General features: G+C 71.4%; 47 protein-coding genes and 1 other RNA gene (1 of these 48 running past the window's edge). 22 read left to right on the top strand and 26 right to left on the bottom strand.

All coding sequences use genetic code 11. From position 1 onward, the window contains the following. Positions 1-1,861, bottom strand: the 5' portion of a protein-coding gene (locus BIU89_RS04200; RefSeq protein WP_027465863.1) for an alpha-1,4-glucan--maltose-1-phosphate maltosyltransferase. It extends 140 nt beyond the left edge of the window; the window shows 1,861 of its 2,001 coding nt (coding positions 1-1,861); its start codon is at positions 1,859-1,861; its stop codon lies off the left edge, out of view. 174 nt (positions 1,862-2,035) lie between these two features. Then, complete coding sequence (locus BIU89_RS04195; RefSeq protein ID WP_071244847.1) at positions 2,036-4,144, bottom strand: glycogen debranching protein; 2,109 nt, start codon at positions 4,142-4,144, stop codon at positions 2,036-2,038. A gap of 59 nt (positions 4,145-4,203) precedes the next feature. Here BIU89_RS04195 and BIU89_RS04190 point away from each other — a divergent pair, with 59 nt between their 5' ends. The 3 genes from BIU89_RS04190 (at position 4,204) to BIU89_RS04180 (ending at position 6,387) form a co-directional block, all read left to right on the top strand. After that, positions 4,204-5,385, top strand: coding sequence for a cysteine desulfurase family protein (locus tag BIU89_RS04190; RefSeq protein WP_071244846.1), 1,182 nt, complete (start codon positions 4,204-4,206; stop codon positions 5,383-5,385). Between the two features lie 108 nt (positions 5,386-5,493). Then, entirely contained in the window at positions 5,494-5,703 is a 210-nt protein-coding gene (locus BIU89_RS04185) for a hypothetical protein (protein ID WP_138803657.1), read from the top strand. A 189-nt stretch (positions 5,704-5,892) separates the two neighbouring features. Then, a complete protein-coding gene (locus tag BIU89_RS04180; RefSeq protein ID WP_196783329.1) occupies positions 5,893-6,387 on the top strand; it encodes a GNAT family N-acetyltransferase in 495 nt (164 codons plus the stop codon). 210 nt (positions 6,388-6,597) lie between these two features. Here the strand turns inward: BIU89_RS04180 and BIU89_RS04175 are convergent, their stop codons facing one another. Beyond that, positions 6,598-7,620, bottom strand: a complete 1,023-nt coding sequence (locus tag BIU89_RS04175; protein ID WP_071244843.1) for a LacI family DNA-binding transcriptional regulator — start codon at positions 7,618-7,620, stop codon at positions 6,598-6,600. Positions 7,621-7,688: 68 nt separating this feature from the next. On the opposite strand from BIU89_RS04175, the gene BIU89_RS04170 reads away from it, so the two are divergent. From BIU89_RS04170 to BIU89_RS04135, 8 genes are all read left to right on the top strand, one after another. Then, on the top strand, positions 7,689-8,576 hold the full coding sequence (locus tag BIU89_RS04170) for a sugar phosphate isomerase/epimerase family protein (RefSeq protein ID WP_071244842.1): 888 nt from the start codon (positions 7,689-7,691) through the stop codon (positions 8,574-8,576). A 2-nt stretch (positions 8,577-8,578) separates the two neighbouring features. After that, a complete protein-coding gene (locus tag BIU89_RS04165) occupies positions 8,579-9,574 on the top strand; it encodes a Gfo/Idh/MocA family protein (RefSeq protein WP_071244841.1) in 996 nt (331 codons plus the stop codon). A 44-nt stretch (positions 9,575-9,618) separates the two neighbouring features. Beyond that, positions 9,619-10,728 (top strand): peptide chain release factor 2, encoded by a 1,110-nt coding sequence (prfB, locus tag BIU89_RS04160; protein WP_071244840.1) that lies wholly within the window; start codon positions 9,619-9,621, stop codon positions 10,726-10,728. Between the two features lie 61 nt (positions 10,729-10,789). Continuing rightward, a complete protein-coding gene (ftsE, locus tag BIU89_RS04155) occupies positions 10,790-11,545 on the top strand; it encodes a cell division ATP-binding protein FtsE (RefSeq protein WP_017888215.1) in 756 nt (251 codons plus the stop codon). Continuing rightward, positions 11,542-12,456 carry a permease-like cell division protein FtsX gene (gene ftsX, locus BIU89_RS04150; protein WP_027465852.1) on the top strand — a complete coding sequence of 305 codons (915 nt, stop codon included), beginning with the start codon at positions 11,542-11,544 and terminating at the stop codon, positions 12,454-12,456. The genes ftsE and ftsX overlap by 4 nt, the downstream gene beginning before the upstream one ends. A 131-nt stretch (positions 12,457-12,587) precedes the next feature. Further along, the gene (smpB, locus tag BIU89_RS04145; protein ID WP_027465851.1) at positions 12,588-13,064 is read left to right on the top strand and encodes an SsrA-binding protein SmpB; all 477 of its coding nucleotides are present in this window, start codon (positions 12,588-12,590) and stop codon (positions 13,062-13,064) included. A 95-nt stretch (positions 13,065-13,159) separates the two neighbouring features. Continuing rightward, positions 13,160-13,536, top strand: a transfer-messenger RNA (tmRNA) gene (ssrA, locus tag BIU89_RS04140). A gap of 162 nt (positions 13,537-13,698) precedes the next feature. Then, a complete protein-coding gene (locus tag BIU89_RS04135; RefSeq protein WP_071244839.1) occupies positions 13,699-14,508 on the top strand; it encodes a hypothetical protein in 810 nt (269 codons plus the stop codon). A gap of 16 nt (positions 14,509-14,524) precedes the next feature. Here BIU89_RS04135 and BIU89_RS04130 read toward each other — a convergent pair whose 3' ends face one another. The 5 genes from BIU89_RS04130 to BIU89_RS04110 all read right to left on the bottom strand — a co-directional run bounded on the left by BIU89_RS04130 (position 14,525) and on the right by BIU89_RS04110 (position 23,117). Continuing rightward, a complete protein-coding gene (locus BIU89_RS04130) occupies positions 14,525-15,829 on the bottom strand; it encodes an LLM class flavin-dependent oxidoreductase (protein ID WP_071244838.1) in 1,305 nt (434 codons plus the stop codon). After that, positions 15,830-17,215 (bottom strand): O-acetylhomoserine aminocarboxypropyltransferase/cysteine synthase family protein, encoded by a 1,386-nt coding sequence (locus BIU89_RS04125; protein ID WP_071244837.1) that lies wholly within the window; start codon positions 17,213-17,215, stop codon positions 15,830-15,832. It lies immediately after the preceding gene. A gap of 88 nt (positions 17,216-17,303) precedes the next feature. Next, complete coding sequence (locus BIU89_RS04120; RefSeq protein ID WP_071244836.1) at positions 17,304-18,017, bottom strand: M50 family metallopeptidase; 714 nt, start codon at positions 18,015-18,017, stop codon at positions 17,304-17,306. Between the two features lie 163 nt (positions 18,018-18,180). After that, positions 18,181-19,995, bottom strand: coding sequence for a glutamine--fructose-6-phosphate transaminase (isomerizing) (glmS, locus tag BIU89_RS04115; protein ID WP_027465844.1), 1,815 nt, complete (start codon positions 19,993-19,995; stop codon positions 18,181-18,183). Between the two features lie 422 nt (positions 19,996-20,417). Further along, a complete protein-coding gene (locus BIU89_RS04110; protein WP_071244835.1) occupies positions 20,418-23,117 on the bottom strand; it encodes a helix-turn-helix transcriptional regulator in 2,700 nt (899 codons plus the stop codon). Between the two features lie 525 nt (positions 23,118-23,642). Here BIU89_RS04110 and BIU89_RS04105 point away from each other — a divergent pair. Further along, positions 23,643-25,196, top strand: a complete 1,554-nt coding sequence (locus BIU89_RS04105; protein WP_071244834.1) for an MFS transporter — start codon at positions 23,643-23,645, stop codon at positions 25,194-25,196. Here BIU89_RS04105 and BIU89_RS04100 read toward each other — a convergent pair. The 4 genes from BIU89_RS04100 to aroA all read right to left on the bottom strand — a co-directional run bounded on the left by BIU89_RS04100 (position 25,193) and on the right by aroA (position 29,999). Next, on the bottom strand, positions 25,193-25,981 hold the full coding sequence (locus tag BIU89_RS04100; protein ID WP_083404143.1) for an inositol monophosphatase family protein: 789 nt from the start codon (positions 25,979-25,981) through the stop codon (positions 25,193-25,195). The genes BIU89_RS04105 and BIU89_RS04100 overlap by 4 nt on opposite strands. Before the next feature lie 19 nt (positions 25,982-26,000). Next, the gene (locus tag BIU89_RS04095) at positions 26,001-27,173 is read right to left on the bottom strand and encodes a hypothetical protein (protein ID WP_139178778.1); all 1,173 of its coding nucleotides are present in this window, start codon (positions 27,171-27,173) and stop codon (positions 26,001-26,003) included. Between the two features lie 390 nt (positions 27,174-27,563). Continuing rightward, a complete protein-coding gene (gene rsgA / locus BIU89_RS04090) occupies positions 27,564-28,610 on the bottom strand; it encodes a ribosome small subunit-dependent GTPase A (protein WP_071244832.1) in 1,047 nt (348 codons plus the stop codon). 3 nt (positions 28,611-28,613) lie between these two features. Beyond that, positions 28,614-29,999, bottom strand: a complete 1,386-nt coding sequence (aroA, locus tag BIU89_RS04085) for a 3-phosphoshikimate 1-carboxyvinyltransferase (protein ID WP_071244831.1) — start codon at positions 29,997-29,999, stop codon at positions 28,614-28,616. Positions 30,000-30,080: 81 nt separating this feature from the next. Between aroA and BIU89_RS04080 the strand changes: the two genes are divergently transcribed. After that, positions 30,081-30,932: a sigma-70 family RNA polymerase sigma factor gene (locus BIU89_RS04080; protein ID WP_071244830.1), complete on the top strand. Its 852-nt coding sequence runs from the start codon at positions 30,081-30,083 to the stop codon at positions 30,930-30,932. Beyond that, positions 30,929-31,171 carry a zf-HC2 domain-containing protein gene (locus BIU89_RS04075; RefSeq protein ID WP_027465838.1) on the top strand — a complete coding sequence of 81 codons (243 nt, stop codon included), beginning with the start codon at positions 30,929-30,931 and terminating at the stop codon, positions 31,169-31,171. The genes BIU89_RS04080 and BIU89_RS04075 overlap by 4 nt, the downstream gene beginning before the upstream one ends. Positions 31,172-31,199: 28 nt before the next feature. On the opposite strand, the gene BIU89_RS04070 is transcribed toward BIU89_RS04075, so the two are convergent. Together BIU89_RS04070 and BIU89_RS04065 are read right to left on the bottom strand one after the other, a co-directional pair. Next, positions 31,200-32,636, bottom strand: coding sequence for a LamG-like jellyroll fold domain-containing protein (locus BIU89_RS04070; protein WP_071244829.1), 1,437 nt, complete (start codon positions 32,634-32,636; stop codon positions 31,200-31,202). Between the two features lie 68 nt (positions 32,637-32,704). Further along, entirely contained in the window at positions 32,705-33,286 is a 582-nt protein-coding gene (locus tag BIU89_RS04065) for a hypothetical protein (RefSeq protein ID WP_071244828.1), read from the bottom strand. 114 nt (positions 33,287-33,400) lie between these two features. Between BIU89_RS04065 and BIU89_RS04060 the strand changes: the two genes are divergently transcribed. Further along, positions 33,401-33,841 carry a GNAT family N-acetyltransferase gene (locus BIU89_RS04060; protein ID WP_027465835.1) on the top strand — a complete coding sequence of 147 codons (441 nt, stop codon included), beginning with the start codon at positions 33,401-33,403 and terminating at the stop codon, positions 33,839-33,841. A gap of 78 nt (positions 33,842-33,919) precedes the next feature. On the opposite strand, the gene BIU89_RS04055 is transcribed toward BIU89_RS04060, so the two are convergent. Next, the gene (locus BIU89_RS04055) at positions 33,920-37,684 is read right to left on the bottom strand and encodes a multifunctional oxoglutarate decarboxylase/oxoglutarate dehydrogenase thiamine pyrophosphate-binding subunit/dihydrolipoyllysine-residue succinyltransferase subunit (RefSeq protein ID WP_175474962.1); all 3,765 of its coding nucleotides are present in this window, start codon (positions 37,682-37,684) and stop codon (positions 33,920-33,922) included. A 177-nt stretch (positions 37,685-37,861) separates the two neighbouring features. Between BIU89_RS04055 and BIU89_RS04050 the strand changes: the two genes are divergently transcribed. After that, positions 37,862-39,301, top strand: a complete 1,440-nt coding sequence (locus tag BIU89_RS04050; protein WP_071244927.1) for a GuaB1 family IMP dehydrogenase-related protein — start codon at positions 37,862-37,864, stop codon at positions 39,299-39,301. A gap of 160 nt (positions 39,302-39,461) precedes the next feature. On the opposite strand, the gene BIU89_RS04045 is transcribed toward BIU89_RS04050, so the two are convergent. The 4 genes from BIU89_RS04045 to BIU89_RS04030 all read right to left on the bottom strand — a co-directional run bounded on the left by BIU89_RS04045 (position 39,462) and on the right by BIU89_RS04030 (position 43,777). Next, positions 39,462-40,499: a hemolysin family protein gene (locus BIU89_RS04045; RefSeq protein ID WP_027465832.1), complete on the bottom strand. Its 1,038-nt coding sequence runs from the start codon at positions 40,497-40,499 to the stop codon at positions 39,462-39,464. After that, positions 40,496-41,896 (bottom strand): hemolysin family protein, encoded by a 1,401-nt coding sequence (locus BIU89_RS04040; protein ID WP_071244827.1) that lies wholly within the window; start codon positions 41,894-41,896, stop codon positions 40,496-40,498. Before BIU89_RS04040 ends, BIU89_RS04045 begins: the two co-directional genes overlap by 4 nt. 156 nt (positions 41,897-42,052) lie before the next feature. Then, the gene (locus tag BIU89_RS04035; RefSeq protein ID WP_027465830.1) at positions 42,053-43,135 is read right to left on the bottom strand and encodes an NADH:flavin oxidoreductase/NADH oxidase; all 1,083 of its coding nucleotides are present in this window, start codon (positions 43,133-43,135) and stop codon (positions 42,053-42,055) included. 9 nt (positions 43,136-43,144) lie between these two features. Further along, positions 43,145-43,777, bottom strand: coding sequence for an HAD family hydrolase (locus BIU89_RS04030; RefSeq protein ID WP_071244826.1), 633 nt, complete (start codon positions 43,775-43,777; stop codon positions 43,145-43,147). 24 nt (positions 43,778-43,801) lie between these two features. Here BIU89_RS04030 and BIU89_RS04025 point away from each other — a divergent pair, with 24 nt between their 5' ends. Then, positions 43,802-44,662, top strand: coding sequence for an ADP-dependent NAD(P)H-hydrate dehydratase (locus tag BIU89_RS04025; RefSeq protein WP_071244825.1), 861 nt, complete (start codon positions 43,802-43,804; stop codon positions 44,660-44,662). Between the two features lie 303 nt (positions 44,663-44,965). Here the strand turns inward: BIU89_RS04025 and BIU89_RS04020 are convergent, their stop codons facing one another. Next, entirely contained in the window at positions 44,966-45,676 is a 711-nt protein-coding gene (locus BIU89_RS04020; protein WP_071244824.1) for a YceI family protein, read from the bottom strand. Between the two features lie 83 nt (positions 45,677-45,759). Between BIU89_RS04020 and BIU89_RS04015 the strand changes: the two genes are divergently transcribed. From BIU89_RS04015 to BIU89_RS04000, 4 genes are all read left to right on the top strand, one after another. Then, positions 45,760-47,073, top strand: a complete 1,314-nt coding sequence (locus BIU89_RS04015; RefSeq protein ID WP_083404141.1) for a glycosyltransferase 87 family protein — start codon at positions 45,760-45,762, stop codon at positions 47,071-47,073. Continuing rightward, a complete protein-coding gene (locus BIU89_RS04010) occupies positions 47,070-47,378 on the top strand; it encodes a thiamine-binding protein (protein ID WP_071244823.1) in 309 nt (102 codons plus the stop codon). Before BIU89_RS04015 ends, BIU89_RS04010 begins: the two co-directional genes overlap by 4 nt. Before the next feature lie 114 nt (positions 47,379-47,492). Then, the gene (locus tag BIU89_RS04005; RefSeq protein ID WP_027465825.1) at positions 47,493-47,672 is read left to right on the top strand and encodes a hypothetical protein; all 180 of its coding nucleotides are present in this window, start codon (positions 47,493-47,495) and stop codon (positions 47,670-47,672) included. A 124-nt stretch (positions 47,673-47,796) separates the two neighbouring features. After that, positions 47,797-49,062, top strand: a complete 1,266-nt coding sequence (locus BIU89_RS04000; protein ID WP_071244822.1) for an MFS transporter — start codon at positions 47,797-47,799, stop codon at positions 49,060-49,062. Positions 49,063-49,230: 168 nt separating this feature from the next. On the opposite strand, the gene BIU89_RS03995 is transcribed toward BIU89_RS04000, so the two are convergent. The 6 genes from BIU89_RS03995 to BIU89_RS03970 all read right to left on the bottom strand — a co-directional run bounded on the left by BIU89_RS03995 (position 49,231) and on the right by BIU89_RS03970 (position 56,745). Beyond that, positions 49,231-49,902 carry a response regulator transcription factor gene (locus BIU89_RS03995; protein ID WP_017888182.1) on the bottom strand — a complete coding sequence of 224 codons (672 nt, stop codon included), beginning with the start codon at positions 49,900-49,902 and terminating at the stop codon, positions 49,231-49,233. A gap of 87 nt (positions 49,903-49,989) precedes the next feature. Further along, the gene (locus tag BIU89_RS03990) at positions 49,990-51,312 is read right to left on the bottom strand and encodes a hypothetical protein (protein WP_051596754.1); all 1,323 of its coding nucleotides are present in this window, start codon (positions 51,310-51,312) and stop codon (positions 49,990-49,992) included. Further along, positions 51,309-52,466, bottom strand: coding sequence for an ATP-binding protein (locus tag BIU89_RS03985; protein WP_027465823.1), 1,158 nt, complete (start codon positions 52,464-52,466; stop codon positions 51,309-51,311). Before BIU89_RS03985 ends, BIU89_RS03990 begins: the two co-directional genes overlap by 4 nt. 133 nt (positions 52,467-52,599) lie before the next feature. Continuing rightward, positions 52,600-53,802 carry a homoserine O-acetyltransferase MetX gene (gene metX / locus BIU89_RS03980; protein ID WP_027465822.1) on the bottom strand — a complete coding sequence of 401 codons (1,203 nt, stop codon included), beginning with the start codon at positions 53,800-53,802 and terminating at the stop codon, positions 52,600-52,602. A 242-nt stretch (positions 53,803-54,044) separates the two neighbouring features. After that, positions 54,045-55,376: a bifunctional o-acetylhomoserine/o-acetylserine sulfhydrylase gene (locus BIU89_RS03975; RefSeq protein ID WP_071244821.1), complete on the bottom strand. Its 1,332-nt coding sequence runs from the start codon at positions 55,374-55,376 to the stop codon at positions 54,045-54,047. Between the two features lie 280 nt (positions 55,377-55,656). Next, the gene (locus tag BIU89_RS03970; protein WP_071244820.1) at positions 55,657-56,745 is read right to left on the bottom strand and encodes an acyltransferase family protein; all 1,089 of its coding nucleotides are present in this window, start codon (positions 56,743-56,745) and stop codon (positions 55,657-55,659) included. Positions 56,746-56,868: 123 nt separating this feature from the next. Between BIU89_RS03970 and BIU89_RS03965 the strand changes: the two genes are divergently transcribed. Next, a complete protein-coding gene (locus BIU89_RS03965; protein ID WP_027465819.1) occupies positions 56,869-57,642 on the top strand; it encodes an SDR family oxidoreductase in 774 nt (257 codons plus the stop codon). Positions 57,643-57,671: the final 29 nt, after the last annotated feature.

The following is a 57,671-nucleotide window of genomic DNA, read 5'->3' as shown; positions in this document are numbered from 1 at the left end:
CGAGTGCGGCGAGGTCCAGGTGCACGGTGGTCTCACGGGCGGAGTGCGGGTCGACGTTGGCGACCACGATCACGGTGTCGGGGCGTCCTGACCGGATGTACTCGCCCGACAGGTGCTTCGAGTAGACGACGATCGCCGGGTCCTCGGCGGCGTGCACGTGCAGGTTCCGCAGCTGCCGGAGGGCAGGGTGCGCCGCACGGAAGCGGTTGAGCATCGTGACGTACGGCGCGAGCGACGCCCCCTCGGCCTCGGCCAGGGCGAAGTCACGCGGCTTGTACTCGTACTTCTCGTTGTCGATGTTCTCTTCGGAGCCCGGTCGGGCGACGTCCTCGAAGAGCTCGTAGCCGGCGTACATGCCCCACGTCGGTGCACCGGTGGCGGCGAGCGCCGCACGCACCTTGTAGCCGGCACGGCCGCCGAACTGCAGGTACTCGGTGAGGATGTCGGGGGTGTTCACGAACAGGTTCGGGCGCAGGTAGTCGCTCGTCTCGTGCGAGAGCTCCGTGAAGTAGTCCTCGATCTCGTCCTTGGTGTTGCGCCAGGTGAAGTACGAGTACGACTGCTGGAACCCGGCTTCGGCGAGCGCGCGCATCATCGCCGGGCGGGTGAACGCCTCGGCGAGGAACACGGTGTCGGGGTGCTCGTCGCGGATCTCACGGATGACGCGTTCCCAGAACCAGAGCGGCTTTGTGTGCGGGTTGTCGACGCGGAAGATGCGGATGCCGAAGGCGATCCAGTGGCGCAGGACACGCTCGACCTCGGTGACCAGGCCCTCGGGGTCGGTGTCGAACTGGATCGGGTAGATGTCCTGATAGCGCTTCGGCGGGTTCTCGGCGGTCGCGATGGAGCCGTCGGCGCGCTGCGTGAACCACTCCGGGTGCTGGGTGACCCAGGGGTGGTCGGGGGAGCACTGCAGCGCGAAGTCGAGCGCGACTTCCATGCCGGTGTTCTTCGCCGTCTCGACGAAGTCGCGGAAGTCGTCCTCGGTGCCGAGGTCGGGGTGGATCGCGTCGTGCCCGCCCTCGGGGGAGCCGATCGCCCAGGGGCTGCCGGGGTCGTTCGGCCCGGGGGTGAGCGTGTTGTTCGGCCCCTTGCGGGCGGTGGTACCGATGGGGTGGATCGGCGGCAGGTAGATGACGTCGAAGCCCATCCGGGCGACGGCGGGCAGGCGGCGGGCCGCGGTGCGGAAGTCGCCGCTCTTCCAGGAGCCGTCGGGGTTCTTCTTCGCGCCTTCGGAGCGGGGGAAGAACTCGTACCAGGCGCCGACGCCGGCGCGGGTGCGTTCGACGTCGAGCAGCTGGGTGGCGGAGTGGGTGCGGAGCGAGGTGAGCGGGGCTTCCTCGACTTCGGCGACGATGCGCGGGTCGTCGACGGCGGCCAGGCGTTCGGCCGGGTCGAGGTCGGTGTCACGGACGCGTGCGGCGGCACGGGTGGCGGCGGGGGAGTCGGTCTCCTCGGCCAGCCGGTCGAGCAGCACGGCACCGTCGAGCAGGGTCGCCTCGGTGTCGACGCCGGCCGCGATCTTCAGGCGTGCGCCGTGCAGCCAGCTCGCCCAGTCGTCGGAGTACGACTCGACGTGCCAGGTCCAGACGCCGACGTGGTCGACCTGCACGGTGGCTTCGTAGCGGTCGGTGCCGGGGGCACCGAGGGTCATGGGGACGGTGCGTGTTCCACCGTCTGGGCGTTCGAGGACGAGGTCGGCGCCGATGATGCCGTGTCCTTCTCGGAAGACGGTTGCACCGAACGTGATCACCTCGCCGTCGAATGCCTTGCCGGGGAAGCCGTTCGGCGTCCTCGGGGCGAGCTCGGTGATCGGGATGCGCCCGATCTTCGGGCGGCGGGGTCGGTCTGCGGTGGCCACGGAAGCGACGCTACCCGGCGGGCGGCTCCGCGTTCCCCGGAATCGGCCCGCTGTGGAGGGCCGGGCGCGCCGTGGAGCCTGTTGAGGACCGGACGCAAGGCCCGGGGCGGGGCCGCCACGGGCCTCCCGTCCGTCGGTCGGTCGCGACGCCGGGCCGCACCCGACTGCTCGGCGTTACGCCACCTCGAACAGGTGGATGCCGGGGCCGTAGGCGGTGAAGACCTGCCCGGCAGGTCGGAGGCGCTCGTGGTCGCGGTGCTTCTCGCTCGACCAGGCCAGGCGGTACCCGAGGACGTCCTCGCGCACCGGCAGGGTCAGGTCGCGGGTGCGGCCGCTGCCGTGCACGACCACCAGCACGCGGTCGAAGGGCTCGTGTTCGGGCGTCGACTCGACGAAGTACTGCAGGGCGCGGTGCACCGGCTGGTCCCAGCCCTCGATCGTCATCGGGTGCCCGTCCGGCCCGTACCAGGACATCCGCGAGGCCCCGGGGGTCTCCTGCCCCTCGACGCCGAAGCGGGTGGGGCGGAGGGCCGGGTGCGCCTGCCGGAACCGGGCCAACGCGGCGACGGCCTCGGTCATCGTCTCGGCGTCCTCGTCGTCGGACCAGTCCACCGGGGTCAGGTCGTCGGACACCACGTAGGCGTTGTTGTTGCCGTGCTGCGTGCGGCTCCGCTCGTCGCCCGCGGTGAGCATCGGCACCCCGGCGGACAGCATCAGGGTCGCCACCAGGTTGCGCATCGACCGACCCCGCGCGGCGCGGACCCCGCGGTCGGCGGTGTCACCCTCGATGCCGTGGTTGAACGAGCGGTTGTCGTTCGAGCCGTCGCGGTTGTCCTCGCCGTTGGCCTCGTTGTGCTTGCCGTCGTACGACACCAGGTCGAGCAGGGTGAAGCCGTCGTGCGCGGTGACGAAGTTGACGCTCGCCAGCGGGCCGCGGTCGGCGCCGAAGACACTCCTCGATCCCGACAACGCCTCAGCCAGCCGGCCGATCCCGGTCTGCGGCAGGCCGGTGCGGCGCTCCTCGGCGATGTCGGTGAGCCAGAACTGGCGGACGGTGTTGCGGAACCCGTCGTTCCACTCGCTCGTGCGCTGGCCGGCCGCGCCGAACTCCCCGGTCTTCCAGCCGTCCGGGCCGACGTCCCACGGCTCGGCGATCACCAGGGTGTCCTGCAGGTCGGGGTGGTTCCGGATGCGCTCGAGCAGCGGGTGCGACGGGTCGAACCGGTGCTCGCCGTCGCGGGCCAGGGCGGCCATCAGGTCGAAGCGGAACCCGTCGACCTGCACCTCACGCGCCCAGTACACCAGGCTGTCGACGATGAGGTCCGCCGTCGCCTCGACCGAGGTGTCGAGCGTGTTCCCGCACCCGGTGGTGTCGTAGTAGGTGTCCCGGCGGGGCGGGTCGGTCTGCGCCCAGCGGTAGCGGTTCGCGCCGTCGATGCCACGCAGGCTCGTCGTCGGACCACCCAGTCCTTCTTCTGCGGTGTGGTTGTACACGACGTCCAGGACGACCTGGATGCCGGCCTCGTGCAGCAGCCGGACCATGCCCTTGAACTCCCGCAGGACGGCGTCGGCGCCCTCCTGCTGCGCCGGCGACGAGGCGTGCGCGGCGTGCGGGGCGAAGAACCCGAGCGTGTTGTAGCCCCAGGCGTTCTGCCGGCCGGCGTCGCGGAGCCACCGCTCGGTGTCGAACGCCTGCACGGGCAGCAGCTCGAGCGTGGTGACGCCGATGCGGTGCAGGTGCGCGATGGTGCTCTCGTGGGCGACCCCGGCGTACGTGCCGCGCAGGTGCTCCGGCAGGTGCGGGTTCGCGGCCGTCAGGGTGCGGACGTTCGCCTCGTAGACGACGGCGCGGTCGAGCGGGACCTGCGGCTTCACGACGCCGCCCCAGTCGAAGGCGTCATCGACTACCACGCTGGTCCAGCGAGGGCCGACCGCTTCGCCGTCGCCGGTCGGCAGGATGCCCCGCGCGTACGGGTCGAGCAACGGACGCGTCGGGTCGAACTCGTGCCGCGGCCCGACCGGCCCGTCGACGAGCAGGTGGTAGCGGTCGCCGGGCACGATCCCGGGGACCTCGCCGGTCCACACGTCCGTGTCCGGCACACGCTCGAGCGGGTGCCGCGTCGGTCGGCCGTCGGAGCGGTCTTCCCCGTCGGCCCCGTCGGCGCTTCCCGCGCTCGCCACCACCAGGACGACGTCCGTCGCCGTCGCGGACCGCAGGGTGAACCGGGGGACGGTCCCGCCCAGGGAGAACCCCGGCGTGAGGTCGATCGCTGTCTCGTGCACGCGACAAGGGTACGAGGACCGGCGCGTATCCTGGACACTGCTCGATCCAGGGGGTGCATTTGTCGGTCTACCTCGACCACGCCGCGACGACGCCGATCCTGCCGGAGGCGCTCGCCGCCTTCACCGATGCCCTGGGCACCGTCGGCAACCCGTCGTCCATCCACAGCGCCGGTCAGCGCGCCAAGATGCTGCTCGAGGACGGCCGCGCCGCCGTCGCCCGGTCGCTCGACGCCGACCCGGTGGAGGTCGTGTTCACCTCCGGCGGCACCGAGAGCATCAACCTCGCCGTGAAGGGCCTGTTCTGGGCTCGCCAGCGCGACCGCCAGCGGCCCCGCATCGTCGTCCCGGGTGGCGAGCACCACGCCACCGTCGACACCCTGACCTGGCTGGAGACCCACGAGGGCGCCGTCATCGACGTGGTCCCGTTGGACGCGCAGGGTCGCGTCGACCTCGCCGGACTGGAGGCGCGGCTCGCCGACGCCTCGGACGTCGCCCTGGTCACGTTCCTGTGGGCGAACAACGAGGTGGGCACCATCCAGCCCGTGTCGCGGATCGTCGAGCTCGCGCACGCCGCCGGCGTGCCCGTGCACAGCGACGCGGTCGCCGCCTACGGGCAGGTGCCGGTGTCGTTCGCCGGGTCCGGCCTCGACGCCCTCAGCGTCTCCGCGCACAAGGTCGGCGGGCCCGTCGGCATCGGTGCGCTCGTGCTCGGACGGAAGGCCACCGTCGAGCCCCTCATCCACGGTGGTGGGCAGCAGCGGCAGGTGCGCAGCGGCACGCAGGACGCCCCGGCGGCTGCGGCCTTCGGCGTGGCGGCCGGCGCGGTCGTCGCCGAGCCGATGCCGCACCCGTCGCTCGTCGCCCTGCGGGACCGGCTGATCGCCGGGGTGCGTGCGGCTGTGCCGTCGGCGGTGCTGATGGGGGACCCCGTCGACCGGCTGCCGGGCAACGCGCACTTCACGTTCCCCGGGTGCGAGGGCGATTCGCTCCTGTTCCTGCTCGACGCCGCCGGGGTCGCGGTCTCGACCGGGTCGGCGTGCCAGGCCGGCGTGCCCGAGGCGTCGCACGTGCTGCTCGCGATGGGGCTGTCCGAGCAGGACGCCCGTGGTGCGCTCCGGATCACGCTCGGCCACACCACGACCGATGCCGACGTCGACGCGTTCCTGGCGGCGCTGCCGGATGCCGTCGCACGGGCTGGTGCCGCGGGGATGGCATCGAGGGAGCCGCTGCTCGGGCGGTAGGCCGCCCGCGATCCCGACGGTTGACTCCCGCAGTGATCGGGCCGCTAATATTCCAGCATGCACGACGGAGCGGTCGGAGCGTGACGGCGCAAGCGGAAGGAGTCGGTCATGATGAGCAGGTCAGCCCGAGCCGCCGTGCTCGCGATCGGGGCCGCGTTCGCGGTCGCCGGGATCGCACTGGTCGGTGTCGCTTGGTTCGCTTTCGCCCCCGACGACCCGGCGGCGATGACGCTGACGGTCGGCGCGTTCCCCGTCATCGGTCTGGGCGCCGTTGCCCTGCTGGCCGTCGTGACATCCGACCGTCGCAGGCGGAACTAGCCGCGGACAGGGTCGGGCTCTGCACCGAAGACGAGCAGGACCGCGCGCTCGCCGCGAGCAGACCCGTTCCAGCCGGGGCGCGACGATCACTCGGCGGTGCCTCGCGACGCAGCCCGAGCGCCCGACGCGATGTTCACGGGGGATCGCCACCGAGCCGCATCGTTGTGATACTTGGACATGCTCGAGTTGGTGAGACCGCAGACGGCGTTGTACGAGGCGTGGGCTGAAGCGCATGCCGAGTGGGGGCCGGGCGCGCACGAGGACGGGTTCGGGATCACCACCCACGACGCCGTCGGTGACGAGGACGGGTTCCGCACCTGGGTCGGCCGACTGCACGCCAGACCCGGGGCGCTCTGGTGGATCGTCGAGGACGGACGCGTCCTGGGCGGGATCGCACTCCGGGCACCGGGAGACGCCGCCGGAGTGCAGCGGTTCGGCCACGTCGGGTACGGGATCCGACCGTCGGCGAGGGGCCGAGGCGTGGCGACCTGGGCGCTGGGCCAGGTGCTCGCGCACGCCTCGCGCGTCGGGATCGACCCGGTGATCACCGTCTGCCGCGATGACAACGACGGCTCCATCGGGGTGTTGGAGCACTACGACGCCGTCCTGCTGTCGACCGAGCGCCGCGGGGGCGTGCGGCTGCGGCGGTACGCGATCGCCAGGTCGCACCGGAGGCCCGGGTAGCGAGGGGCGGGCGGTGATCCCCGAGGAACACGTGTCGCCGTCTCACGCGAACCCGCGCTCAGTGGATGCCCGGTCGATCCGGTCCTGGTGCCGCTGTCGACGTCCCCGTGACCAGCGGGACGGACCTGCGCCGGGCCTCCAGGTCGGCCTTCCGGGTGCGCGCCGGGCAGGCGGGCGCGCTGGGACCCCGGACCGTCGGCGACGCCGTCGTCAGCGGTCGCCGTCCGTCGGTCTCGGACCGCTCGTGGTGCGCCGCACCACGAGTGACACCGGCACTCGGTGCACGCGCGGCTCCGGGTCTCGCCCCTGCACGCGTTCACCGAGCCACCGTGCCGCCTGGGCCCCGATCGCGAACGTCCCGTTGTCGACCGTGGTGAGCGAGATGTGCCGGATGCTGCCGAGGTAGGTGTCGTCGTACCCGACGAGTGACACGTCGTCCGGGACGACGAGGCCGAGGTCGTCGGCGGCGGACAACGCGCCGATGGCGACGAGGTCGTTGTAGGCCACGAGCGCGGTCGGACGGTCGGCCGTGCCCAGGACTCGTCGGGCCGCCGCGTACCCGCTCTCCTCGCTCATGCCGGCCGGCACCACGACGGCGTCGGCACCGTGGCGGGTCATGGTCGCGCGGAAACCCTGCTCGCGGAGCTCTCCGACGCGCCCCGGGCCGACGAGGTGACCGATCCGGGTGTGTCCGAGCGCGAGGAGGTGCTCGGTCGCGATCGATGCGCCGGCATGGTCGTCGTTCACGACCACGTCGGCGTGCAGGTCGTCAGGCTCGTACGTCCCAGCGAGGACCACCGGCACCTCCTGGACCGCCCGACGGAGGGCGGCGTCGTCCTCTGTGGTGCCGACCACGACGATGCCGTCCACCTGTTGTCGCAGGAGCATGTCGACGGGCGAACCGCCCACGCGCCGTGTGGTCGCCGAGTCGACCAGGATGGGTGCCAGTCCGACGGTGTCGAGTGTCGCGGTGAGGCCGGCGAGCAGGTCGACGAACCAGGGGTTCCGCAGGTCGTTCAGGAGCACTCCGACCGTGCCCGTCCGCTGCTCGCCGAGGCTCCTGGCTGCGCGGTTCGGTCGGTAGCCGAGTTCGTCGACTGCTCGTTCGACGGCCGCCCGACGGGCGTCGCTGACCCCTGGGTCGCCGCGGAGCGCGAGCGAGACCAGCGACTTCGAGACCCCGGCGCGCTCGGCGACGTCCCGGATGGTCGGAGCGTGGTTCGGTCTCGACATGAGAGCAGGCTAGTCCTATTCTGGACCGGTCCAGACTGTTCCAGTGCTGTCCAACGAAGCGAGCGCAGATGCCCCCGAAGATCTCCATGAACGTCACGACGACGTTCCACGGCAACGTCGTCCAGGACGTCCGCCTCGCGAAGGAGGCCGGCTACGGCGGCATCGAGCTGCAGAGCCCGAAGCTCTACCGGTACCTCGACGCCGGGTACGACGTCCAGACACTGCCGCCGCTGCTCGAGGGTCTCGAAGTGACAGGGCTCGGTGCCGTGCTCGACATCGAGCGTCAAGGTGCCGGTCGCGACGACTTCGTCGCGGAGGTCGAGCGCATGTGCGGTGTGGCCACCGCCGTCGGTGCGCCCATCGTGCAGCTGTGCACCGGGCCGGTCGATTCCGCGGTCGTCCGTGACCACCGCGCTGGCCGACTGGCCGATGACGACACCCGGTACCGGGCGACGCTCGGACTCGACGAGGACGCAGCGGTCCGCATCACCGGTGCGAACGTCCGTCTGGCGGCGGACATCGCCGCGGATCACGGGCTCGAGGTCTACCTGGAGCCCCTCGCCTGGGCGCACCTCAACCGATGCCGGCACGCGCTGGACATCATCGAGGAGGCCGGGCGCGACAACGTGGGGATCGCACTCGACACCTGGCACTTCTGGACGACCGGGGACACGCTGGCCGAGGTCCGAGCGCTGCCCGCGTCGGTCATCAAGGCCGTCCACCTGTCGGACGGGTTCGACCTGGACCGCGACCGGACGGTTCCCGACCAAGCCGTCCACCGGAACGTCGTCATCGGGGGCGGTGCGATCCCGCTGCAGCAGTGGGTCGACGCGATCAAGGCGACCGGGTACGACGGATGGTGGGTCACCGAGATGTTCTCCGACCGGGCGAACGAACAGGATCCCGCCGTCGTCGCACGCACCATGCACGACCTGACCGCGATCCTGGTGGGCTGATCATGACGCAACGCTTCGCACTCGTCGGTGCCGGGTTCATCGGCGGCGTGCACGCCGCGTCCCTCGCAGCGCACCCCGACGTCGACTTCGTGGGGATCCACGACGTCGACCGTGACCGCGCTGCATCGCTGGCGGCACGGCACGGCACGTGGGCGCTCACCCAGGACGAGGCGTTCGACGCGGCGCAGGTCGACGCGGTCTTCGTCGCTTCCTCCACCGACACGCACGCGCAGCACCTGCGCGCTGCCGCCGACGCCGGGATCGCCGTGCTCTGCGAGAAACCCATCGCTGCCGGGTACGCCGACGCGGTCGCGGTGGTGGAGCACGTGCGTGCCAGCGGCGTGCCGGCGATGCTCGACTTCAACCGGCGGTGGGATCGCGACCACGCCGAGTTGCAACGCATCGTCGCCGCGGGGGAGATCGGTGCTGTCGAACTCGTCCAGCTCAGCTCCCGCGGCCCGTCCCTGCCGCCACTCGACTACCTGCGGGTCTCCGGCGGCCAGCTCCGCGACCAGACCGTGCACTTCTTCGACCTCGTGCGGTGGATCACCGGCGAGGACCCGGTGACGGTCGCGGTCGCGGGTGCGGCGCTCGTCGACCCGGCCATCCGCGAGTTCGGCGACGTGGACACTTCGGTCATGACCCTCACGATGCCCTCCGGCGCGCTCGTGCAGATCGACAGCGTGCGGCGCACCGGCTACGGCTACGACGAGCGCATCGAGGTCATGGGGTCGTCCGGACTCGTCGAGTCGCGGCGGAACCACCGCGGGAACGTCGCTCGCTACACCGACGGGCAGATCGTCGCGGACGGACTCCACGACGGCTGGTTCGAGCGCGTGCAGCCCACCTACGCCGCGACGCTCGCCGCCTTCGTCGCGTCGCTCGAGTCCGGATCCGAGCCGCCGGTCTCCCTGGAGGACGGGCTCAGGGCCCAGGCCATCGCCGAGGCAGCCACTCGTGCCCTGTCGTCGGCACGGACGGAGCACATCGACTACTGACCCCGGTCGGCCGAGTCGGACTCGCGCCGGTAGGATCGATGACCATGGTCGAACTGGACTTCACCGAGCAGCTCTCCGCCCTTCGCGAGACCTTCGGCAACATCCGCTCGGTGGTCGACGTCGACCGCCTGCAGCGTGAGATCGCCGACCTCAGCGAGCAGGCCGGGGCCCAGGACCTCTGGGACGACGTCGACCACGCGCAGCAGGTGACGAGCGCGCTCTCGCACCGCCAGTCGGAGCTGAAGAAGATCACCGACACCGAGCAGCGCATCGACGACCTCGAGGTGCTGGTCGAGATGGCGAACGAGGGCGACGACCAGGAGTCCGCCGACGAAGCGCTCGCCGAGCTCAAGGCGATCCAGAAGATGATCGGCGACTTCGAGGTGCAGACGCTCCTCGACGGCGAGTACGACGACCGTCCGGCCGTCATCACGATCCGCGCCGGTGCGGGCGGTGTCGACGCGGCGGACTTCGCCGAGATGCTCCTCCGCATGTACCTCCGGTACGCCGAGCAGCACAACTTCAAGACCACCGTGATGGACACCTCGTACGCCGAGGAAGCGGGCATCAAGTCCGCGACGTTCGAGATCGACGCCCCGCACGCGTTCGGCACGCTGTCGGTCGAGGCCGGCACCCACCGCCTGGTGCGGATGTCGCCGTTCGGTGCCGCCGGCAAGCGCCAGACGTCCTTCGCCGCGGTCGAGGTCATCCCGCTCATGCCGGAGACCGCTGTCATCGACATCCCTGAGAACGACATCCGCGTCGACGTGTTCCGCTCGTCGGGCCCCGGCGGGCAGTCCGTCAACACGACCGACTCCGCGGTGCGCCTGACGCACATCCCGACCGGCACCGTCGTCTCGATGCAGAACGAGAAGTCGCAGATCCAGAACCGTGCTGCCGCCATGCGCGTGCTGCAGTCGCGCCTGCTCCTCCTGAAGAAGGAAGAGGAGAACGCGAAGAAGAAGGAACTCGCCGGCAACATCACGGCCAGCTGGGGCGACCAGATCCGCTCCTACGTCCTGGCGCCGTACCAGATGGTCAAGGACCTCCGGACGGAGCACGAGGTGAACAACCCCTCAGCCGTGTTCGACGGCGATCTGGACGGCTTCATCAACGCGGGCATCCGCTGGCGCAAGCAATCCGCCGCCGAGTAGGGGTTCGTGAGCCGCGCGCCTCGCTTGCTTTCCAAGCGCGGCGACCTACCCTGATCCGGTCATGATCAAATTCGACCAGGTCACCAAGGTCTACTCGGGCAACCCGAGTCCGGCGCTCGACAACCTCACCCTCGAGATCCTCAAGGGCGAGTTCGTGTTCCTCGTGGGCGCGTCCGGTTCCGGCAAGTCCAGCTTCCTGCGCCTCGTGCTCAAGGAGGAGAAGCCCACCAGCGGGCAGATCCACGTGCTCGGGCAGCGCCTCGGGTCCCTGGCATCGCGGAAGGTCCCGTACTTCCGCCGCAACCTCGGCGTGGTCTTCCAGGACTTCCGTCTGCTGCCGAACAAGAACGTGTTCGACAACGTGGCGTTCTCGCTGCAGGTCATCGGCAAGAGCAAGGGCTTCATCAGTGAGGCCGTGACCGACGTGCTGAAGCTCGTCGGGCTCGCCGGCAAGGCCACCCGCATGCCGCACGAGCTCTCCGGTGGTGAGCAGCAGCGTGTGGCCATCGCCCGCGCCGTCGTGAACAAGCCGGCGATCCTGCTGGCCGACGAGCCCACCGGAAACCTGGACCCCACCACGTCCGCCGGCATCATGGCGCTCCTCGAACGCATCAACCAGGGAGGCACCACCGTGCTGATGGCGACGCACGACGCCAGCATCGTGAACCAGATGCAGCGGCGGGTCATCGAGCTCTCGAACGGCACCGTCCTGCGCGACGAGCAGTCCGGCGGCTACCAGACCCAGGCCGTCCCGATCCAGCGAGGCACCGTGTCCAACACCACCGGCATCCAGACGATCCCGGGGCTCATCCGATGAGGCTCGGGCTCGTCATGTCCGAGGTCGGCTCGGGCCTGCGACGCAACGCGTCGATGGTCGTCTCCGTCGTCCTCGTGACCTTCATCTCCCTGACCTTCGTCGGCACGGCGATCCTGCTCCAGATGCAGATCAACCAGATGAAGGGGTACTGGTACGACCGGGCGCAGGTCGCCGTCTACCTGTGCACCGACACCGACACCACGGGCAACTGCACCGGCGCGAAGGCCACCGCGGACCAGCGCGAGCAGGTCCAGGCGCAGCTCGACTCGTCGACGCTCAAGCCGTACATCGAGAAGACCTACTACGAGAACCAGGACCAGGCCTTCACCCGGTTCAAGGAGCAGTTCAAGGACTCGGCCGCGACGGAGTTCGTCAAGCCGGAGTACCTGAACGAGACCTTCTGGGTGAACCTGAAGAACCCGTCGCAGGCCGACGTCCTGGTCGAGAGCCTGTCGAAGGTCGCCGGCGTGCAGAGCGTCGTCGACCAACGCGGGTACCTGCAGCCGATCTTCAACCTGCTCAACGCCTCGTCGTACACGGCGATCGGCATCGCGGCGCTCATGCTCGTGGCGGCGGTGCTGCTCATCGCGACGACGATCCGCCTGTCGGCGTTCAGTCGACGGCGAGAGCTCGGCATCATGCGGCTCGTCGGTGCGTCAAACCGGTTCATCCAGACACCGTTCGTGCTCGAGGGGGTGATCGCCGCCGCCATCGGAGCCGTCCTGGCCGGTGGCGCGATCACCGCCGTGGTCTGGTTCTTCGTCCGGAACTTCCTGGCGGAGCGCTTCACCGGCACGGCGTTCATCGGCATGGGCGATGCGGCCATCGTGGTCCCCGCGGTGATCGTGATCGGGGTGCTCCTCGCCGCAGCGTCGGCGTCGATCGCCATCCGCCGGTACCTGAAGGTCTGACGCAGCACAGCATCCGCGAGCGGGCGGCGCGCCGGGAAGGTGCGCCGCCTGCTTCGTGTTGAGTAGTCTGTAGGGCTGCGCGGAACCACCCACGCAGCGCACTGCACCGGTCACCATCGAGAGGAGTCGTCATGGCGAAGGAACGCGGGGAGAAGATCGTCGCAACGAACCGTCGCGCCCGGCACGACTACCTCATCGAGGACACGTACGAAGCGGGCATGGTCCTGTCCGGCACCGAGGTGAAGTCCCTGCGGATGGGTCGGGCTTCCCTGGTCGACGGGTACGCCTACATCGACGGTGGCGAAGCGTGGATCGACGCCGTGCACATCCCGGAGTACACCGAGGGCACGTGGAACAACCACTCGCCCCGACGGAAGCGCAAGCTGCTCCTGCACAAGCAGCAGATCGTGAAGATCTCGCACAAGACGGCCCAGGGCGGGTACACCCTCGTGCCGCTGCAGATCTACTTCCACGACGGTCGGGCCAAGATCGAGATCGCCGTCGCGAAGGGCAAGCGCGAGTTCGACAAGCGCCAGGCGCTGCGCGAGAAGACCGACAAGCGTGAGGCCGAGCGGGCCATGCGCACCCGGAACCGCGTCGGCGAGTAGCGCTGACGCATCTCCTCGGCTAGACTGAGGGACTGCTCCGACAGGGGCATTGGCAACTCAACAGCGTGACAGCGGCTCGCACGTCCGGCCCGCATGGGGATGATCGGTTTCGACATTGCCTGTGTGCCGACGGGAAGCGGGCCGAGGACCCACGGTTATCTCGTAAACGATCCGTGGAAAACAACAAGTGCCAATTCCAAGCGCACTGACTTCGCTCTCGCTGCGTAAGCAGCCCAGCACATGAAGTCCGTCGGCCAGGTGACCGTCTTCTAACCTGATCCCGACGTCATCCAGAGGACTTGCTGCACGGTTGCGCCTCAGGGCCGTGCGGGACTTGCACTGAGACTGGGCCCGTCGTCCTAGAAGCCGGTAGCAAAGGACGGGGCCGAGCAGAACGAACTATCCGGATACGCCCGTAGAAGACGTCGAATTGCAGCGATGGACGGGGGTTCGATTCCCCCCATCTCCACCATTCGCCGAACGACGAACCGCTGTCACGCTGCGCCACCTGAACGCCCCGGCACCGTCCCCTGGACAGTGCCGGGGCGTTCGCTGTTCCGCCACGTCCGAGGACTACGCTCCGGAGCAGGCGCGCAGAACACGCTCGCGTCGAACCCGAACGAGAGGTCAGCACGTGGTGCAGGAGATCGCGATCCGTGTCCGTCTGCGGGAGCAGGAACGAGTTGTGCTCAGCGAGTACGAGCGGATCGTGGGCTCCGTCGCCACGGTCGCCGGCCTCGCCGCATGGCTGCCGAACCCCGACACCCGCCTGGTCGTTCGCGGCCGCGGCGCGGAGCCGGTCCGCCTCGAGACCGTCACCTACGGCTCGGTGGTCGAGATGCTCGTCGTGCTCGACCAGCGCTCCGCCGGGGTCGAACGTGCCGCCGCCGCCATCGCCGCGCTCATCGAGTCGGTCCGCCACGAGCACGTCGCCGACGACGTCTCCGGGGTCGCCGGGGAACTCGATCGACTCGACCGCGCCGCCCCGCGCGGACGCTCCGCCGTGGAACGCGCCCTGCGCACGTTCCTCGAGGGGGCACGGTCGGACGTCCTCGCGCGCAAGGCGACCACCCGGGTGCGGACCGCGCAGGCCCTGCTCCGGCTCGCCGAGGCGGACGCGGTCCTGACGGTCGAGCGGGTCGCCGACGCCCTGGCACCGGTGCTCGAGGAGCACGCGGTCGACGTCGAGCTGGACACCGGGTCGGCCGTGGTCGTCGAGCCGATCGACGGGGTGGAGTCGCTGGAGACCGAGGCTGCGTCCGACGACGCCGACGCCTCGCAGGCGGAGCCGGAGGCCGTGTCGGCCGTCCTGCCGCTGCCGACGGGTGCGAGCAAGGCGAAGTCCAAGAAGGACGACGACAAGAAGAAGTCCAAGAAGGACGACGACAAGAAGAAGTCGAAGAAGGACGACGACGCGAAGAAGAAGTCCAAGAAGAAGAAGTAGCTCGCGGCCGCTCCCGCTAGAAGTCGAACAGGTTCGCCCGGATGCCTCCGGCGCCGTACTCCCGTCGCAGGAGCCCACGGCGCCGGAGCACGGGCACCAGGTCGCCGAACGTCCGGTGGATCTGCGCCGGGTGCAGGTCGCCCGAGAAGATGATCCCGTCGTTGTCGGCGTCGCTGCCGAGCTCCTCGATGAAGTCCGCGAACTCGTCGGCGGTCCCCACGAACCCCGAGCGTGACGCGATCCGCCCCTGCCGTGCCTTGCGGGCGAGCAGCTCCCGCAGCGGTGCGTCCGGGGTGTCCCCGAGCAGCCCGCGGATCGTGCCGGCCGAGACGTGCTCACCGAAGGTTCCGTCGGGCACCGGGGCGTCCAGGTCGAGCGCGAGCAGGTCGGTCTCCGAGTCACTCGACCACGCGATCGCCGCCGCACGCAGGGCGTCGTCGGTGGGGTGCTCGGACGCCGCGACGATGCGGTCGGCCTCCTCCGGTGAGGACACGATGACGGGCTTGAGCACGAACAGGATCCGCAGGTCCGCGGTGGACCGCCCTGCCGCCTCGGCTGCCGCGGTCACCCGGGCACGGTAGTCCGTCACCGCGGCGGCGGACAGCGGCGCGAGCGCGAGCTGCACGTCCGAGTGGGTGCCGGCGAACGCGAGCCCTCGGCCCGAGCCACCTGGGGACACGACCACGGGGTCCGACGCCAGCGGCAGGGCGTTGAGCGGACCGTCGGCGGTGAAGTGGGTGCCCTCGTGGTGGAACGCGTCGAGCGCGTCGCCGTCCGCGAAGTGCCACGAGTCCGGTGCGCCGACGTACGCGTCGCCCCACGAGTGCCAGAGCCGGCGGAGCAGGGTGATCCACTCCTCGGCGCGGTCGTACGCCTGGTCGTGCGGCAGCGGCGGCAGGCCGGCGTGGCGTGCGCTGCCGACGTCGGTGACGACGTTGATGCCCAGTCGGTCCGAGGACAGGTGCGCCAGGGTGGCGAACTGCCGTGCCGCCAGGTACGGCGGGGTGATGCCCGCGTTGACGGTCGGGGCGATGCCGATGTGCGACGTCGCTGCGAACAGGTACGGGGCGAGCAGCAGCGGGTCGTGCTTCGGGCCGCCGTACGCCTGCCGGATGCGCAGGTCGAGGGTTGCGGGGGAGCCGAGCGAGACGGCGTCCTCGGCGATGACCAGGTCCATGCCGGCCTGCTCGAGCGTCCGGACGGACTGCTGGTACAGGTCCGGCTTCGTCCAGTCGTGGCCCCAGTCCCAGTCGGACCGTCCCCAGGCCTGCGGGCCGAAGCCGCGCGAGAAGAAGTACCCGAAGTGCTGCAGCTCGATCATTCAGCGCTCCTGCCGGTCGAGGGCCGGCCCACCGGCGGCCGTGCGCCGCGCGTCCGACGCTCCACGTGCCTCCAGGCCGACGGCGGCGTCTGCGGACCGCACCGCGGCGAACCCGCGTTCCAGGTCGCGGAGCAGGTCCGCGACGTCCTCGATGCCGACCGACAGGCGGATCAGGCCGTCGCTGATGCCCTGCTCGGCGCGCTCTTCCGGCGTGCGGCCGGCGTGCGTGGTGGTGGCCGGGTGCAGGATCAGCGAGCGGACGTCACCCAGGTGGGTCATCCGGCTGAACAGCTGCACGGCGTCGATGAACGCCCGCGCGGCGGCTTCGCCACCGGCGAGCGTGAAGGCGAAGACGGACCCGGCTCCACGGGGCAGGTAGCGCTGGGCGAGGTCGTGGAACCCACTGGAGGCCAGGCCCGCGTGGTCGACGCTCGTCACCTCCGGCTGCTGGTCCAGCCAGGACGCGACGGCCAGCGCGTTCGCGCAGTGGCGTTCCACCCGCAGCGACAGCGTCTCGATGCCCTGGCGGAGCAGGAACGCGTTGAACGGGGACGGGGCCGGACCGATGCGTGCGGCGACGACGTCGCGGGCGAACACGGCGAACGCCCGGTTGCCGTACCGCTCGGCGTAGCTCTCGCCGCCGAGGGACCGCTCGGGGCTGGTCAGGTGCGTCCAGCGCTCGGGGGCGGCGGTCCAGTCGAACCGGCCGCCGTCCACGACCACGCCGCCGAGTCCGGCTCCGTGGCCGGACAGGAACTTCGACGCCGAGTGCACGACGATGTCCGCGCCGTGCTCGACCGGGCGCACCAGGTACGGCGTGGCGAGGGTGTTGTCGACGATCAGCGGGACGCCGGCGCGGTGTGCGGTCTCGGCGACGCCGGTGATGTCGAGGACGTCGTTCTTCGGGTTCGGGATCGTCTCGGCGAAGAACGCCTTCGTGTTCGGTCGGACAGCGGCGGCCCAGGCGTCGAGGTCGCGGGCGTCGGTGACGAAGTCGACCTCGATGCCGAGCCGGCCGAGGTTCTGCAGCAGCAGGCCGCGCGTGCCCTCGTAGATGCTCCGGGCGCTGACGACGTGGTCGCCGGCCTGCAGCAGGCCGAGGAACGCCACGGTCGCCGCCGCCTGACCGCTGCCGACCAGGATCGCCTGGACACCGCGCTCGAGCAGCGCCACGCGACGCTCGACGTCGGCGTTCGTGGGGTTGCCGAGGCGCGTGTAGGTGTAGCCGTCGTCGGTGTCGGCGAAACGGTCACGGGCCTGGTCGAAGTCGTCGAACAGGAACCCGGAGGACATGTGGATCGCGGGGACCCGGGCGCCGTGCCCAGCGTCGGGCACGAAGCCGCCGTGTACCTGCTCGGTCGCGAAGCCGTGGTCGTCGGTCGCCATGGGACACCTCCGGGGGTCGTCTGGCGGTAGCCTCGCAGCCCCTCGGCGCGGACAGGCGATTGCGGCCCCCGGTTACGCGAGCGCAGCCTCAGACGAGCGCGCGGACCCCGGCGACGACGGTGTCCCAGACCTGGAGCAGCGGCTCGCGCGCCAGCCACACCGCGACGGCGTTCACGGCGACGAACAGCACGAACCACAGGGACGCCGGCACCCGTATCTCGGCCGCGGCGATGTGGAAGTCGGTCTGCACCCGTGCGCCGGTGACCAGCCAGCGGCCGACCTGCACCACCGAGCGCAGGCCGTCGACGACGAAGAAGGCCCCGACGGCGGCGACCACCAGGACGGTCGTCTCGGACGGGCGGACGGCCACCCACAGGGCGAGGGCGTCGAAGCCGAGCACGACGAGCAGGCCGAACCAGTTCCGGACGAACGCCAGCGCGACGAGCCCGATGACCGCGAGCACCACCACGGGCAGCCAGCGGGAGCCGTGCAGCACCCCGGTCACCAGGAGCACCCCCGCCCACAGGGGTGCGCTGTACCCGGCGTACAGGTTCAGGATCCGGACGAGCCACCGGATGCCGCCGGGCACCCGGCCGAGCTGGACCCAGGCCTCGCCGGACCCGTCCGGGTGCAGCTCGATCCGCTGGATCCGCCCGCCGAACGGCACGACGACGATCGCGTGCCCGACCTCGTGGGCGATGGTCGCGGCGATGCGGGCCACCCGGCCGACGAACGGCACGAACGGCAGGACGGCGCCGACGAGGAGCGCGACGAAGACGAGGGGCGGGGCTGCGGTGGTCAAGTGACCAGCATCGCAGCCCCGCCCAGGAAGACCCTGCGGGACCGGCGTCAGGGGAGCACGGGCGTCGTCAGCACCACCGTGAGCAGGACCACGGTGCCGGTGATCGCCAGGGCGGTGAGGACGGCGAGGAACACCGTCAGGCGGTTCACGCGTCGGCGCCCGGCTATTCGACCGTCACCGACTTCGCGAGGTTCCGGGGTTTGTCGACGTCGCACCCGAGCTGCAGGGCCAGTTCCCGTGCGAGCATCTGCAGCGGCACGACGGCCTCGAGCGGACCCCACGGCGCGGTCATCGCACCCCAGGCCAGGTCGCCGGTGCCACGGCGGCCGAGCGCGGGGATGTCCGCCGACTCGCCGCCGATCGTGATGACGAAGCCACCGCGGGCCCGGACCTCGGCGATCGCCGACTGGATCTTCGGCTCACCGTGGTCGATGACGACCACCGGGGTGCCGTCGTCCACCAGGGCGAGCGGCCCGTGCTTGAGTTCGCCGGCAGGGTACGCCTCGGCCCAGCGGTAGCTGAGCTCCTTGAGCTTCAGGGCGCCCTCGGCGGCGTACGGGAGTCCGGCACCGCGGCCGAGGAACAGGAAGCCCGTCGCCTCCTTGACGCTCGACACCAGCAGCGGCATCCGCTCGGCGGACACCCGCGCGGCGTGCTCGATCCGTGCCGGCAGGTCGAGCAGCTCGTCGACGAGCACCTGCGCGCGCGACGGTTCGATACGGCCGGAGGCCACCATCGCGGAGATCATCGCCGCGACGCCGACGACGACCTGCGCCGTGAACGTCTTCGTGGCGGCGACCCCGATCTCCGGGCCGGCGTGGCAGTCGAGCACGGCGTCGGCCCGTCGGGCGAGCGAAGAGTGCATGTTGTTCGTCAGAGCGAGCACCGGGTGGCGGTCCTCGAACCGGTCCAGGGCGCGGAGCACGTCAGCGGTCTCACCGGACTGGCTGATCGCGACGACCAGGGTGCCCGGACCGAGCACGGCCTGGTCGGCCTCGCTCGCGACGACGATGTCGGTCGGCACACCACCGATCCCGCGCAGGGCGGTCGCGATCACCTGGCCCGCGTTCAGCGACGTGCCGCAGGCGACGATCGCCAGCCGGTGGAAGCCGGCCAGGCCGAGGCCCACCCACATGCTGCCGTCGGCGGTGCGGCGGGTCACCCGGTCCAGGATCGTCGCGACGACGTCGGCCTGCTCGCCGATCTCCTTCGCCATGTGGTCGGTGTGGTCGCCGAGGTCGAGCGCGGCGGCGGCGAACGGGGACGGCGTCGGGAACGGCACGGGAACCGTGATGCCGTCGGACGACCAGGTCCAGGCCTCACCGAGCTCGACGACGTCGCCGTCGCGCAGCGCCACGAACGTCTCGCACCACTCGGCGATCGCGCCGATGTCGCTCGCCACGAAGTCGCCGCGGCCGGAGCGGGCGACGACGAGCGGCGAACGGTCCGCCGCCACGACCATGCGGCCGTCCCGGGCGTCCAGGACCACGATCGCCCACGAGCCCTCGAGCTGCGCCGTCGCGATCTGCACCGCGAGCATCAGGTCCGGGTCGACCGCCAACGCCCGCTCGACCAGGTGCGCGATGACCTCGGAGTCGACGTCGGACCGGAAGCGGTGGCCCTGCGCCTCGAGCGTCTGGCGCAGCCGGTCCGCGTTCTCGACGATGCCGTTGTGCACGATCGAGATCCGGCCGGTGCAGTCGGCGTGCGGGTGCGCGTTCGCCTCGCGCACGGCACCGTGCGTGGCCCAGCGGGTGTGGCCGATGCCGACGCCGGTGAGCGCGTCACCGGAGCGTGCAGCGACGAGGGTGCGCAGGTCGCCGACGCGGGAGACCGAGCGGATCGTCTCGGTGCGGCCGACGGCCGTCCGGACGGCGATGCCGGCGGAGTCGTACCCGCGGTACTCGAGTCGTTCGAGTCCGTCGAGCAGGTAGGGGGTCGCGTCGTCAGACACGCGGGCCGCGATGATGCCGCACATCGGCTGTCCCTTCGGGGGAACGAGGGTGGGTGGAACGGGGAGGTGGGACTGGTGCGGCACCGACCGCCGTCGGGTCTGCCGCGCGTCCGGGGCCTCCCGGCCCGGGAACCGACGCCCGTCCTCGGATCAGGCGAGGACGGACGTCGGTGTCGTTGGGCCGAGGGGTTCGGGTACCGGACGGGGTACCGCGGGCTGGCCCCCGGGGGAGGGGCACGGCGGTCGGTGCAGGAGAAGCCTCACCCGCCGCCGACCACACGGCAACACCCGTCGGACGCTCTTGCGGTTCCCCGCGTGCGGGGGCACACCGCGCTGCGGTCGCGTGCGGACTCCCGCAACCGCCGTCGCACCAAGCGGAGGGCGCGCGAACGGGAGGCCCGGTACCAGCTGGTACCGGGCCTCCCTTCCGTCCTGTGGTGCGTCTCCTACGTGAGGAGCGCGACCAGGTGCGATCGCGACCGCGCGCCGACCTTGCGGTAGATCTGCGTGAGCCGCAGCTCCACCGTGCGCTGCGACATGAACAGCGACGAGGCGATCTCGCGGTTGCGGTAGCCCTCGGTGACCTTCTGCACCACCGCACGCTCCTCGGCGGTCAGTGACGTGAGCACCGCCGACGCGTCGGGGGCGCTGCGCGGCGTCCCCGGGAACGCCGGCGAGAGCACGGGTCCGGACCGGATCGACGACGAGCCCGTGCCGAACTGCGGCATCGCCGCAGCCGGCGCCGGCGTCACCAGCGGTCGACGCAGGCCGGCCGCCTCGTACGCCGCTGCGGCCGCCGCACCGAGGCGCGGACGCTCCGCCGGGTTGCCGACCGCGGCCAGCGCCGCGAACGTGCGAGCCCGCTCGTACTGCGAGTCGTGCGGCTGGAACAGCTCCAGCGCACGGCGACGAGCCGTCTCGCGGGTGGTGTCGTCGGCGACGAGCGCGAGGCTCCGCGCCAGCACGAGGGCACCCCAGCGCCCGGGACGGGCATGGTGGTCCGCCGCCAGGCGGGCCGTGATCGTCCGCGCGTCGTCGGTCCGTCCGAGACGCACGTACGCCTCGACCAGGTCGCCGAGGTGCCGGAGCACCGCGGGGTTCCGGAGCGACCGACCGATGGCGTCGGCGGCCTCGAGCGCGGTGGCTGCCTCGTCGAGGCGGCCGTCGAGCAGCAGGACCTTGCCGCGGAGCGCGTGCAGCTTCGCCGTCGCACCCCAGAGCCGACTCGTCGAACGGTGCTCGAGGCACCGGTCCACGACGTCGAGCGCCTCGGCGGAACGGCCCTCGGCGAAGTGCCGCCACGCGACGGCGATCGCCCGGGAGGGCTCACGCAAGCGCTCGGCGACGGACGAACCGGACTCCCACACGTCGATCGCGCGGAGCGCCTGCCGGAAGTTGCCGGAGCGCACCTCGTTCTCGGACGTCAGGTAGCGGGCCGCCTCGGTCCACACCGCCGCGGTCTCCTGCCCCCGGGCGAGCACGAGTGCGAACACCCGTCGCGCGCTCCGGTAGCGCTCGCCGATGCTCAGCGCGTGGGCGAGGAGCAGCAGAGCCGGGTCCGACATCGCCACGAGCTCCGACGTCGCGAGCCCGTCGTGCAGCTCGGTGTCGGGCGGCAGCACGCCGTCCACGGCGGCGATGAGCTCCCGCGCGGTCGTCGCGATCTCGAGGGTGTGCGCGGACGCCGAACCCTCGAGCGGTTCGATCCGGTGCAGCAGGTCCTTCGCCTGGTCGAGCTCCCATGCCTCGGCACGGAAGCACGCCACCATGGCCATCAGCCCGGCGACGGCGTCCACCTCGGCCGGGTCCGTCGCGTCGACGGGGACGAGCAGCTCGTCCGCGTGCACGGCGTCACCGCTGAGGTACTCGGCCGAGTACTGCAGCCGGAGCCGGCGGACCTCGTTCGGCGTCGTCCGGAACGGACGGAGCGCCGCGAGGTACCGCGCAGCGAAGCCGAGCAGGCGCTTGCCGAGCATGGCCTCCGCGACCCCGAGGAGCGCGACGTGCTCGTCCTCGGTCCCACCGCCGATGTGCAGGGCACGCTCGGTCAGCGCGATCGCGGCGTGCACGTTGCCGTCCACGACGTACGACCGTGCAGCCTGGAGCAGCGCGACCACGTCGGGGACGTCGTCGACGAAGCTCCGGTGCCACGCAGCCGACCGCGGGTCGGTCTCCGCGCTCGCCGTGGCCAGCTCGGCGTGTGCCGCACGACGGTCACGGGCGGGCATCCGCCAGTAGAGCGCGGAACGGACCAGCGGGTGCCGGACGGTGACGCTCTGCCCGCGGACGGTCGCGAGACCGGCCCCGACCAGGTCGTCCAGCTCGTCGCGGTCCCACGCCGTGGTCTTCGCGACGGGCACCAGGGCGAGCTTCGCGAGGACGTCCAGATCGCGTCCCGCGGCGGGCCCGAGTGCGAGCGCCGCGATGGCCTCGGTCGTCGGAGTGGGTCGGAGCGGGAGCACGATCGGCTCCGCGCCGGTGAGCTGCTCCCGGGTGAGCACCGCGAGCTGTTCGCGGAGCGCGCCGGGGTTGCCACCGGTCTCCTCGGCGAGGACGGCGAGGACGCCGTCGTTCGCCTCGGCGGGTGCCATGGCCCGGGCGAGGACCAGGGCCTCGTCCGACGGCAGCGGTTCGATGCGCAGGATCGGCAGGGCCGCGAGCGGACCGTCCGACGGCACCGAACGGACCGTCGCCACGACGCGCAGGGCGGTGCCCGCGAGTCGTCCGGCGAGGAACGCGATGAGCTCCTGGCTCTCCGTGTCCATCCGGTCGAGGTCGTCGATGAGGACGAGCGTCGGCGGGAGGGTCAGGGCGTGCACGGCGTCGAGGAAGTCGTGCGCCGCCGCCAGCCCGGCCGTCACGGCGGCCGCGGTCCCGCCGGCCTGCAGCAGGTGGGCGATGTGTGCGGTCGCTCGGGGGTCGTCGAGCGCGGTGAACAGGGAGGTCACCCCGGCCAGCGGCCAGCGGGATTCACTCCCGTTGACACCGACCCGGACGACGGGGAGGGAAACGCGGTTCGAGACCGCGTCGAGGACGCTGCTGCGTCCGGAACCAGGGTCGCCGACCACGACCATCGCGGACTCCCGTGGGAGCACTGCGAGGGTCGCGATCCGGTCGACCTCGAGACGTCGACCGGTGAGTGCCATGACTCACCGGCCTCCGGGTCCGGAGGCGGATGCTGCGAGGAGGGCGTCGGCGAACACGGGGGTCGCTGCGACGGGGCGCACGGAGGCGGACCGGACTGCTGCACGGCGGGTGACCGTGGCGGAGTGCGGACGAGCGGCGGCGACTGAGCGCGCGCCGGAACTGTCGTGGATTGGATGCGGTCGACGAGTGTGGGTGCACTCGGTTCCGCTCGGGAACGATGATGTCATCGTCTGTATCACCCCTCGGGTTAGGGTCTTCGGACGAACACGACCGGTCTGTTCCGCCGTCCGGATCTAGGGAATCCGAGAGCATCACGTGACCTGCCGTCTGGAGCACGATAACTCAGGTACCGGCTCGCCGAGCGGACTCTGGTGAGCAGATGTCCAGAACGGTGCCCCCAGTACGGGGGGCCACGAGGGGGGTGTGGCACCCGCCCTCTGCACCCCGATCCGGGTCCGCCGGACGGAACCGGGGTACAGGTCTGTCCGGACCTCGTTCGTCGTCGCAGGTGTAGCACGGACGGGATGTCCAACGCCGAACCGACCGACGCCCGCCTCGATGACCGCACCCGGTGGCGGGCCTTCGCCGTCTGCGTGGCGGTCGCGGCCCTGACGATCCTCGACCTGTCCAAGGTGAACGTCGGGCTGCCCTCGATCGAGCAGTCCCTCGGGGCCACCAGCTCGTCGCTCCAGCTCATCGTGGCGGGGTACGCGCTGGCGTTCGGTCTCGCCCTCGTGCCCGCGGGTCGGCTCGGCGACCTGAAGAGCCGGCGCGTCATGTTCATCGTGGGCCTCAGCGCGTTCACCGGATCGAGCCTGCTGTGCGCCGTCGCCCCGAACATCGAAGTCCTCATCGTCACCCGGATCCTGCAGGGCTTCGCCGCCGGGATCCAGATGCCCCAGGTCATCGGACTGGTGCAGCAGCTGTTCCGCGGACCGGAGCGGGGCCGCGCGTTCGGGCTGTTCGGGGCGATGATCGGCATCTCCACCGCCCTCGGGCCGACCATCGGCGGTGGCCTCATCGCGATCGGCGGCGAGGAGTCCGGCTGGCGGCTGCTGTTCTGGATGAACGTGCCCCTCGGGATCGCCGCACTGCTCTTCGCCGTCCGCCTGCTGCCGAAGGGTGCCCAGGGGAAGGCGCAGGACCGCGAACTGGACGTCGTCGGCATCCTGCTGCTCGGTGCCGCCATCATCACCCTGATGCTGCCGTTCGTGCTGACCAGTGGCGGCGGTGGTTCCGCGAGCCGCTGGTTCTGGCTCGTCGGCTTCGCGGTGTTCCTCGTGCTTTTCGTGCTCTGGGAGCAGCGGTTCAAGCGGCAGGGCAAGTCGCCCGTGGTGCACTTCGAGCTGTTCCGGCTGTCGTCGTACCGCAACGGGTTGTCGATCGTGGCCGTCTACTTCGCGGCCCTGCCGGCGTCGTTCCTCATGGTCACGCTGTACCTGCAGGAGGGCCTCGGGCTGTCGCCGTTGTTCGCCGGCATGGTGAGCATCCCCTTCGCCGCGACGAGTGCCGTGGGCTCCTACATCGGCGGACGGATCGTGGACCGGGTCGGGCGGGCGCTGGTGGTCGCCGGGCTCGGGATGGTCGTCGTCGGCTTCCTGCTGCTCATGGTCGCCGCCGTCGCCACCCCGCCGGAGGTCACGCCGTGGGCGATGGCCGGCGCGTTCCTGGTGGGCGGACTCGGTGGTGGGTTCGTGGTGTCGCCGAACCAGACCCTGACCCTGGCCGAGATCCCCGTCGAGCAGTCCGGGGTGGCGGGGTCGATGCAACAGCTCGGCCAGCGCGTCGGCACGGCGATCGGCACCGCGGTCGCGACCAGCATCTTCTACGGGATCGTGCGGAGCGAGGCGGCGGGGTCGGGATCCGGCGGTTCGGGCGGGCGTCTCGACGCGTACCACGACGCGTTCCGCAGCGGCACGACGTTCACGGTGTCGCTGATGGCGCTGGCGCTCGTGCTGGCCGGTGCGGACCTGGTGGCGCGTCGTCGGGCGGCGCGGCGGTCCGACGGGGAGTCCGAGCACCCTGGCACGGCTGCGGGGTCTGCCGAGCGGGGTGGTCGGCGCGCCGACCGGTCCTAGGAGTCGCGGCGGATGACCTCGACCACGGCATCGTGCACCAGGCCGTTCGAGGCGAGGGCGCTGCCGTGCCACGGCCCGGGGTCGCCGTCGAGCGAGGTGAAGCGACCGCCGGCCTCTTCGACGATGGGGACGAGGGCCGCGATGTCCCACGGCTTCAGGTCCGGTTCGCCGGCGACGTCGAGGACGCCCTCGGCCACCATCATGTACGACCACATGTCGCCGTAGGCCCGGGTGCGCCAGACCCGGCGCGACAGGTCGACGAGCGACTCGAGGCGGTCGTCGTCGTCCCACTGCTGGATGCTGTTGTAGCTCAGGCTCGCGTCGGCGAGCTCGGACACCCCGGAGACCCGGAGTGGTCCGTCCAGCGAGAACGCGCCGGAGCCCTCGGCCGCCCACCAGCGCTTGCCGAGGGCGGGCGCACTGACGACGCCGAGCACCGGGCGGCCGTCGACCGCGAGCGCGATGAGGGTCGCCCACACCGGTACGCCGCGCAGGTAGTTGGCGGTGCCGTCGATCGGGTCGACCACCCACTGGCGGTGCCCTTCGCTGACGGCCTCGGCCCCGGTGTCCGCCGTCGTCTCCTCGCCGAGGAACGCGTCGTCCGGTCGCTCGGCGGCGAGCCGCTCGCGCAGGGCCCGTTCGACGGCCTGGTCGGCGTCGGTGACGTGCGTGCTGTCGAGCTTCTTCGTCACGTGCAGGTCGGCGGCACGGAAGCGCTCAAGGCTGATCGCGTCGGCGGTGTCGGCGAGGGAGCGGGCGAAGTCCAGGTCGGCGCTGAGGTCCACGTCGCCCAACCTACCGTCGCTACGCGGCGACGACCTCTTCTTCCTCGAGCCGGGTGACCTCGCGCTCGCGGGCGATGCGGGTCCGGCGGGCGACGAGTCCGTGCACGACGACGCAGAGCAGGAGTGCGGCGGCCAGCCAGAGGGCGAGCACGAGCGACGAACGCCCGAGCGAGGCGTCCGGGAAGTACTGCAGGTCCTGTGCGGCCTGCAGCCACGCGGCACCGCTCCAGAAGGTGTGCAGGGCGGCGAAGAACCCGGGCTGGAACGCCGGCTGGAAGATCCCGCCGGACGACGTGAAGTTCAGCATCACGAACAGCATCGTGAGGATCGGGGTGGTCCACCGGCCGAGCACGGGGTGCAGCCCGACGCCGAGCGCGACGATGATCGCGTCGTAGAGCCAGGCGAACAGGAACACCTGCCAGTGGTGGGTGGTGATGACGCCGTAGATCGGTCCGGCGACGACCACGCCGATGCCGGCGACGACCGCCGCGGTGGCGAGCCCGATGACCGCGGTCCACACCGCACGGAGCTTCGTCGCGACCGAGGCCACGGCGATCGCGGACGCGTACCCGCCGACGCTCAGGGCCACGAGCAGGAAGAACAGCCCCTGGCCGGTGGTGTCCTGGTCGCCCGTGGGTACGACGTCGACGACCCGGAACGGCACGTGCTGGTCGTAGGCGATCGGCAGGAAGACCTTCTGCGCGGCGCTCGCGGTCGTCTCCGACGCGGCGGTCGAGACGTAGAGCGTGGCACCCGTCGCCGTCGGCGCGTACACGGCGGCGAGGTCGCGGTCGCGCACCTGCTGCTCGGCCGCCTTCGTCGAGGCGACGACGTGGGCCACGAGGGCGCCGTCGGACTGGTCGGTCACGGTCTGGGCGAACACCTGGGTGGCCGCGCCCTGGCCGACGATGCCGACGGGCAGTTCCTGCGGCGCCGGGGCGTGGAAGGCACCGAGGTAGGCCAGACCCATGCCGGCGGCCAGGAACAGCGGCACGAGGATGTGCGAGGCGAACGTCAGCAGCACACGACCGAGGCCGGCGGGGCGCAGGACGCTGTCGGACCGCTGCGGCTTCGGGGCTCGTGGGGACTTGTGGGTGGGGGAGTGGTGCGCGTGCGACGTCGTCGTCGTGCTCGGGGACGGGGCGTCGACAGCGGGGGTCGGCGCAAAGTTGTACTTTGCAACTTCAGACACGACCGCAACTGTACAACCCGGATGCGCGCTTGTCGACGCCGGCCCGGTGTCGAGGCGTCGTCCGGTGCGAGGTTGCACACTCCGTGCGAGGCGCGCGAGCCTGCACGGAGTGCGCAACCTCGCACCGTTCGTGTGCTCCTCGCACGGTGCGAGGTCTGCACGGTGCGAGGTCTGCGCGGTGCGAGGGGCGCGGGAACCGGAGTGGTCACGACTCACCGCGCGCCGGCGCTCGTGTGGTCACGAACTGTCGGGTACCGCGTCGCCAGTCGACAGTTCGTGACCGCTCGACGCACACACGGCGGGGTGTCGTGACCAGCCGCCGACCAGCCGCCGACCAACCCCGACCAGCGCCGACCAGCGCCGGCCAGCGCCGGCCAGCACCGCCGCGCGCTACTCGGAACCGGGGTCGGACGCACCCATCCCGGTCAGCAGCGCCCGGAACGAGTCGAGCCGCTCGACGCCGGTCGGCCCCAGCTCCCCGTCCTGCACCCGGTCGACGATCTCCCAGTCGTGCGCCTGCGCCAGCGGGATGCCGTCCCGCGCGGGCAGCACCGGCACGGCGTGCGACGCGAACGCCCGGAACACGTTCGCGGGGTCGACGTGCCCCAGCCCGAACGACCGCACACCGGGCGTGTCGATGATCCACCCGCCGTCGCGGACCCGCAGTGCGATCGACGACGACGACGTGTGCCGCCCGCGACCCGTCACGGAGTTCACGAGGCCGATCGCGCGCGTCGACCCGGTCAGGGCGTTCACCAGGGTCGACTTGCCCACACCGGAGTGCCCGACGGTCACGGTCACCTTGTCGTCGAGCAGTTCGTGCAGGGCCTCGAAGGGGACGTCGTCCGACCGGCTCGTCACGATCCGCAGATCGAGGCACGCGAAGTGCGCCAGGAACGCAGCGGGGTCGGCGAGGTCGGTCTTCGTGATGCAGAGGATCGGGTCGAGGCCGGCGTCGAACGCGGCCACCAGGTACCGGTCGATCAGGCGGGTGCGCGGCTCGGGGTCGGCGGCGGCCACCACGATGAGCATCTGGTCGGCGTTCGCCACGATGACGCGCTCGACCTCGTCGGAGTCGTCGGCACTCCGCCGCAGCAGTGTGGTGCGCTCGGCGACCTTCACGATGCGTGCCAGCGAGCCCGGGTCGCCGGAGACGTCCCCGACGAGTGACACGTGGTCGCCCGTGACGACGGACTTCTTGCCGAGCTCGCGGGCCTTCGTCGCCGTGATGACGTGGTCGTCGATCAGCACGCCGAACCGCCCGCGGTCGACGTTCGTCACCCAGCCGACCGGGGCGTCGTCGTACGTCGGACGGGTCTTCGTGCGCGGTCGGTTGCCCTTCGGGTTCGGGCGCACCCGCACGCTCGACTCGTCGTACTGCCCGTACGGCTCGTCCGCGTCGGAGTCGTCACCGTCGGTGTCGTCCCACCAGCTCATGCGTCAGTCCCCACTCACCGGTGCAGCGGCCACCGAGGACGCCACGAGCGCCGCCCACAGCTCCGGGAACTGCGGCAGCGTCTTCGCGGTCGACCCGATGTCGTCGACGGCGACGCCGTCGACGACGAGGCCCACGATCGCCCCCGCGGTCGCCATCCGGTGGTCGTCGTACGCGCCCCAGGCGCTGCCGTGGAGCGGCGCCGGCTCGATCCGCAGGCCGTCGTCGAGTTCGTGCACCGCGCCTCCAGACCGGTTGAGGTCCGCCGCCAGCGCGGCCAGGCGGTCCGTCTCGTGCCCCCGCAGGTGACCGATGCCGGTGATCTCGCTCGGGCCGTCCGCCAGCGCGGCCAGCGCGACGAGCGCCGGGGCGAGTTCGCCGCCGCGGCTCAGGTCGAGTTCGAGACCCGGCAAGGAGGCCCCACCCCGGATCCCGACGCCGCCGTCGACGACCAGGTCGTCACCGTCACGGGCCACGCTCGCCCCCCACAGGGGCAGGAGCGTCTCGAGGTCGGCACCGACCTGCGTCGTCTCGGTGGGCCAGGTGCGGATGCGGACCGTGCCGCCGGCGACGAGCGCGGCGACGGCGAACGGCGCCGCGTTCGACAGGTCGGGCTCGATCGTGACGTCGCGCGCGCCGATCGGGCCGGGGTGCACGACCCACTCGCCGACCGACGGTTCGTCGACGCGGACGCCGCGGGCTCGGAGCGCCGCGACGGTCATCTCGATGTGCGGCATGCTCGGCAGACGTTCGCCCACGTGGGTGAGGTGCAGGCCCTCGGCGAAGCAGGGCGCCGACAGCAGCAGCCCGGAGACGAACTGCGAGGACGCCGAGGCGTCGATCGTCAGGGCGCCACCGCGGACCGAGCCGGTGCCGGTGAACGAGAACGGCATCGAACCGCCGCCGTCGTCGGTGACGTCGACACCGAGGTCGACGAGTCCCTGCACGATGGCGTGCATCGGCCGCTTGCGGGCGTAGGGGTCGCCGTCGACCGTGACGGGCCCGGCGGCCAGGGCGGCGAGCGGCGGCAGGAAGCGCATCACGGTGCCGGCCAGCCCGCAGTCCAGGCGGACGTCGCCGTGCATCGGGGCGGGCGTGATCCGGAGGTCCGGGCCGTAGGGGTTCGGGGCGGTGCCGGCCGCCGGCTCGAGCTCCTCGATGCCGACGCCGAGCGCACGGAGGCCCGCGATCATCAGCGCCGAGTCACGGGAGTGCAGCGGGAGCCGGATCGTCGAGGGGCCGTCCGCGAGGGCCGCGAGCACGAGCTCCCGGTTCGTCAGCGACTTCGACCCGGGCAGCGCGACGTCGCCGCGCAGCGGACCCCCTGCGACCGGGGCGATCCAGGGGTCGGCGGGCTGGGCCCCGCTGTGGGAATGCGTCGTGTCTGCCATCGGTTCACCAGGGTACTGAACGCACCGGGAGGATCAGTGGCGACAGCAACACTCGCACGAGAGCGGACCGGCACGGCAACCGTGCTGACCGCGGTGCCGACGACGCTCGGCACGCTCGGCCTAGACTTGGCGGCGATGACGACCGACGAACCGCAGGCAGCTCCGCACCACCTGGTCGACGAGACCGAGGTGCAGCTCGACGCCGTCGAAGAGGAGCGCGAAGCCCTCGACGACGCCGCAGACGAGCCGGTGGACGCGAAGACCGTCTCCGAGGGGGAGCTGCGGTCCCTGTTCGAGGACCAGGCGCTGCCCTTCATGGACCAGCTCTACGGTGCGGCCATGCGGATGACCCGCAACCCGGCCGACGCGTCGGACCTGGTGCAGGAGACGTTCGTCAAGGCCTTCGCCGCCTTCCGCCAGTTCAAGCAGGGCACGAACCTGAAGGCCTGGCTGTACCGGATCCTCACGAACACGTTCATCAACACGTACCGCAAGAACCAGCGGAACCCGTACCAGGGCACCATCGACGAGCTCGAGGACTGGCAGCTCGGCGGCGCGGAGAGCGTCACCCAGTCGATCTCCGCCCGGTCCGCCGAGGCCGACGCGATCGACCACCTGCCGTCCTCGGCCGTGAAGGACGCACTGCAGGCCATCCCGGAGGACTTCCGGATGGCCGTGTACTTCGCCGATGTCGAAGGCTTCTCGTACCAGGAGATCGCCGACATCATGAAGACCCCAGTGGGGACGGTCATGAGCCGCCTCCACCGTGGCCGCCGGCTCCTCCGTGGGCTCCTGGCGGACCACGCCCGTGAGACCGGCATCGTCCCGGACGCAGCGTCGACGGCGACGATGCGTGGACGGGGACGAGGCGCGGCACAGACGACGAAGGCAACCGCGGCCACGGGTCGCACCGGACGGAAGGACGCACGATGAGCGGCTGCGACTGCTCGAAGGCGAAGGCCGAGCTCGAGGAGTTCCTGCACGACGAGCTCCGCCACGAGGACGCTGCGGACATCCGCGAGCACATGGACGGGTGCGAGGACTGCCAGACCGAGCACCGCGTCGGCGTCGTGCTCATGGAGACCGTCCGTCGCGCCTGCAAGGAGACCGCTCCCGACCAGCTGCGCAGCGAGATCCTCGCGCGCATCCGGGTGGAGCAGGCGACGCACTGACAGCACGGCTCCGTCGAACGGCCGGGCGTCAGCGGCCGGCCTGGAACGCGCGGGTGATCGCCGCTGCGTCGAGGACGCGCTCGTGCACCCGGACCGTGTCCACGTCGCCGGTGTAGACGTAGTCGCCGGCGTTCGGCCAACCCGCCAGTGTCTGGCGTGCTGCCCGCCAGTGACCCGAGTACTGCCGCAGGGTGACGGCGTCGGATCGGGTGCCCTGCAGCTCGCCGTCGACCCAGAGCGCCATCGAGCGCGCCTGGAAGGTGGCGACCGCGTGGTGCCAGGCTCCGTCGGTGACCGTGGCGGCCGACCCGAGCGTGAACTTGAACTGCGATCCGGAGCCCTCGACGCCGAAGCGCAGGACTCCGTCGGCGCCGATGTAGAGGTGCCGGTCACGGTACTGGGACGCCGCCGAGCGGTCCGAGCCGAAGCCGAACACCCGCCCACCGTCGGTGTCCTGGGTGCGGAACCAGACCTCGATCGTGAAGGCGTTCGGCGCGTCGACCGCGGTGTCCGTGACCGCCCACCCTTCGGCCCCGTCCTCGGTCCAGAACGTCGCGTAGGGGTTCGTCGCGCAGTCCGCGTCGACCCGGGCGGCAGCGGCGGGCGTGAAGGCCCCGTCGGCACCGGACCCGCTCGAGTCGACGACCCGTGGGCCGCTCTTCTCGGCGAAGTCCCACGCCAGTGACGTACCGGGTACGGGCTGGTGGAAGCACCCGAAGCCGCCGGTGCCGAGCGCCGAGGCGGTCCCGGTCGAGCCGCTGAACCCGGCACCCGCGCCCGCGCCGGCAACCAGCGTGAGGGTGATGGCCGCTGCCGTGAACACCGCGACCGGCACGGTGGTCGACGTCGGAGCGGTGACGGTCGCCGTCCGGGGCTCCGCGACGACGGGTGAGTGGAGGTCACGGCGCGGCGTGCCGCAGGTGTCGCACGGGCGACCGGCGACGATGTCCCGATCGGCTCGCCCGGCGACGACGAGCACGGCGGTGACGACGCCGGCCAGCAGCAGGGACGTCCAGTCGCCCCCGCGGATCCAGACGCCCGGCAGCCCGATCCACGGGAACCGCAGCACCCCGACACCGAGGACCGCCGCGGGTTCGACGGCCGTGCGGTCGGCCGTCGGGTTCGCGTCCCCGCGCAGACGCAGGCCCCCGTCCGGTTCGATGCGCTCCAGCCGGTGCAGACGGAGACGATCCCGGTGGTCCGGGTCCTCGACGAGCAGCACCCGTCCGGCCTCGAGGTCGTCCGGGTCGACGGGCATCGCGGCGACGACGTCCCCGGTCCGGATGCCGGGGGCCATCGAGTCGGAGACGACCGTCGTGACGTGCCACCCGAACGCCGCGGGGAGCGACGCCCACAGTGCGAGCAGCAGCACCGACCAGAGGACCGTGCGCGCCGCGACCGCGAGGAGCAGCCGGGGCAGGTCTCCGACGCAGCGGACGTGACGGCGGGTGGCGACGTTCGGCATCGGCTGCTCCTCGGGTCGGGCGGGACGGGCGGGACGGGCGGGTCGGGTGGGACGGATCGGGACGGGGATCAGTCGGTCTGCGCTTCCCACACGAACGAGGTGCCGGCCTCGGACGACTGCACGGTGTTCGGGGCACCCTCGCTCAGGTCGTAGCTGACGCGGTAGGTCGTGCTCGCCGTACCCGTCGCCGGCTTCCACGCGTCGACGCCGGTGCCGAAGGACTCGGACTCCATGAGGCCGGCGAGCGTGCCGTCGTGCACGGTCGTCGTCGTGGTGAACGTGCTGCAGTCGTCGGGGGTGCCGAGGCTGCCGCGCTCGACCGTCAGGCCGACGTGCTCGGCGAGCGCGTCGTCGTCGGCCGCGTTGGCGGTGAAGAGCTTCACGGTCGAGGCGTTGGTGGTGTTCGCCGTCACGGTGATGCAGTTCGATCCGGCGGACCCGGGCACCAGGTCGTCGACGTCGAACATCGCGACGCCCTGGTCGTCGTCGGTGAGGGAGACGGCACCGGTGCGCCAGCTGTTCGCGGCGTTGTCGGTGCTGCTCGAGAAGGCGGCGTACGAGGCCGTGGCGATGAGTGCGCCACTGGCGACGACGGCGAGCGGGAAGGCGATCCAGGCGGCGGTGCGGCCGTGGCGGGAGGTGATGTGCATGGCTGTCCTGTCGGTTGGTTCACCCGGCGGGTGATATGACAGCAGAGTATATGAATATCAGTTGTTATGGAAGCCCGTCGCAACACGACCGACGGCCCGGGTAGGTTGGCCGACATGACCCTCTCCGTCGAGTCGACCACCACCTGGTCCGACACGGACGTCGCCGACGTCGCCGCCCTCGTCCGCCTGCTCGGTCATGACGTCGACGACGCGTCGATGCGCGCCCGCCTCGACCGGCTCACCCCCGAAGCCGGGCACCGCACCTGGGTGGTCCGGGGGGACGACGGACGGGTCGTCGCCGTCGCCGGCGCGCAGGTCACGTGGGCGTACGCCAGCGACGAGCCGACGGCGCAGCTGCTGCTGCTGGTCGTCGACGACACGGCCAGGAGGCTCGGCACCGGTTCGGCGCTCATCGGCACGTTCGAAGCATGGGCGGTCGAGCAGGGCGCGCGTCGCCTCAGTGCCGTCAGTGCGGCCGCGACGGACAGCGCGCACCGCTTCTACCAGAAGCGCGGGTACCACGACGCCGGGGTGCGGTACACGAAGATCGCGTAGCGCCGCCGCTTCCCGGCGAACGTCGAAGCGCCCCGTGCCGGAGTCCCTCGGACTCCCGCACGGGGCGCTTCCTCGTGGCTAGGCCGACGCGCTCAACGCGGTGCTGATGACCTCGGCGGCCTCTTGTGCGGAGCGCTTCGAGGAACCCGTGGCCGGTGCGGCACTCGCCGAGCGGGCCGCCACGGACAACGGGCGGCCGCCCAGGTGCGGCGACAGGTTCATGCAGACGAACGGCCAGGCGCCCTGGTTCTCCGGCTCTTCCTGCGCCCACACGACGTCGGCGTCCGGGTAGCCCGCCAGCACCTCGAGCAGGCGGTCGAGGGGGAGCGGGGCGAGCTGCTCGAGCCGGACGAGTGCGACGTCGGTGATGCCGCGCTTGTCGACCTCGGCACGCAGGTCGTGGTGCACCTTGCCGGAGTGCAGCACGACGCGGCGCACGGCACCCTTGTCGGTGATCCGAGCGTCGTCCAGCACGGGCTCGAACGTTCCCGTCGTGAAGTCCTCGACCGCGCTCGTCGCCTGGCGGAGCCGGAGCATCGCCTTCGGCGAGAACACGACGAGCGGCTTCTGCGGCCGGGCCCACGCCTGACGGCGGAGCAGGTGGAAGTACGACGCCGGGGTCGACGGGCGCGCGACGATCATGTTGTCCTCGGCGCACAGCTGCAGGTAGCGCTCGATGCGTGCCGACGAGTGGTCCGGCCCCTGACCCTCGTACCCGTGCGGCAGCAGCAGGACGAGGCCGGAGCGCTGCCCCCACTTCTGCTCGGCGGACGAGATGAACTCGTCGATGACGATCTGGGCGCCGTTCGCGAAGTCGCCGAACTGTGCCTCCCAGAGCACGAGGGACTCGGGGCGCTCCACCGAGTAGCCGTACTCGAACGCCATCGCCGCGTACTCGCTCAGCAGGGAGTCGTACACGTAGAACCGGGCCTGGTCCTCGGTGAGGTTCGACAGCGGCAGCCATTCCTGGCCGTTCACCCGGTCGTGGAACACCGACTGGCGCTGGACGAAGGTGCCACGTCGGGCGTCCTGTCCGGCGAGGCGGACGGGCTTGCCCTCGACCAGGATCGACCCGATCGCCATGAGCTCGGCCATCGCCCAGTCGATGCCGCCGTTGCGCGTCATCTCGGTGCGCTTGGTCAGCAGCTGCTGCAGCTTCGGGTGGATGGAGAACCCGGCGGGCGGGTTGCTGTGCGCGTCGCCGATCGCCCGGACGAGCTCTTCGGACACGGCGGTCTCGTGCACCTCGACCTCGGAGTCGTCGCGCTGCGCGGCCGGGCGTTCGAGCCCCTGCACCGCACCGTCGTCGTCGACCTCGATGACCGGGATGGTGCCGGTCTGTGCCTCGTGCGTCTCGGCGAAGGCGCGTTCCAGGCGGTCCTGGAAGTCGCGGTGCGCCTCGTCGTACTCCTCTTGCGTGATGTCACCGCGGCCGACGAGGGCCTCGGTGTACAGCGTGCGGACGGAGCGCTTCGCCTCGATGAGGTTGTACATCAGCGGCTGCGTCATCGAGGGGTCGTCGCCCTCGTTGTGCCCACGACGGCGGTAGCAGATCAGGTCGATCACGACGTCGCGGTGGAACTCCTCGCGGTACGCGAAGGCGAGTTCGGCGACCCGGGCGACGGCCTCGGGGTCGTCACCGTTCACGTGGAAGATCGGCGCCTGGATCGTCTTCGCGACGTCGGTGGAGTACACCGAGCTGCGCGCCGACTCGGGCGGGGTGGTGAACCCGACCTGGTTGTTGATGACGAGGTGGACCGTGCCGCCGGTGCGGTAGCCGCGGAGCTGCGACATCTGCAGCGTCTCGACGACCACACCCTGGCCGGCCATCGCCGCGTCGCCGTGCACGAGCACGGGGAGCACACCGAAGCTGCCGGGGGCCTCGCGGTCCTGCTTGGCGCGGACGATGCCCTCGAGCACGCCGTCGACGGCTTCGAGGTGGGACGGGTTCGCGGCGATCGTCACCGGGATGCTCGAGCCGTCGGACGTGCGGAACACGCCCTCGGTGCCGACGTGGTACTTCACGTCCCCGGAGCCCTGACCGGACACCGTGCCCGGCAGCGAGGACCCCTCGAACTCACGGAAGATCTGCCCGTAGGTCTTGCCGGCGATGTTCGTCAGCACGTTCAGGCGGCCGCGGTGGGCCATGCCGATCGCGACCTCGGCCAGTCCGGCTCCGGCGGCGTGCTGGATCAGGGTGTCGAGGAAGGCGATGGTGGACTCGCCGCCCTCGAGCGAGAAGCGCTTCTGGCCGACGTACTTGGTCTGCAGGAAGGTCTCGAACGCCTCGGCCTCGTTGAGCTTGCCGAGGACGCGGAGCTGCTCTTCCTTCGAGGGCTTCGAGTACGGCACCTCGATGCGCTCCTGCACCCAGCGACGCTGTTCCGGGTCCTGGATGTGCATGTACTCGATGCCGACCGTGCGGCAGTAGGCGTCGCGCAGGATCCCGAGGACGTCGCGCAGCGGTGCCGAGGTGGTGCCGGCGAGCCCACCGGTGACGAACTCGCGGTCGAGGTCCCAGAAGGTCAGCCCGTGGCTCTCGATCTCGAGGTCGGGGTGCGTGCGCTGGCGGTACTCGAGTGGGTCGATGTCGGCCATCAGGTGCCCACGGACGCGGAAGCTGTTGATGAGCTCCTGCACGCGGGCGGTCTTGTTCACCCGGTGCGCCAGGTCGACGTTGATGTCGTTCGCCCACTGGATCGGCTTGTAGGGGATCCGGAGCGCGGCGAAGATGCCGTCGTAGAAGCCGTGCTCGCCGATGAGGCGCTCGTGCACGTGCTTCAGGTACTCACCCGAACCGGCGCCCTGGATGACGCGGTGGTCGTAGGTGCTCGTCAGGGTGATGGTCTTGCCGATGCCGAGCTCGACCAGGGTCTTCGACGCCGAACCCTGGAACTGTGCCGGGTACTCGAGGGCACCGGCGCCGATGATCGAGCCCTGCCCCTTCGTCAGACGCGGGACCGAGTGCACGGTGCCGATGCCACCCGGGTTGGTGAGCGAGATCGTCGTGCCCTGGAAGTCCGCCGGGGTGAGCTTGTTGTCACGGGCACGCTTGACGAGGTCTTCGTAGGCGGAGAGGAACTGCCCGAACGTCAGGGTCTCGGCGCGCTTGATGCTCGGCACCAGGAGCGAGCGGGTGCCGTCCTTCTTCGGGACGTCGATCGCGATGCCGAGGTTGACGTGCGCCGGGGCGACGACGAACGGCTTGCCGTCGCGCTCCTCGTAGAAGACGTTCTGGCTCGGGAAGTCCTTGATCGCCTGCACCATCGCCCACCCGATCAGGTGCGTGAAGGAGATCTTGCCGCCGCGGGCGCGTCGCAGGTGGTTGTTGATGACGATCCGGTTGTCGATCATCAGCTTCGCCGGGATGGTCCGGACGCTCGTGGCGGTCGGGACCGTCAGCGAGGCGTCCATGTTCGACGCCAGCGTCTTGGCCATGCCCCGGAGCGGGGTCGCCACGTCCTCGTGGGTCTCCTCGTGGTCGTCGGCGGCGTCGTTCGCCTCGGCCGGGATCGGCTGCGGTGCCGGCTGGCGCGAGGTGGTCTTCGCCTGGATCGGACCCGACTTCGCCTCGCCGGGGGTGTCCCCGGTGGCCGGCTGCTGCGTCGAGGACTGCTGCTGCGTCGTCGCCTGCTGCCCGGCCGCCGTCTGCGGTGCGGGGGCCCCCGCCGGAGCCGGAGCGTCAGCGACCTGCGTGCGGTGGTAGCTCTCGAGGACCGGCCACCAGGACTTGTCGACCGACTCCTTGTCCGCGACGAACTGCTCGTAGAGCTCGTCGACGAGCCACTCGTTCGCCCCGAATTCGCCCGCGGTCTCGTCCGTTCCGGTCAGATGGCTCGACACAGCCGATCGCCCACTCTCCGTCGATAGATGCTCGTGTGTGTCGTGCGGAGCAACCCTGCGCCGCACAGGTGCCAAGCCTAGCCGCTCCGACATGTCCGTTCCGTGTCAGCCGCGGCGCGAGTCGGCAGCCCCCGAGCACCCGGTCGGGGCCCTGACGGGAGCCGTACAGTGGAGCGCATGAGGTTCTACGAGACGCGGCCGACGCACGACCTGACCTACTCCGACGTCTTCCTCGTCCCGAGCCGTTCCGGCGTGACGAGCCGCTTCGACGTCGACCTCGCGGCGAACGACGGCAGCGGTGCCACGATCCCGATCGTCAGCGCCAACATGAACTCCGTCACCGGCCCCCGGCTCGCCGCCACCCTGGCCCGCCGCGGCGGTCTGGGCGTGCTGCCGCAGGACATGCACCTGCAGGACCTCGACGCCGCGATCCGCTGGGTGAAGGACCAGCCGGTCGACTTCGACACCGCCTACGACATGGGCGCGCAGACCACCGTCGCCGAGGCCCTCGAGCAGCTCCTGCCGGTGGCCGGCCGCGGTGTTGTCGTCCGCGACGCCGACGGGGAGTACCTGGGCTGCGTGCCCGCGACACGCCTCGGCACCGCCGGCCCCGACGCCGTCCTCGGTGACCTGCTGCACGGCGCCTCGACCGCGATCGACGCCGAGGACGCCGGCACGCCCCGGCACGTGTACGACGTGCTCTCGGCCGCCGAGGTCGACTTCGCGCCGGTGATGCGGCACGGCCGGGTCGTCGGCACCACGAGCCAGACGAGCGCGATCCGCTCCGACATCTACTCGCCCGCCGTCGATGGTTCCGGCCGGCTCCGGGTCGCCGCGGCGCTCGGCATCAACGGCGACGTCGCCGCCAAGGCGAAGGCGCTGGCAGCCGCGCGCGTGGACGTCCTGGTCCTCGACACCGCGCACGGACACCAGGACGGCATGCTCCGCGCACTCCGCACGGTCGCGTCGCTGCAGCTCGGCATCCCGCTCGTCGCCGGCAACGTCGTCACCGCCGACGCCGTCGCGCACCTGGTCGGGGCCGGAGCGGACATCATCAAGGTCGGCGTCGGCCCTGGTGCCATGTGCACCACCCGCATGATGACGGCCGTCGGTCGTCCGCAGTTCTCCGCCGTGCTCGAGACCGCGGCGGCGGCCCGCTCGCTCGGCGCGCACGTCTGGGCGGACGGCGGGGTGCGCTACCCGCGCGACGTCGCCCTCGCGCTGGCAGCCGGGGCGTCCGCCGTGATGATCGGCTCGTGGTTCGCCGGCACGCTCGAGGCCCCCGGCGTCCTGCGTCGTGACGCCGCGGGCAAGGCGTACAAGGAGAGCTGGGGCATGGCCTCGGCCAAGGCCGTGCGTGAGCGGTTCGAGCGGCTCGACCCGTACGAGCGAGCCCGCAAGGCGCTCTTCGCCGAGGGGATCTCGTCGTCGACGATCTACCTCGACCCGGAGCGCCCGAGCGTCGAGGACCTGCTCGACATGATCACCACCGGCGTCCGCAGTTCCGCCACCTACGCGGGCGCGTCGTCCCTCGCCGAGTTCTCCGAGCGAGCCCTGGTCGGCATCCAGTCCGCCGCCGGGTACGAGGAGGGCAAGCCCCTGCCCGTCAGCTGGTAGCGCCCGCCGGACTTTCGCGCTGAGCGACAGTTCACGGGCGGCGCTGTGCGTGACGTGTCGCTGAGCGCGAAACGCACGCCGACGCCGTGGACGCGACTACGAACGGACGGGAGGCCCGTGGCGGTGTCGCCACGGGCCTCCCGTCCGTCTGCCGGTGCGTCTACCGGCGTCGGGTCGCGTCCTCGACCTCGCCCACCAGTTCTTCGAGGATGTCCTCGAGGAAGAGCACGCCGATCGTGCGGCCGTCCGCGTCGAAGGCGCGGGCCACGTGGCGCCCGGCGGCCCGCATGGTCGCGAGCGCGTCCTCGAGGTCCATCTCGGTGTAGAGCGAGATGAGCTGGCGGATGCGCTTCGGCGGCACCGGGTCGTCGAACTCGTCCGGCCGCAGGTCGATGACGTCCTTCACGTGCACGTAGCCCGTGGGGGAGCCGTCCTCGCCGACGAGCACGTAGCGGGAGAACCCGCGCTGCGCCACGGCGTGCTCGACGTCGGCCGGGGTGGCGTCGTCGGGCAGGGTGACGAGCTCGGCCATCGGCACGGCGACGTCACGGACCTTCTTCTCGGTGAACTCGAACGCCAGGGCGAGCTTGCCGTCGTCGGTCAGGGTGCCCTCGCGGCGGGACTGCTCCACGATGGTCTGCACCTCTTCCACCGTGAAGGCGCTCACCGCTTCGTCCTTGGGCTCGACGCGGAACAGCCGCAGCACGGCGTTCGCGACCTCGTTCAGGCCGACGATGACCCAGTGCAGGCCGTGGCCGATGTACCAGAGCGTCGGCACCAGCAGCAGCGCAGCGCGGTCCGGCATCGAGAACGAGATGTTCTTCGGCACCATCTCGCCGAACACCACGTGCAGGAACGACACGAGCAGCAGCGTGAACACGAAGGCCACGGTGCCGATCACCTCGGCGCTCCAGCCGGTCAGGTGCAGCGGGACCTCGAGCAGGTGGTGGATCGCCGGCTCGGACACGTTCAGGATGAGCAGCGAGCAGACCGTGATGCCGAGCTGGGTCGTCGCGAGCATGCGGGTGGCGTGCTCCATCGCCCACAGCGTCATCTGCGCGGCCTTCGAGCCCTCTTCGGCGCGGGGCTCGATCTGCGAGCGGCGAGCCGAGATGACCGCGAACTCCGCCGCGACGAAGTACGCGTTGCCCATCAACAGGACGACGAGCCAGAAGATGCCCCACCAATCGGAGCTCATCGGGTGCTGCCCTTCGTCGTGGTGGCCGCGGCCTTCGTGGTGGTCGGGGTGCTCTTGGTGGACGGGATGATGATCGCGGTCGCCGCCGTGTCGGTCGACGGGCGCGTCGGGGTCCAGCGGATGCGGTCGATCCGGCGGCCGTCCAGCCGCTCGACCCGGAACACCCCGCCGTCCAGGGGCACCTCGTCGCCGACGACGGGCAGGCGGCCCAGCGTCGACATGACGAACCCGCCGACGGTCTCGTACGGGCCCTCCTCGGGCACCTTGACGCCGGCGCGGTCCTCGAGCTCGTCGGGACGCAGCAGACCGGGGAAGGTCAGCCAGTCACGGGAGCGGACCACGTCGATGCGGGCGCGGTCGTGCTCGTCGGAGACCTCGCCGACGATCTCCTCGATCAGGTCCTCGAGCGTGACGACCCCGGCGGTGCCGCCGTACTCGTCGACGACGATGACCATCTGGTAGCCGCGGCCGCGGACCTCGGCGAGCAGGGTGTCGCCGGGCATGGTCTCCGGCACGCGTTCGGCGTCCGTCATGAGGGCCCCGACGGGGACCTCCGGACGCTTCTCGCGCGGCACGGCGACGGCCTGCTTGACGTGCACGATGCCGACGACGTCGTCCGCGTCCTCCTCGATGACGGGGAAGCGGCTGAAGCCGGTCTTGCGGGCAAGGGCGATGACGTCCTCGGCGGACTCGGACACGCGGATGGTGGAGAGCCTCGGGCGCGGGGTCATCACGTCGCTGGCGCTCAGCTCGGAGAACGAGATGGTGCGCTCGAGGAGCGTCGCGGTGTCCTGTTCGAGCGAGCCCTCGGAGGCCGAGCGGCGCAGCAGCGAGGTGAGTTCCTCGGCGCTGCGGGCACCGGAGAGTTCCTCCTGCGGCTCGATGCCCAGCGACCGGAGCACGGCGTTCGCGGTGCCGTTCAGCAGCGCGACGGCGGGCTTGAAGACCGTCGTGAACGCTATCTGCAGCGGGACCACGAGCCTGGCGGTCTGCAGGGGCAGCGCGAGCGCGAAGTTCTTCGGCACCAGTTCGCCGAGGATCATCGACAGCAGGGTCGCGATGACGAGCGCCACGATCGAGCCGACGGTCTCGACGATGCCCTCTGGCAGGTTCATCGCCGGGAACGGCGCCTCGAGCAGCTTCGCGATCGAGGGTTCGAGCAGGTAGCCGGTCAGCAGCGTGGTCAGCGTGATGCCCAGCTGTGCGCTGGACAGGTGCGTCGAGGTGACCTTCAGCGCGCCGATGACCGGTGCGAGGCCGGCTTCACCGCGGTCGCGCCGCGCTTCGACGTCGGCGCGGTCGAGGTTGACCAGCGCGAACTCGGACGCGACGAAGACACCCGTGCCGAGGGTCAGCAGGATGCCGCCGATCAGCATGACGATGTCGATCGGACTCATGATTCACCCCCGTTCGCGCACAGGGATGACGTGCAGCTCACCGAGTGAGCGGCGGATGAGTGAGGCGAAGAACTATTCGGGGGATCGTCCACAGTGCTGCCAATCGTACTGCCTGCGCGGTCGCTGAACCGTGAATCCGTACAGAACCGACCGCGCCTAGGCCGTGATCCGCGCGCGGTGGTACTGCTGCGGCTCGTAGTCGACCGGCACGCGGAGTTCGACGGCGGCACGGAGCGCGAACGACGGGTCGCGGAGCATCTCGCGACCGATCATCACGACGTCGGCCAGGCCGGTCGCGACGATCTGCTCGGCCTGGAACGCCTCGGAGATCATGCCCACGGCGATCGTCGGGATGCCGGCGTCGCGCTTGATCGCCGCGGCGTGCGGTACCTGGTAGCCGGGGCCGACCGGGATCGGCGCGCTCGCGACGTTGCCGCCGGTGGACACGTCGGCCAGGTCGGCACCGTGCTCAGCGGCCCAGCGGGCGACCACGGTGGTCTCGTCGAGCGTGAGCCCGCCGTCGACCCAGTCGGTGGCCGAGAACCGGACGACGATCGGGAAGCCCTCGCCGACCTCGGCGCGCACGGCGTCGACGACCTCGAGCAGCGCGCGGGCACGGTTCTCGAGCGAGCCGCCGTACTGGTCGGTGCGCTGGTTGCTCAGCGGCGAGAGGAACTGGTGCAGCAGGTAGCCGTGGGCCGCGTGGATCTCGACCAGGTCGAACCCGGCCTCGACCGCGCGGCGGGCGGACTGCGCGAAGGCGAGGGCGACGACGCGGATGTCCTCGACCGCGAGTTCGCGCGGGACGTCGTAGCCGTCGAAGGCCACGGCCGACGGAGCGACCGTGGTCCAGCCGCCCTGGTCGGCGGGGACGGTGCCGTGTGTGGTGTCCCAGGGGCGGTAGGTCGACGCCTTGCGACCGGCGTGCGCCAGCTGGATGCCCGCCGCGGCGCCCTGCTCGTGCAGGAAGTCGACGATCGGCTTGAATGCGTCGCGCTGCTGGTCGTTCCACAGCCCGAGGTCCTGCGGGGTGATCCGTCCCTCGGGCACGACACCCGTCGCCTCGACCACGACCGCGCCGGCGCCGCCCTTGGCGAACCCGCCCAGGTGCACGAGGTGCCACGGCGTCGGGACGCCGTCCTGCTGGTCCACCGAGTACTGGCACATCGGGGAGACCCAGATGCGGTTGCGGACGGTCAGGTCACGGACGGTGATCGGGTCGAACAGGGCGTGCGTCACGCGGGCTCCTCAGAGGACGGGTGCCGGCGCCTCGGCCAGTTCCGTCAGGAACGACCGCAGCGACGCCGGCGACGTGTAGTGGTGGCCGACCGCCCCGATCGCTTCCGCACCGGTGGCGTTCTCGGCCCTGTTGTCCACGAACACCATCTGACCCGGGTCGATTCCCAAGCGCGCACAGGTGTCGCGGTAGATGGATGCCGCGGGCTTCAGGACGTGCTCCTCGGCGCTCACCACGACGGTCTCGAACAGCGAGCCCATCGGGGAGCGGCGGTACGGGTCACCGAAGTCGAAGCCCGCGTTCGAGAGCAGGGCGACACGGGTGCCGGCGTCGTGCAGCTCCTCGACGATCTCGAGGGTCTCCGGCTCGACCTCGAACCACCCGGTGAAGTCGATCGCCCAGAACCGGTGGATCTCCGAGATGCTCCAGGTCCGTCCGGTCCGTTCCGCGATCGCACGCCAGTACGCCACGACGGACAGGTCGCCGCGGTCCAGGTCGTGCCGGAGCTCCTGGTACACCGGGAACAGCTCGTCCGCCGGGACCCCGGTGGCGGCCACGAGGGCGTCCCGCGAGGCGTGCGGCGTCCGGCTGATCACCTCGCCGTAGTCGAAGACCACCACGCGACCAGGCAGGAACAGGCTCATGCGCTCCACCGTAACGTGGGGCCGGTGAACGACTTCGTGCCCCTCCGACCGTCCGATGCCGCCGCGTGGGTCACCGCGCCGACGGGGGAGTCCACCAAGTACCGCCGCGGGGTCCTCGGCGTCGCCACCGGCTCCGACCAGTACCCCGGCGCCGCGGTGCTCGGGGTCGATGCCGCCGTGCACACCGGGGTCGGCATGGTCCGGTACGTCGGACCGTCACGCGCCACCGACCACGTGCTCACCCGCCGCCCCGAGGTCGTGTCCGGCGTCGGCCGCGTGCAGGCCTGGCTCGTCGGCTCCGGTGTCTCGGCGCCGTCGCTCGGTGACCTGGACGAGACGACGGCGTCAGGCTTCTCGCACGCTTCCGACGACGGCGTCCCGGTCGTCGTCGACGCCGGGGCGATCCCGCTCGTCGATCTCGGGCCGCTCGCCGTGCTCACCCCGCACGCCGGCGAGCTCGCATCGTTCCTGGGGGTCGATCGCGCCGAGATCGAGCAGGACCCGACCGCCGCGGCGCTCCGTGCGGCCGAGCGGACCGGCAGCGTCGTGCTGCTCAAGGGGGAGCGGACGCACGTGGTCACCCCGGACGGGTCGGTGCGGCTCGTGGCTGCGTCCGCGACGCCGTGGCTCGCGGCGGCCGGTGCCGGGGACGTGCTGGGCGGCGTGCTCGGAGCGCTCGTCGCCGCGCGGCAGGGCTCCGTCGAAGCGGCCGGGTCGTCGCTCACCCCGTCGGACCTCGCCCACCTGGCCGCGTCGGCCGCGGTGGTGCACGGGATCGCGGCGCGGCGGGCGTCCGGCGGCGGACCGTTCCCGATGACGACGCTCATCGCCGAGCTGCCGGGGGTCGTGCGGGACCTGGTCGTCGACGGGGACGCGCGCGGCTAGTCGTCGACGTGGAACGACGGTGTCGACGTCGTACGACATCGACTTCGTCGTTCGTTGCAGGCGCTGACTGTTGCGGGTGCGCGGGAGCGACAGTGTCGGTGTCGTACGACGTCGGGTTCGTCGCTCCTTGCCGGCGCCCACAGTCACGTGCGCGGGGTGACGACAGTGTCGGTGTCGTACGACGTCGGTGGTGTCGCTTGTTGTCGACGCGAGCGTGGGACGGACGGGAGGCCCGTGGCGGCGTCGCCACGGGCCTCCCGTCCGATTGCGGTCACGTCACGGGCGCGACGCGCGTCGCGGACGTCAGCTCGCGGGGGTCGCGTGCACCAGGAACTCGACGGAACCGGCGTCGTCGACCTTGACGAACCCCAGGCTCGGGGCCTGCACGCCGTAGTCCGAGAAGGTGATCGGGACCGAACCGGAGATGTCGACGCCGTCGCCGCTCAGGCCGACCTGCAGCTTCGCGGTGACGTCCTTCGTGACGCCGTGCAGGGTCAGCTTCCCCGGAGCCGTCACGGTCGTCGTGTCGGAGCCGCTCGGGACCGCGTCGGCGATCGGCGCGGTGAGTTCGAAGGTGGCCTCGGGGAAGGCCGCGGCGTCCATCGCGGAGTCGCGGAAGTAGGCGTCGCGCTGGTCGGAGTCGGTGGTGATGTCGGCGACCTGCACCGTGATCTTCGCGGCGGTGATGCTCGTGCCGTCGACGGTCGCGGTGCCGGCGACGCTGTCGGTGCGGCCGGTGACGGTGACGTCGGAGCCGTTCAGGACCTCGTGGACGCGGTACCCGGCCTCGGAATCGCCGCCGACCGTCCACTCGCCGGACAGGTCCGTACCGTCGAGGGTGGAGGCCTGGCGGGTGGCGGCGACGGACGGCGCGGCCGAGGCCTTCGCGTTCTCGGTGCTCGTGTAGACGTTCGTGAAGACCACCGCGCCGACGACGCCGAGGACGACCACGGCGGCGATGACGGAGATCCAGATGACGGCCTTGCGGCGCTTGCGCGGGGTGTCGGAGGTCACGAGCAGAACGGTGACACGTCATGCTCGGGAGACCCTGAGTCCGTGGCAGCGATCGCGCCCGGTCCGGCCGCTACGCTCGTCCGGTGCAGAGGACCTCGACCCGGTGGCTCGAACTCGCCGGCTTCGTCCTGGCGTTCGTCGCCGTGCACGGGTTCCTGTGGTGGCTGACCCTCGTGTCGGCGAACCTGCCGCTCGGTGACGTGACCATCACCTACAGCCGCTGGATCGAGACCGGGCGGACCGCGGACTTCTGGGTCGGCGTCGACGGCGCCTGGGTGTACCCGATCCTGGCGATCGTGCCGATGGCGGCCGCGGCGCTCGGGGGAGTCGAGTCCATCGGCACCGGCTGGCTGCTGCTGATGGTGGTGCTCGACGCCGTGGCGTGCGCGTTCCTGTGGCGGTTCCGGGCCCGCGTCGGGTCGTCCGACCGCTTCGGCGTGCACGGCGTGCGGGTCGTCTGGTGGTGGCTGCTGTTCCTGCTCGCGCTCGGGCCGATCGCGCTCGGTCGGATCGACACCGTCGCGACGGTGTTCGCGCTGGTGGGCGTGGCGTTCGTCGCCTCGAGGCCGGCCGTCGCGTCCGCGCTCTTCACCGCCGGCGCGTGGACGAAGGTGTGGCCCGCGGCGCTCGTCGCGGTGCTGCTGCTCCTGCGTCGCGGACACCGCCGGGGTGTGCTCGCCGGGGCCCTGGTGCTGAGCGCGCTGATCGTGCTCGTCGACGTGCTGTGGGGCGGTGCGCCGTACCTGCTGTCCTTCGTCGGTGAGCAGACCGGCCGTGGGCTGCAGATCGAGTCACCGCTCGCGACGCCCTTCATGTGGGCCGCTGCGTTCGGTGTCCCCGGAGCGGCGGTCTTCTACGACCAGGAGATCCTGACCTTCGAGGTGTCCGGTGCCGGCACGTCCGTCGCCGCCGCGGTGTCGACGCCGCTGATGGCCGTCGTCGTGGTGGCCGGGGTCGTGCTCGCGCTCTGGGCCGCACACCGCGGTGCCCGTCGGGCCGAGCTCGCACCGGTCCTCGCGCTCCTGTTCGTGGCGGCGCTCATCGCGACGAACAAGGTGGGGTCGCCGCAGTACATCGGCTGGTTCGCGGTGCCGATCGTGTGGGGACTCGCGGCGGGCACCCCGAGTGCGCGTCGGTTCGTGCCCATCGCGGTGCTCGCGCTGCCGATGGCCCTGCTCACGCAGGTGGTCTACCCGGGCTACTACGACCAGTTGCTCGGCGTGCAGCCGTGGATCCTCGTGGTGCTCACGGTGCGGAACGTGCTCGAGGCGGCGATCCTGGTGTGGAGCGTCGTCGTGCTGGTGCGGATGGGGCGTCGCGCGGGGTCCGGACGGGTGTCGGCGCGCTCGTCGCCGTCTGTGCACGACCAGCCCGAGCCGGGCAGGATGGACGCATGATCGTCGCCTTCTCCGTCGCTCCGTCCGGTGGTCCCGCTGCAACGTCCGACGGGTCCGTGCACGACGCCGTCGCGGCCGCCGTGCGCGTGGTGCGCGAGAGCGGGCTGCCGAACCGCACCTCGTCGATGTTCACCGAGATCGAGGGGGAGTGGGACGAGGTCATGGACGTCGTCAAGCGCGCCACCGAGGCCGTCGGTGCGTACGGCACGCGGGTGTCGCTCGTGCTCAAGGCCGACATCCGCCCCGGGCACACCGGCGAGATCGACGGCAAGCTCGAACGGCTCGAGACCGCGCTCGGCGAGTAGCCCGCGGCGGCACGGACGACACGCCGGAGCGGTCCCTCGGATGTCGGTGGTCGGGTGTCTCATGGTCTGCATCGAGCCACATCGGGTGGCCTGCGAGACGACGAGGAGCGCGTGATGATGCACGACGGCTGGTGCCCCGACTGCGACCTGCGAACGGTCGTCATCGACACGGACGAACACGGCGACAACGCCTGGGCGACCTGCGCGGAGTGCGGCACCGGATGGGTGCACCGCGACGAGCTGCCCGAGCAGACCCCGGCACGGACCCGCACGCCGGAGCGCCAGGCGGCCTGACCTCCGGCGGGCTTTCGCTGGTCCGTTGGAGCGGTCTACACTCGACGGACCAGGACATCACGGCCGCCCCGTCCGGTGGGGTGCTGCACCGTCGTCCCGCTCCGCCCGCACGAGAACAGGCCCCATGTCACAGCTCACGCCTGCGCGTCGCACCCTCGCGCTCATCTCGCTCGCCCTCGGCGGGTTCGCCATCGGCTCGACCGAGTTCGTCGCGATGGGGCTGCTGCCGAACATCGCGCAGGCCCTGCTCCCCGAGCAGTACGGCATCGACCCCGACGCCGGGATCGCCCACGCCGGCTGGCTCGTCAGCGCGTACGCCCTCGGGGTCGTCGTCGGTGCGCCGACCATCGCGGCGATGTCCGCACGGTTCCCGCGCAAGGGCCTGATCCTCGTACTGCTCGTCGGGTTCGTCGTCGCGACGATCGCGAGCGCGCTGCTGCCCTCGTTCGGTCTGGTGCTCGTCGCCCGCTTCGTCGCGGGTCTGCCGCACGGCGCCTACTTCGGCATCGCGTCGATCGTCGCCGGCGACATGATGGGCCCGGGCAAGCGCGGCAAGGGCATCGCGATGGTGCTGCTCGGCCTGTCGGTCGCGAACGTCGTCGGGGTCCCGGCGATCACGTGGGTCGGACAGGTGGCCGGGTGGCGGGTCGCCTACGGCGTCGTGGCCGCGCTGTTCGCCCTGACGTTCCTGGCCGTCGCGGCCTTCGTGCCGAAGAGCGCCCGCGACGAGCACGCCACGATCGGCCGCGAGCTCCGGGCGTTCCGCGTGCCGCAGGTGTGGATCGTGATGGGCCTCGGCGCCGTCGGGTTCGGCGGGTTCTTCGCGGTGTACTCGTACATCTCGCCGCTCGTGCAGAACGTCACCGGCATGCCCGAGTCGTTCGTGCCGATCGTGCTCGTCGTCGTGGGCATCGGCATGGTCGTCGGCGGGGTGCTCGGCGGACACCTGGCCGACCACAGTGTGAAGCGCACGATCTACGTCGGCATGTTCGCGCTCATCGGCGCCCTGCTCATCACCGTCCTGACGGCGCAGTGGCTCTGGGGCATGCTGCTCGGCGCGTTCCTGCTCGGGGCGACCTCGTCGGCGATCCCGCCGGCGGTGCAGTCGCGCCTGATGGACGTCGCCGGGGATGCCCGCACGATCGCGGCGGCGCTGAACCACTCGGCGTTCAACATCGGCAACTCGATCGGTGCGGCCCTGGGCGGCGCGGTCATTGCCGCCGGCTTCAGGTTCCTCGCACCGGGCTGGCTCGGCATCGGCCTGGCGCTGCTCGGCGTCCTGGTGACGATGGTCAGCTACGCGGTCGAACGGCGGAGCACCCGTCGTGCCGCGGTCCGCTCCTCGTCACCGTCCACCGGCCCGATCACCGCACCGGTCCCGACGGCCTGACACGTGGGGTGCGCGCACGCACCCACCGGACGGGAGGCCCGTGGCGACGCCGCCACGGGCCTCCCGTCCGTCACGTGGTGCGGCCACCGCACATGGTGAGCAGCAACCGTCGGGTCCCGTCACGGGACCCGACCATTGCTGCTCACGAAGCGGAACGCGCCACGCGCGCTAGAGCCCCAGGGGGCTGCCGTCCTGCACGATGATGCCGTCGGTGATCGCACGCTTCCGGAGCGCCACCTTCGTGCCCACGTCGAAGCCGGCGACGCGGTACTTCTCGCGGATGCGCTTGAGGTAGCTCTTCGCGGTCTCCTCGGAGATGCCGAGCTGGTAGGCGACGCTCTTGACGGGCTCGCCACCGCCGTACAGGGCCATCACGCGACGCTCCTGGGCGCTGAGCTTCGGCACACCGCCGACGTCGCCGCTGTTGATGGCGAGGTCGAGCTCGGCCGAGACGTACTGCTCGCCGCGCTGGGCGGAGCGGATCGCCTCGACGATCATGTCGGCGTCCTCGCTCTTGACGAGGTACCCGAGGGCGCCGGCACCGAGGGCCTCGCGCACGACGTTCGGCTCCGAGTACGTGCTCATCACGACGGTCTTGACGCCCGCGGTCTTGAGCGTCGAGATCTTCAGCGACACCGGGATGGAGTCCTTGAGGTCCAGGTCCAGCAGCACCACGTCGACCGGGAACGCCGGGCTCGTCAGGAGCTCGGGCCAGGTCGTGACGGCGGCCACCAGGGTGATGTCGTCGGCCGCGTTCCGGATCCACTCCGTGAGCGCGCCGAGGAGCATCCTGTGGTCGTCGACCAGTGCGAGTCGGATCGGTTCCTCTGGAGTCGCCATGCTGGCGTCCTTTCTCGGTGCGGATTGCTCGGCCGATCCTAGGAGGATCCGGGCCGGAAGTCGGTCAGGCGTGCGGGTGTCCGGCGGCTACATCGACGGATGTCGGTTCACGACGCAGTGCGCGACGATGTGCAGCGCGCCGTCGCGGACGGTCTCGGTGTACGGGCCGATGCGCTGCAGGGCACTCCAGGCCGTCGGGCCGAGGCTGCGCCGGGGCACCCCGCGGGACTCGATGACGACGGGCACGTCCATCGTGTCGTCGCTGACCGGATGGCCGTCGGAACCGATCGGGCCGAGGGTGACGGAGACGACGGGCATGCCGGGCTGCGCGGTGCGGCCGTCGCCGACCATCTGCCAGATCGCCTGCAGCAGCCCGTCGCGCTGGGTGGGGGAGAGGTGCCCCGCCAGGGCCGTCGGGTCGGCGACGCTCACCGAGCGACCGAGGTGGTCGGACTCGGTGATGGCGTGGTAGAGCCAGGTCTCGCGACGGCCCTCGATCAGGTGCAGGCGGAGCTCGGTGGCGAGCGACGCGGCGACCGAGCTCGAGGCGTCGGACAACGGCAGCGGGTCGGTGCCGTTCGCGACGGCGTCGAGCAGCTTCTCGGCGGCCAGGTCGAGCCGGGCGAGCTCGTCCGAGGCGAGCATGCCGACGGCGAACTGCGGTGCCTGCACGTTGCTCTGCACGAGCACCCGGTCGAGCTCGCGCTGCACGAGCTGCCGGAACCGCTGCACGACGTACAGCGCGAGCGCCGGCGGCACGACGACGAGCGACAGCAGGGACACGATGCCGGGCATGGTGTCGTTCGTGATCGGCGTCGACGCGACCGCCATCACGATGAACGCGATGCCGAGCACGCCGATGGCGACGGCGACCTCACGGGCGGGTCGGAGCGTGGCGATCGGCAGCAGCGCGAAGCCCGCGGCCATCGACGCCGTGGCGGTGTGCGCGATGTCGTGCTCGGGCCAGATGCCGATGAAGTCGAGCGTGACGACGCAGGCCAGCACGACGCAGATCAACGCGAACGCCGGACCCGTCAGTCGTTCGCCGTAGGTCAGGACACTGAGTCCGACCCCGACGGCGGCGACGACGTAGAGCCCCCAGGCGACGGCGGGCAACCACGGGTCGGAGTACTCGTTCCAGCGCACCAGGAAGAACGCGATGCCGGCGACGGCCTCGATCGCGGTGAGGACCGCGGCGCCGAGGCCGAGGTAGCCAGCACCGAGCGAGGCGCCGGGCTTCGCGGCCTGCCGCAGGGACCGGGCGCCGGTGGACGTCGACGGGAGCCCTCGGGCCTGGCGACGTTCGCTCGTCCGGTACCGCTCGCGCGCCTCGCGGCGGGTGCGGGGTGCTGGCGGCGCGGTCTCGCCGGGCAGACGGCGGCCGATGGTGTCCTCGGGGACCCGGGTCATCGCGGTGCCTCCAGGACGACGGTGGTGCCGGAGCCCGGCGCGGAGAAGAGCTTCGCGTCGCCGCCGACCTCGCGCAGGCGGTTCACGACGCTCTCCTTGAAGCCGAGTCGCTCGGCACTGACGGTGGTGAGGTCGAAGCCGACGCCGGAGTCGGTGACCATCGCGCGGACGACCTCGTTGTCGTGGACGATCGTGACGTGGGCCTCGCCGACGCCGGCGTGCCGACGGACGTTCTCGAGGCACTCGCCGAGCGCGAGCAGGAACGCGTCGAGCACGTTCGACGGCAGCAGGACCTGCCCGGTGCCGTGCCAGCTGACCTCGAGCCCCATCCGGCCGAAGCGCTGCTTGACCGACTCGAGGGTCTGCCCGAGCGGTGACTCCTCTTCGCGGGTGAGCGAGTAGTCACCGGACTGCGAGGGCTGCGGGGTCGCACCGAGGCGCAGGTGCCGCAGCAGTCGGGCGTCCTCGGCGGCCTGCTCGCGCATCGCCTGCTCGGAGACGCCGACGCCGGAGTGCGCCAGCAGCGTCAGGGTCGCGAGCACGGTGTCGTGCAGCAGGCGGGCACCCTGGCGGCGCTGCGCCTCGGTCTCGCTGGCCTGCCGTTCGGCGCGGTGGGCGGTGCCGATGCTGTAGATGCGGCGGGCGACGCGGGGGATGCTGCGCGAGATCCAGATCGCCACGACGGCCATCAGGATCCACCCGAGCAGTGCGCCGCTGACCGGGGTCGACAGGAGCGAGCCCGACCCCCACACCATGAGCACCACCACGGCACCGCCCCCGGCGATGGTGATGCCGAGCCCGACCGGGTGCCCGCGCTGTGCCATCAGCGGTGCCGAGAGCCCGCCGGCGGCCAGGGGCATCACGGCGCTGGCGACGAGGGGCCTCGCCGAGTCCTCGACGCCGGTGAAGAGCAGCACCATCGTGGCGAGCCCGGCGACGACGATGGCGGCGGTCCACCACACCTCGCCGCCGCGACCGAAGCACACGAGGGCGGTGATCATCGCGGCGATGCAGAGGAGTGCGCCGATGAGGGGCGGCGTGGGCACGGCGGCGGCGGAGAGGATGCCCACGACGCTGACGAGCGCGCAGACGATGCCCACGACACGGGTCGCCGACCGCAGCAAGCGGTCGCGTTCCTGTGCGATGAAGTCCATCGATGTCCTGGTTGGTGACGATCTGGGTGGTGCGGGAAACCGAGCGTCGGTCAGTGCCGGGCTCCACGCCATCATTCCACGCGCGCCACCCGTTGGGGGGTCTTCGGCGCGCCGCGGTGGCGGCAGGCCCCGCTCAGGACTCCAGCAACCGCCGCAGGTGCGCCCCGACCTGCTCGTGCTCGATGAGGAACCCGTCGTGTCCGAACTCGCTCTCGATCACCGCTGCGGTGTCCCCGTCGAGCGCGTCCGGCACGCCCGCGGCGATCCGGTGCTGGTCCTCGACAGGGAACAGCCGGTCGCTCGAGATCCCCACCACCAGGGTCCGGGCGGTCACCAGCCCGAGGGCGGCCGACACCCCGCCGCGACCGGCTCCGACGTCGTGCGAGTCCATCGCGTACGTCAGCGTGACGTAGCTCGAGGCGTCGAACCGCCGCGTGAACTTGTTGCCGTGGAAGTCGAGGTAGCTCTCCACCGAGAACCGGCCGTCGTCGCCGAGCGGGGAGACGTCGCTCTGCCAGGACCGCGCAAAGCGGCTGTTCAGCTCGTCCGACGCGCGGTACGTCATGAGCGCCATCCGCCGGGCCAGCGACAGGCCCCGGTGCGGTCCCTCGCCGGCCTCGGCCTCGAAGTAGTCGCCGCCGGCGAACGCCGGGTCCATCTGGATCGCCGCCCGCTGCAGCGAGTTCGCCGCGATCTGGTCGGCGGTGGTCTGCGCCGTCGACGCGAGGACCGCCAGCCGCTGCACGCGCGCCGGGTGCGAGACCGCGAACTCGAGGGCGTGCATGCCGCCCATCGACCCGCCGACGACGGCCGCGAAGGTCTCGATGCCGAGCCGGTCGGCGAGCTGCGCCTGCACCTCGACCTGGTCGCGCACCGTCACGAACGGGAACCGTGCGCCCCACTCCGCGCCCGACGGCGACACCGACGACGGCCCGGTGGTGCCCTGGCAGCCGCCGAGCATGTTCGGCGCGATCACGAACCACCGGTCGGTGTCGATCGCCCGCCCGGGCCCGACGACGTCGCCCCACCAGCCGGCGGTGCGGTGTCCCGGGCCGGGGTCACCCGCGACGTGCGAGTCACCGGTCAGCGCGTGCAGGATGAGCACCGCGTTGTCGCGGGCGGCGTTGAGCGTGCCCCACGTCTCGTACGCCACGCGCACGGACGGCAGGCGGCCGCCGCGCACCCACTGCTCGCCGAGGGACTCGAAGTGGCGTGCACCCGGGTGGTCACCGGGACGCCAGGCACCGGTCACGGGCGGCTTGCCGAGGGTGCCGAGCTCGGTGCCGGGCACCAGGGTGGACGGCACGGAGTCCTCGGGGGTCGTCTGCCAGTCCATCGTGGGTCCAGTCTGCCGGGAGGCGCGGGTCGCCGCCGCCGTGTTACGTCACGCCCGGCGCGTGGCCGGGTGTCCGGGCCGCGGGCGCGCCGGGCGGGTCGGGCGGGTCGGGCGCGTTGGAACGACGCAGAACGACAGGGTCGATGTCGTACGACGTCGACCCTGTCGTTCTGCGTCGGCAGGCAGGCAGGCAGGCAGGCAGGCAGGGAGCCAGGCAGTCAGGCAGGCAGGCCGCGCGGGACCTACGCGCGCTGGCTCTCCTGCGCGATCGCCCGGGCCGCGGCGAGCCCGGCCTCGAGGTCGGCCTTCAGGTCCGCGATGTTCTCGATGCCGACCGACAGGCGCACCAGGCCGGGCGTGACCCCGGTGGTGAGCTGCTGCTCGGGGGTGAGCTGCGAGTGCGTGGTCGACGCCGGGTGGATCACGAGCGAGCGGACGTCGCCGATGTTCGCCAGGTGCGAGAAGAGCTGCAGGTTGTCGACGAACGCCTTGCCCGCGGTGACCCCGCCCTTGAGCTCGAACGACAGCACGGCGCCGACGCCCTTCGGCGCGTACCGGTTCGCGGCGGCGTACCAGGGCGACGTCGGCAGACCGGCGTAGGCGACGGTGGCGACGTCGGGGTGCTGGTCGAGCCACTCCGCGATCTCCTGCGCGTTGGACACGTGCCGCTCGATGCGGAGCGACAGGGTCTCGATGCCCTGCAGCAGCGCGAACGCCGTGTCCGCCGAGTTCGACGCACCCAGGTCGCGGAGCAGCTGCACCCGGGCCTTCACGATGTACGCGAGCTCGTTGCCGACCGCCTCGGCGAAGACCGCACCGTGGTACGACGGGTCGGGCGTGTTGAACTCCGGGAACCGGTCGGCGTGCTGCGACCAGGCGAACTTCCCGCCGTCGACGATGATCCCGCCGATGACCGTGCCGTGGCCACCGAGGAACTTCGTGGCCGAGTGCACCACGATGTCGGCGCCGTGCTCGAACGGACGGATCAGGTACGGCGTCGCGATCGTGTTGTCGACGATCAGGGGGACGCCGGACTCGTGGGCGACGTCGCTGACGCCCGTGATGTCGAGGACGTTGATCTTCGGGTTGCCGATGGTCTCCGCGAAGAACAGCTTCGTGTTCGGGCGGACCGCTCGGCGCCACTCCTCGAGGTCGTCCTGGTCCTCGACGAACGTCGTCTCGATGCCGAGCTTCGCCAGCGTGTACTTGAACAGGTTGTACGTGCCGCCGTAGATCGACGACGACGACACGATGTGGTCACCCGCCCCCGCGATGTTGAGCACCGCGTAGGTCTCGGCAGCCTGGCCGGACGCGACGAGCAGGGCACCGGACCCGCCCTCGAGCGCGGCGATCCGCTGCTCGACGACGTCGTTCGTCGGGTTCATGATCCGGGAGTAGATGTTGCCCGGCTTGGCGAGCGCGAACAGGTCGCGTGCTTCGTCCGAGTTCGCGAAGACGTACGAGGTCGTCTTGTAGATCGGCGTCGCTCGGGCGCCCGTGGTCGGGTCCGGCTGTGCGCCGGCGTGGACCTGGGTGGTCTCGAACTGCCACTTCGCGGCGTCGTGCTCGGTCATCTTGGTGCTCCTGTCCGGTGCGGCTGGTCGTCGGGTCGCCCTGCGCTCGGCCCGGAGGCTCGGCGCTGCTGTGCGTCGGGTGTCACGGTACGCACGTGGTCGGGCCCGCACCACCGCACCCGCCTCGGGACGTAACGCGCCCGCCGGGCCGCCCCGCGCCTCCCGGCCAGGATGGTGCCCGGGGGCTGACGGCGGCGACCACGGGGGATCCGTCGCGGCCTGCCGCGACATCGCGCGCTGCCGACTGAGCGCAGCGAAGACGACTGCTTGCGCGGAAATGTCACGCGTCGCGGCGGAACAGCCAGTCGACCTTCGGTTCGAGCAGCCACCGCATCCCGCGCCGCACGAAGGGCTGCGCCAGGAACAGGCTCACGACGCAGGCGATGACGACCATGAGGAGCACGAACGGCCAGGCCGAGTGCTCGCCGGCCAGGACGCCGGACTCCCGGATCGGGTAGAGGACGAACGTGTGGAGCAGGTAGACGTACATCGTCGCGGCGCCGAACTGCGTGATCCAGACGTTCCGACGGGGGATGAGCACCAGGAACGACGCCGTCAGCAGGGTCGCGAGCAGCATCAGGCCGAAGCGCACCGCACCCGCCCACCAGGCGTCCTCGCCGAGCCCCGAGTAGGAGTCGTCGTAGAAGAACCAGTGGTGCAGGTCGAACTCCTTGAACTGCGGGATCCAGACCGCGCACGACACCGCCCACGCGGCGAACACCGCGACGGCGGCGATCCGCACCCGGACGACCGTGCGGCGGGACGCCTCGTACCAGCGGTCGAAGACGCCCCACTGCTTGACCTGCCACCCGAGCAGGAAGAACGGCAGCAGGCTGATCGCGCGGGACAGCGAGAGCGTGGAGTCGACGTTGTCGAAGTAGCCGACGCCGATGCTGAACACGACCGCCCAGAACAGCGGCCACCGCAGCTGCGCCAGGTACGGCAGGATCAGCTTGAAGATGCCCAGGGCCAGCAGGAACCACAGGGTCCACGTCGGCTTCGTCGGGTTGAAGTCCTTGCCGCCCTCGACGATGCCCTGCACCACGGTCCAGATCGTCTGCATGATGATGTAGGGCACCACGATGTCCGTGATCGTCCGGCGCATCCGCTTCGCCGTCGGGGTGTCCGCCGACGAGAAGTACCCGCTGATCACGCCGAACGCCGGCATGTGGAACGCGTAGATGAACGTGTAGAGCGCCAGGGCGTGCTCGCTCGCCGGCGTCTGCCGCTGGATCGCGTGCCCGATGACCACGAGCGTGACCGCGACGAACCGCGCGGTGTCCCACATCGGGATCCGGCGCGGAGCTCGACCGGGCTCGAGCTGCGTCGCCGGGGCCGAGGGGGCGGGAGGGGCGGCATCCGTCGTCATCGCCGGTCACGTTACCGGATCGTGATCTGGACGGCCCGGTGCGGTGCCGGAACCGTCCCGCTCGGTACGGTGGTCGGACCGGGCCACCACGCGCCCCGGTCACCGACGCAGGAGGCAGATCACATGGCAGCACGGCGCGCAGTCGTCACCGGAGCGAGCTCGGGCATCGGGGCGGCCACGGTCCGGCTGTTCCGGTCACGGGGCTGGGACGTGCTCGCCGTGGCCCGCCGCGCCGCGAAGCTCGAGGCGCTCGCCGCGGAGACCGGGGCCGACACCCTGGTCGCCGACATCACGGACGCCGACGACGTGGCGGCGCTCGCCGCGCGGGTCGCGGACCTCGGCGGTGCCGACGTGCTCGTCAACAACGCCGGTGGGGCGTTCGGGTCGGCGAGTGTCGAGGAGTCCGACGTCGACGACTGGCGCGCCATGTTCGAGGTCAACGTGATCGGCACGAAGCGCGTCGTCTCCGCGCTGCTGCCGCACCTGCGCGACCGTGCTCGCGTGTCCGGGGGAGCGGACATCGTCACGGTGACCAGCACCGCCGGGTTCGTCGCGTACGAGAACGGTGGCGGCTACAACGCCGCGAAGTTCGCCGAGCACGCCCTGGTCGGCGCACTCCGGCTCGAGCTGAACGGCGAGCCGATCCGCGTCGTCGAGATCGCGCCGGGGATGGTGAAGACCGACGAGTTCGCGCTCACCCGGTTCCGCGGGGACGAGCAGAAGGCCGCCGCGGTGTACGACGACGTGCCGGAGCCGCTCGTGGCCGACGACGTCGCCGAGGCGATCGTGCACGCGGTGGAGCTGCCGGCGCACGTGAACCTCGACCTCGTGACGATCCGGCCGGTGGCACAGTCGGCGCAGCACAAGCTGGCGCGCGGCCCGCTGACGCCCCGCTGAGCCGACCCGCGCCGGACCCGCGCAGCGCC

It is taken from the genome of Curtobacterium sp. MCBA15_005 (assembly GCF_001864855.1).
Classification (GTDB): Bacteria; Actinomycetota; Actinomycetes; order Actinomycetales; family Microbacteriaceae; genus Curtobacterium; species Curtobacterium flaccumfaciens.
This window is presented reverse-complemented; position numbering and strand designations above follow the sequence as displayed.

What these genes read in the sequence shown, in the direction of transcription:
- BIU89_RS04185 (WP_138803657.1), top strand. Translation starts at nt 5,494, where the DNA reads ATGATGAGCAGGTCAGCCCGAGCCGCCGTGCTCGCGATCGGGGCCGCG.
- BIU89_RS04175 (WP_071244843.1), bottom strand. Translation starts at nt 7,620, where the DNA reads ATGTCGAGACCGAACCACGCTCCGACCATCCGGGACGTCGCCGAGCGC.
- BIU89_RS04170 (WP_071244842.1), top strand. Translation starts at nt 7,689, where the DNA reads ATGCCCCCGAAGATCTCCATGAACGTCACGACGACGTTCCACGGCAAC.
- BIU89_RS04165 (WP_071244841.1), top strand. Translation starts at nt 8,579, where the DNA reads ATGACGCAACGCTTCGCACTCGTCGGTGCCGGGTTCATCGGCGGCGTG.
- prfB (WP_071244840.1), top strand. Translation starts at nt 9,619, where the DNA reads ATGGTCGAACTGGACTTCACCGAGCAGCTCTCCGCCCTTCGCGAGACC.
- ftsE (WP_017888215.1), top strand. Translation starts at nt 10,790, where the DNA reads ATGATCAAATTCGACCAGGTCACCAAGGTCTACTCGGGCAACCCGAGT.
- ftsX (WP_027465852.1), top strand. Translation starts at nt 11,542, where the DNA reads ATGAGGCTCGGGCTCGTCATGTCCGAGGTCGGCTCGGGCCTGCGACGC.
- smpB (WP_027465851.1), top strand. Translation starts at nt 12,588, where the DNA reads ATGGCGAAGGAACGCGGGGAGAAGATCGTCGCAACGAACCGTCGCGCC.
- BIU89_RS04130 (WP_071244838.1), bottom strand. Translation starts at nt 15,829, where the DNA reads ATGATCGAGCTGCAGCACTTCGGGTACTTCTTCTCGCGCGGCTTCGGC.
- BIU89_RS04125 (WP_071244837.1), bottom strand. Translation starts at nt 17,215, where the DNA reads ATGGCGACCGACGACCACGGCTTCGCGACCGAGCAGGTACACGGCGGC.
- glmS (WP_027465844.1), bottom strand. Translation starts at nt 19,995, where the DNA reads ATGTGCGGCATCATCGCGGCCCGCGTGTCTGACGACGCGACCCCCTAC.
- BIU89_RS04110 (WP_071244835.1), bottom strand. Translation starts at nt 23,117, where the DNA reads ATGGCACTCACCGGTCGACGTCTCGAGGTCGACCGGATCGCGACCCTC.
- BIU89_RS04105 (WP_071244834.1), top strand. Translation starts at nt 23,643, where the DNA reads ATGTCCAACGCCGAACCGACCGACGCCCGCCTCGATGACCGCACCCGG.
- rsgA (WP_071244832.1), bottom strand. Translation starts at nt 28,610, where the DNA reads ATGAGCTGGTGGGACGACACCGACGGTGACGACTCCGACGCGGACGAG.
- aroA (WP_071244831.1), bottom strand. Translation starts at nt 29,999, where the DNA reads ATGGCAGACACGACGCATTCCCACAGCGGGGCCCAGCCCGCCGACCCC.
- BIU89_RS04075 (WP_027465838.1), top strand. Translation starts at nt 30,929, where the DNA reads ATGAGCGGCTGCGACTGCTCGAAGGCGAAGGCCGAGCTCGAGGAGTTC.
- BIU89_RS04070 (WP_071244829.1), bottom strand. Translation starts at nt 32,636, where the DNA reads ATGCCGAACGTCGCCACCCGCCGTCACGTCCGCTGCGTCGGAGACCTG.
- BIU89_RS04065 (WP_071244828.1), bottom strand. Translation starts at nt 33,286, where the DNA reads ATGCACATCACCTCCCGCCACGGCCGCACCGCCGCCTGGATCGCCTTC.
- BIU89_RS04060 (WP_027465835.1), top strand. Translation starts at nt 33,401, where the DNA reads ATGACCCTCTCCGTCGAGTCGACCACCACCTGGTCCGACACGGACGTC.
- BIU89_RS04050 (WP_071244927.1), top strand. Translation starts at nt 37,862, where the DNA reads ATGAGGTTCTACGAGACGCGGCCGACGCACGACCTGACCTACTCCGAC.
- BIU89_RS04045 (WP_027465832.1), bottom strand. Translation starts at nt 40,499, where the DNA reads ATGAGCTCCGATTGGTGGGGCATCTTCTGGCTCGTCGTCCTGTTGATG.
- BIU89_RS04040 (WP_071244827.1), bottom strand. Translation starts at nt 41,896, where the DNA reads ATGAGTCCGATCGACATCGTCATGCTGATCGGCGGCATCCTGCTGACC.
- BIU89_RS04030 (WP_071244826.1), bottom strand. Translation starts at nt 43,777, where the DNA reads ATGAGCCTGTTCCTGCCTGGTCGCGTGGTGGTCTTCGACTACGGCGAG.
- BIU89_RS04010 (WP_071244823.1), top strand. Translation starts at nt 47,070, where the DNA reads ATGATCGTCGCCTTCTCCGTCGCTCCGTCCGGTGGTCCCGCTGCAACG.
- BIU89_RS04005 (WP_027465825.1), top strand. Translation starts at nt 47,493, where the DNA reads ATGATGCACGACGGCTGGTGCCCCGACTGCGACCTGCGAACGGTCGTC.
- BIU89_RS04000 (WP_071244822.1), top strand. Translation starts at nt 47,797, where the DNA reads ATGTCACAGCTCACGCCTGCGCGTCGCACCCTCGCGCTCATCTCGCTC.
- BIU89_RS03995 (WP_017888182.1), bottom strand. Translation starts at nt 49,902, where the DNA reads ATGGCGACTCCAGAGGAACCGATCCGACTCGCACTGGTCGACGACCAC.
- BIU89_RS03990 (WP_051596754.1), bottom strand. Translation starts at nt 51,312, where the DNA reads ATGACCCGGGTCCCCGAGGACACCATCGGCCGCCGTCTGCCCGGCGAG.
- BIU89_RS03985 (WP_027465823.1), bottom strand. Translation starts at nt 52,466, where the DNA reads ATGGACTTCATCGCACAGGAACGCGACCGCTTGCTGCGGTCGGCGACC.
- metX (WP_027465822.1), bottom strand. Translation starts at nt 53,802, where the DNA reads ATGGACTGGCAGACGACCCCCGAGGACTCCGTGCCGTCCACCCTGGTG.
- BIU89_RS03975 (WP_071244821.1), bottom strand. Translation starts at nt 55,376, where the DNA reads ATGACCGAGCACGACGCCGCGAAGTGGCAGTTCGAGACCACCCAGGTC.
- BIU89_RS03970 (WP_071244820.1), bottom strand. Translation starts at nt 56,745, where the DNA reads ATGACGACGGATGCCGCCCCTCCCGCCCCCTCGGCCCCGGCGACGCAG.
- BIU89_RS03965 (WP_027465819.1), top strand. Translation starts at nt 56,869, where the DNA reads ATGGCAGCACGGCGCGCAGTCGTCACCGGAGCGAGCTCGGGCATCGGG.